Below are 57671 nucleotides of genomic sequence, written 5' to 3'. Positions count from 1 at the left end.
TTAAGATTGTACGTCAGAAAATTGAAGAGGTTGAAACTAGAGATCACGTGCGAAATTTCCAACCACCAATTTCAGGTGAGGACATCATGAAAACCTTCAATATCAAACCCTCTCGTGAAATTGGCCAAATTAAGGAAGCTATCAAAGAAGCCATTCTTGAAGGTGATATTCCTAATGAATACGATGCTGCGTATCAAAAAATGTTGGAAGTTGGTAAGACACTCGGATTAACAACTGAGCACTAGTTAGTCAACCGCTTTTAAACTCAAATCTTTGTTATATACGGAATGTGTCAAAGCTCCTGAAGAAATATAATCCACACCACATTCAGCATATTTTCTTACAGTTTTTTCATTGATGCCTCCAGACGATTCGGTAAGACATTGATCACCTATTAATTCAACCGCTTTTCTGGTATCTTCGTAATTAAAATTGTCGATCAAAATTCGGTAGATACCTCCTACTTCAAGGATTTCCTTGATTTCATCCAGATTTCTTGCTTCAACAATAATCTTTAAGTCCCGATTGGTATCTTGTAGATACTGTTTTGTTTTATTGATAGCCTTTGTGATACCGCCTGAAAAATCAATATGGTTATCCTTTAACATGATCATATCATAAAGCGCAAAGCGATGGTTCTCTCCGCCTCCAATCTTGACGGCCCATTTTTCCAAAGCCCTGATTCCTGGTGTGGTTTTTCTGGTATCTAAAATCTTCGTGCCAGTGCCTTCCAGTAAATCGACAAAAGTTCTCGTTTTAGTTGCAATAGCGCTCATACGTTGCATGGCATTTAATACCAAACGTTCGGCTTTTAAAATAGATTGCGAGGCACCTTCTACATAAAATACAATATCACCATATTTTACAGGACTACCATCTTCAATTAAGGTTTCAACAGTCATGTTGGAATCGACATAATTGAACACTTGCTTTGCAAATTCAACACCAGCGATAATCCCTTCATCCTTTACCAAAAGCTTAGCTTTTCCTTGAGCTGAAGCTGGAATGCACGCTAAAGAACTATGATCACCATCTCCAACATCTTCGCGAATAGCATTGGCAATAATCAGTTCTATTTCTTTGTTGAATTGTTCTTGTGAAATCATAATGTTGTATTTGATGTAAAAATACAAATTGCACTTCAAAAAAAGTATAAAAAGAATTTCAAAAAGTATAACTTTGGAGTATGACCATTAAACTTCTTGCCATTGGCAAAACTGATAACAAGGACCTTCAAACTTTAATTGAGGAATACCAAAAACGATTAGGATTTTATATCAAATTTGAATTCGATATAATACCTGACCTTAAAAAGGTAAAGCATTTAAGTGAAGACCAACAAAAGCAGAAAGAAGGCGAACTTATTTTAGACAAGATGAGCTCTTCAGATGTCATGATTTTATTGGATGAGAATGGCAAACAATACGATTCTGTTGCCTTTGCCAACTACTTACAAAAGCATATGAACTCAGGTATTAAGCAATTGGTTTTTGTGATTGGTGGACCTTACGGATTTTCACCAGACGTGTACCAAAAAGCCAATGGGAAACTGTCTCTGTCAAAAATGACCTTTTCCCATCAGATGGTTCGATTGTTTATGATCGAACAGTTGTATCGTGGTTTTACGATTCTTAGAAACGAACCATACCACCATCGATAACCTTTATTCCAAACCTAAGCTTTTTATATACGCTTTGTTGTTCATTGGACGTCCCAAGAATTCTTCAACCACTTCATCAACTGGTCTTTGGCTTCCATTAGCCAAAATTAACTTTCTATATTTCACACCTGTAGCCTGATCTCTTAGACCGTTTTTTTCAAAAACCGTGAACATGTCCTGAGCATATACTTCAGACCATAAATAACCATAATAATATACAGGATGTGTATTTATATGAATCCAACAGGCTTGAGGATGTGTGCCTTCAATATACCAATCCATAACACCCAATTGTTGATCGATATCTCTCCATAATTGGTCTGTATCCAAAGGTTTAGAAGGGTTATATTTATCATATAAATTCATGTCATAAATACAACTACGCAACGAACCTTGGGCAGACAAACCAGACGACACGTTTTTAGCATTTACCATATTATCAAATAACTCCTTAGGCAACACTTCACCTGTTTCGTAATGCTTTGCAAAGGAGCTCAAGATATCGTAATCCCAAATCCAGTTTTCAAAAATTTGGGACATGGCTTCCACAAAATCACGTTTGGTGTCAGACTGTAAACTGTATTCCCCTTCATAAGCCATCTTATCCATGATGTGTCCGAATTCATGAAATAACGTACTCAATTCACCATGGGTTATCATTGATGGTAACTCTTCTGTTCCCTTGGTGAAGTTTCCTAATAACATCGAAACCGGAACCTCGTAGCCATTTTCCATTTGTTTTCCAGGAGATAATGGGACTGCATAAAACCAAGATTCCTTGTTTGGTCTTGGAAACAAATCCAAATAAAAGCGTCCCTTTAATGTCCCATTATCAAATACTTCATAAGCTTGAACATCTTCATGCCAAACTGAAGCATTTTCTATTTCTCTAAACTCTAAATCCAATAACTCTTGATACAAGGCAAATAATCCTTCTAGGCAAGATTCCATTGGCAGATATTCACGGATTTTTTCATGGTCCACATTGTATTGCGTTTTTAATATTTGATTTTTGTAATATGATATATCCCAAGCATTCAATGGCTGGTCTTCAGCAATATTATCAAAGCTTTTCCTGGCTGATTTAAGAACTGCAATATCCTGAATAGCCTTGTCTTTAGATTCTGCAACTAAATCGTTGATGAACTTCCAAACGGTTTCTGGGTTCTTTGCCATTTTTGGTACCAAATTGTACTCTGCATAAGTATCATATCCCATTAATTTTCCGAGTTGGTAACGCTTTTCTACCAATTGTTTCAAAATATCAATATTTTTATCTGCACCTCTGTTGGAATATAACATTTGGTACTGTTTTCTAGTTTCTGAAGATGTCGCATTTTGCATGACTGGACCTCTGGTGGAAGGCATTGCTGGGATTTTGTAGGAGCCATCATCAGACTTGTAAGTTTCCTTAAAGGATTCTGGTAAACCTTTGGCACCTTTTTCATCTAAAGTCAATACTGCGTCTGCGGTATTCATATTCGTTGAATACTGAGATGTTAAATCGGAGATATCAGCCATTAAAGCCTTGTACTCCTTAAGTTTCTCATTATCTAAATTGACTCCTGAAAGCTTAAAGCCATCAATAATATCATCGACAAATCGTTTTCTGCGATCATTTAGTTTACTGTAATCTTCTGAAGCAGCAAAGGTTTCAAACTGTTTAAACAAATCTTTATCTGAAGAAATAACTGTGTTCAAGGAATCTAATTTCTTAGAGTACTCAATCCCTTTGGCTCTGGTTACAGAATCGGTTGACGTCCAATATAGCATAAAGGCATTGCTATTAGCTTGATTCAGTTTGTTTGAAACCGCATCAAAAGGCAAAAAAGTATTTTCTAAAGTTGGCGTTGACTCCTGTTTAATGGCATCAATGATTGCCGTAGAACGCTCTATTTCAAAATTGACATAGTCTGCAATGGATGCTCCTGTTACTTTGGCGTAATCAAAAGGTTCATTTAGTTTTACATTGAAAGGGTTGTCTGCTGAAAGTTCAGACACTGTCGCTTTGGTTTCTTTTTCTGAACAATTCATAAGTGACATTAATACAATTACGGGAATGATTTTTTTCATTTGGAATTTTTTTAAGACCCACAAATATAACATTCAGAATCCAAAAGAACTAACATAAAAAAAGCCTTACAGATAACTTCAATGCTAATCTATAAGGCTTTTTCAGTTTAAAATTTAAAAGCTAATGGGTCTTAAAAACCTGTTTACGTTTTTTAAGTTGTCGTTCTAAATCTTTTATAGTTTCCCTAACCGCCACTTCATATTGTGCTTCATCTGATGTGGCAAAAATTCTCGGACCAGGTAAACTCAATTCCATATCACAAATTTTACCTTTGTCATGGCTATTCTCATCTTTTTTAAATCGAACCGTTGCACCTACCAAAAATTCATATCGATTAAATAACTTACTAAGTTTGTCTTCTGTAAATGTGTTTAAGGTTTCACTAACATCAACATCAACGTATCTAATATTCACATTCATAATATACTTGTTTTAAGGTTAATTTCTTTACTTAAAGTTACAAAATAGAATCGGTTTTTTTGCTGATAAAAGTCATAAAGTCATCCTAAAATTCGCAATAAGCTTTGAACCAATTCATTGTCAATATCCAATAATAAACAATACTTTTGTGATTGTAAAATTTGTGAGATGGAAATCGTTTTTGCTACCAATAATCCTAACAAACTTAGAGAGGTTCAATCTTTGGTTCCTAAGTACATTACTTTATTATCGTTAAAAGATATTGGTTGCAACGATGACATTCCTGAAACGCAACCAACCATTGAAGGCAATGCCATTCAAAAAGCTGAATACATCAAAACGAATTATGGCTACGACTGCTTTGCCGATGATACCGGATTGGAAGTACAAGCCTTGAACAATGAGCCTGGTGTTTATAGTGCGCGATATGCTGGACCACAACGTGATGCCAATGACAATATGGATTTGCTTTTAAAAAATCTCGAAGCTCAATCGGATAGAACTGCTCAATTCAAAACGGTTATAGCCTTACATCTTAATGGCTCTTTAGAAACGTTTACTGGGATTTGTAAGGGAAAAATAACTGAAACAAAATCTGGCAATCAAGGCTTTGGTTACGATCCTATTTTTCAACCTGAAGGCTATGACCAAACCTTTGCTGAAATGTCGCTAGAGAACAAAAACAAAATTGGTCATCGTGGCAAAGCCGTTGGGTTATTGGTTGATTTTTTAAGTGAGCTGCGTTAACGATAGAACGGTCTGTTTGAAATCCTTTTTGGCTTTTTGCCAAAAAGATTGAGTAGTGATAGCGTGTTAAAACGCCCACGTATTGTATATCCAAATAATAGTCTATCTTTGCACCTTGAAAAAATCCGAAGAACGGATTTGTAGATTCCTCAGGGTGAGGATGTGTTACCTGGAAGATTAAGTGTTTAGTATGTCGATTCGCTTCCTTTGTAACACCAAAGGACATAATCGAATACGAAACTATTGCATGAGCACATTCAAAGATTTAGGTCTTAATGAAGACCTATTAACTGCTATTGACGACCTAGGATTTGAAACGCCTAGTGATGTACAAGCCAAAGCCATTCCAATTTTATTGAACGACGATTCTGATCTTGTTGCCTTGGCGCAAACAGGAACAGGAAAAACGGCAGCCTTCGGATTTCCGATGTTACAAAAAATTGATGTTAACAGTCGAACCACTCAAGGTTTGATCCTCTCGCCTACGCGTGAGCTTTGCCTTCAAATAACCAACGAACTTAAACTTTACGGAAAATACTGTAAAGGCTTAAATGTGACTGCCATTTATGGAGGTGCCAGTATTACCGAACAAGCACGTCAGGTAAAACGCGGGACACAAATCGTTGTGGCCACACCAGGACGTATGAAAGATATGATTAACCGAAACATGGTTGACATATCAAAGATTGAATATGCGGTTCTAGATGAAGCTGATGAGATGTTGAACATGGGCTTCTATGAAGATATTACTGATATTTTGTCACATACGCCTAAAGACAAAAGCACTTGGTTATTTTCGGCAACCATGCCTAATGAAGTGGCTAAAATCGCTAAGGATTTCATGCATGCACCTATTGAAATCACTGTTGGAAACAAAAACGAAAGTACCAATCAAGTCTCACATGAGTATTATTTGGTAAATGCAAGAGATCGTTACCAAGCGCTGAAACGTTTGGCAGATGCCAATCCAGATATCTTCTCGGTGATTTTTTGCCGTACCAAACGTGACACTCAAAAAGTAGCTGAAAACTTAATTGAAGACGGTTACAGTGCAGGTGCGCTTCATGGCGACTTAAGCCAGAACCAACGTGATTTGGTGATGAAATCCTTCAGAAATAAGCAAATCCAGATGTTGGTTGCTACAGACGTCGCGGCTCGTGGTATTGATGTCGATGACATTACGCATGTGATCAATTACCAATTACCTGATGAAATTGAAACCTATACACATCGTTCGGGACGAACTGGTCGTGCTGGAAAGACTGGAGTTTCCATGGTGATTGTTTCTAAAAGTGAGGTGCGAAAAATCAAGCAGATTGAGCGTATCATCAAAAAAGAATTTGAAAAGAAAGACATTCCAAATGGAATGGAAATTTGCGAAGTACAATTGATGTCATTGGCAAATAAAGTGCACAACACAAAAGTCAATCATGAAATCGATAAGTATTTAGAAAGTATCAATGAATTGTTTGAAGATACCGACAAAGACGAATTGATCAAGAAATTCTTTTCGGTGGAGTTCACGAGATTCTTCAACTATTATCAAAAAGCCCAAGACCTAAACGTATCAGATTCCAAAGGGAGTGATCGACAAGTCAGTGCTGATGAAACGCGTTACTTCATTAATGTCGGACGTAAAGATGGTTACGACTGGATGTCGCTTAAAGATTTCTTGAAAGCCGTCTTGGAATTAGGTCGTGACGATGTCTTTAAAGTTGATGTGAAGGATAGTTTTTCGTTTTTTAATACTGATAAATCGATTCAAGAAAAGGTTTTGACATTCTTTACTGATTTTAAGCATAATGGACGATTTGTCAATGTTGAAGTGAGTGATGATAAAGGTGGAGGCAGAAATCGTGGTGGACGTTCAGGTAAAAAGCGTAGAGGCGATCGCAGGTCATCAAGGCGAAGTGACAGAAGCAGTTCAGGAGGATTTGCAGGTTCCGGAAACAGAAAAGACCGAAGATCATCAAAAAAGAGTAAATCCGTTTCAGATCGACCAAGACGTTCTAGAAGAAGAAAATAAGGTGGTTTTAAACCATGTTGTTAATATTTAGTCAAATTATGGGTAATAAAAGGTGTTATTTCCTTTTGTTTACTACTTTTATGTCGTAAATTGATTACATGAAGCACCTACAATTTCTTATTTTTCTTTTGTTCGCAACAGGTATTGCTTTTGCTCAAGAATCTACTTCAGTAAAGGGAACTGTTATTGATGTGACTACAGATGAGCCAATGCATCGTGTGAACATTGTCAATTTGAATCAGGTGATTGGAACTTCAACAGATGGTAATGGTGAATTTGAGATTCGAGCCGAAGTTAACGATACCTTACACTTTTCCTATTTAGGCTATAAATCGATTAAGGTAAGGGTAACCAACGACTGGATTAAATTTGGGAATACTAAAATTGGTATGACCGAATCTGCTTTAGCTTTAGAGGAAGTTGTCGTAAATCAATTGAAACTTACAGGTTATCTGGCAGTAGACATCAAGCAAGTCCCAATTAAATCAAATTACAGATATAGTATTTCTGGTCTTCCTAATGCTGGTTATGAAGCTGGTGACCGAAGACCTAATGCTGTCAACAAGGTGTTAGGTGCTATTTTCAATCCAGCGGATTTTCTTCATAACATGTTTGGAAAACGTCCAAGAGAGCTTCGTAAGCTCAAAAAAATGAAGGAAGATGATGAAATTAGAAATAACTTGGCATCACGCTTCGATCGTGAAATGCTCTTGGTCTTACTTCAGGTAGATAAGTATGATTTAGATGAAATCATCAATCAGTGTAATTATTCCAAGGATTTTATAGAAAACGCTAACGATCTTCAGGTCTTGGATGCCATTAGCGAATGCTACGAAGAATACAAGGTTTTAAGTCGCGGAAAAACGGGACGCTTCTAGATTTATTCCCTTGAATGCAAGGCAACGCGATTACCTTCAGAATCAATAAAGGCAGCCATATAACCATGCTCAGGTGATATTTGGGTTTTAGGCTGGTAAATCTTACCTCCTGCACTTTCAATACGATCGAGTTCATTTTGAACATTCTTACAGTTAAAGTAGACTAAAGTTCCTTCTTCACTAGGAATATAAGTGTCTTGCTTTATCAAAGTTCCTGAAGCTCCTGGTTTGGATTCGTCAAATGGAAACCATCCCATAAGCAATCCGCCAAAATTGTGGATTTCTATTTTAACTTCAAAAACAGTTTCGTAAAAAGCTTTTGCACGATTCATATCGTGAACTGGAATTTCAAACCAGCCGACCATGTTTTGTTCCATAATTATTTAGATTCTAAGATTGATTTTAACTCTGTTAGCCCTTCCTCAAAATCCTTACCTACATGTTTATCTACGTTGTACAACAACATAAAGATATTAGCTGGAACTTTATTCTTGCCAACAAATCCCCAAGTAACTTTAGTTTGACCAGCTTCAGCATCCTCAACTTTAAGAAAGGCATCTGATTCTGATTTCCAAGGTTTAAAAAAGCGAAGTTTTGATTCTATTTGTTCGTTTTCAACAATATTGAGAATCTCCTGCTCTCCTGTTCCAACATCTTTATTACCTTCCCATTTGGAAATGAAGCCAACCGTTCCATCGGTACCAATAAATTCTTGGGTCATGTTCGGATCTTTCTTTTTCCAAGGTGACCAATGATCTTGATTTTTAATGTATTTAAGATAATCAAACACTTCTGGTAACGGTCTATTGATGACGATACTACGCTCTACGAGAAATTCTTTTGGAGCAACAAGTGCCAGAATGGTAAAAAGCAATACAATGGCAATAATGACATAAAGCGCTATATACATATTAAGTGATTTTGGTTGTTAGTGTAAGATACAAAAATTATTGAGCCGCATAGAAGCGCTCTACTATTTTATCATAACTTTTAATGGTCTTTTTGCACCAATCCAAACGCTTGTCAATTTTCTCTTTTTCAGTGAGTTGCCAATCGATATTACTTTGTCTAAGTTTGGTGGTGACGTGCTGAAGTATAATGGCTGCAGACACCGAAATATTCAAGCTCTCGGTAAAGCCAACCATTGGAATTTTCAAAAATGAATCAGCTGCTTCTATAACCTCATCAGACAAACCTTCACTTTCGGTTCCAAAGACAAAACATGACTTTTTTGTAATATCAAAATCATGGAGTAAGGTATCTTCTCGATGAGGCGTTGTTGCAACAATTTGATAGCCTTTTTCTCGTAAATCTGAAATGGCATCCTTTACCGAATGAAACCGATTGATATCTACCCATTTTTGTGAGCCCATGGCAATTTCACGGTCAATTTTACGAAGATTGCGCTCTTCAATGATGTTGATTTCCTGAATGCCAAACACATCACAACTACGAATCACAGCGCTGGTGTTATGTAATTGATACACGTCTTCAGTAGCTACGGTAAAATGCTTGGTCCGTTGGGACAACACGTTGTGAAAGCGCTCTTTCCTCCTGTCGGTAAGATAGGTTTCCAAATATTCCAGAAGCTTTAAATCGGTCATAATCAAAATTAGTAAATTTGTTAATCATTATGCAATCCATATGAATATGAAACCACATCTTGTTGTTCTAACTGGCGCAGGAATGAGTGCTGAAAGCGGACTCAAAACGTTTCGTGATGCCGATGGTTTATGGGAAGGACATGAAGTCACAGAAGTAGCTACTCCTCAAGCTTTTGAACGTAATCCAGAATTGGTTTTGGAGTTTTATAACCAACGTCGCAGGCAATTGATGGACGTCTCTCCAAATAAAGCCCATAAAGATTTAGCTGAACTTGAAAATGATTTCGATATTACGATTGTCACACAGAATGTCGATGATTTACATGAGCGTGCTGGAAGTTCAAATGTCATACACCTTCATGGCGAATTGTTGAAAGCGAGAAGTTCAGGAAATGATTATGATATCAAAGCATGGACTAATGATATTGCACTAGGAGATACCTGTGAAAAAGGGCACCAAATGCGACCTCATATTGTCTGGTTTGGAGAAGCTGTTCCAATGATTGAGAAAGCCATTCAAATCTGTACCAAAGCTGATATTCTGGTGATTATTGGAACCTCAATGCAGGTATATCCTGCTGCTAGTTTGATACATTATGTTCCGAAACATATTGAGGTTTTTTACATCGATCCCAATCCAACCATGCATAGTAGAGGTCAGTTGACCTTTATTCCGAAAACAGCGACTCAAGGGCTCGAAGACCTTAAAGCACTACTGAAACAATAGCTAATACAATTGATATCAGTGTGAGTGCCAAGCTAATCATTAGGACTCAGTTTAAAAAATTCGTTGACTGGTTTTCCAAAGACTTTGGAAAGCTTCAAAGCCAAAACCGTTGAAGGCACATATCTGTTAGCTTCAATAGAATTTATAGTTTGTCTGGAAACCCCAATCTTTTTGGCTAAATCATCTTGTGTTAGACTTAAAATAGCACGCTCTACTTTTATTGTATTTTCCATTATCTGTTACGCTTTAAAACTTCAAAGAACATAATCTGTACGAGTAGCATGAACCATAAAACCTGAAAATAACTAAACGTATTGTTCTCACTTGCTTCGTAAATATAATTGTGGACTACGTAATCTACAGCAGGCTGAACTAAACTATAAAGCACTCCAAAAATAAAAGCTAAAGCGTAGGATTTTGCTCTTAAGGAAGCGATCATTTCATCCTCATCTTTCTCCTTTGATAATGAAATGATCAAAAAGCCAACAATTAATGCTCTTTTTAAAACATCGTTAATCCATGAAGGTTCAACTCCAGAGATTTTCATAACCATCAGAGTAACAAAACACAGAACAGATATTAATACTCCTATAGTTTTCCATGAGTTAGATAATTGAAATCTTGACCAACGTTCAATTTTACTACGCTCACAATCCATAATTTTATTCGTATTCATTTGTCAAATATATTTTATATTAAGTAAAATTATTTTTACTATAAGACAAATATACTTTACATTTTAGAAAGAAACAAATATTCTTAACAGCTTTAGAATTTTAAGATTGATTACTTACTCTTCTGCCCTACGAATTGTTGTGATTTCAATTTGAATAGTACATTAAACGTAGTTAAGCTTCCATAGCTTCGTGTAATATATTGTTGAAGATCAATCTTTTCCTGTTCATCAAGGTTTTTACTTGAATTGATTTTTTGTTCCATGACACGTAGACGATCACGAACCATAGTGATTTTATGGAAAAAACTATCGATTGGAATTTCTTTACTCTGTAAACTCGTATCAGCTGGCTCTAGAATTAACTTACCACCTTTCCATTTATCGGCAATGGAAACAACTTCGGTAGCATCACTCCATTTCTTCAAGATTTGAACCAAGCTCGATTCAACTTCAAAGAAACTAACCGTATCGACCTCATCTTCTGCGGCTTCAATGACTTCAAAATCACTATCTAAGTCAATAGTTTCCAATCCTCTATCAATAAAGGTTACCCAATAATGTTTAGAAGTCACATTGGTCACGACACCTTTTCCATACTCTGGATGATCAATACGTGAGCCTATTCCTAATAATGTCATGATATTTTAAGATTTAAAATTATACGTCTAAAATAGAAATTTATATGAATTCTATTTTGAAATTTAGTTACTGCCTTTTATTGTTGTTCTTAGGATCCTAACGTTAACAAGAGGTCTGTCATTTTCATCGGTTGGCATTTTTGCTATGGAATCTACTACAGACATACCCTCTATCACTTCTCCAAAAACCGTATAGTTTTGATCTAGATGCGGTGTTCCTCCAATCGTTTTATAGACTTTCCTGTGTGCTTCGGGAATGTTATACTTTTCGAAACCAGAATAGGCATCAGCTAATTTTTGAATACTATCATTAAGGGTCATTACCAAGTCCATATTCTCCTTATCATAAGCTTTCTTGAAAGCTTCATACAAGGCTTTGTGCTCTTCGGAATTAATGATATGGTGTCTTGCGGTCATTTTGTTAATTCGACTTTCAGCAACCTCCAATAAGCTATCATTATAAACTTTTCCATGAACTATAAAAAACTGCATGGCACTAGATGATCGGTCTAAATTATCCTCTCTTGCAGTAGCCAATGCACCTCGTTTATGAAATAAATTGGGTCTGAATTCGGCTTCAACGGTATAATTTAAATCACCTTCACCTAAGACCTCACCGAGAGGTGCATGCTTACTTTCAGGATCACCACCTTGAATTACAAAGTTTTCAATCACGCGATGAAACAACAAACTATCATAGGCTTTTTCAGTAATCAATTTGATAAAATTATCACGGTGTTTAGGTGTTTCATTAGACAATTCCAATGTAAGCGCTCCAAGATTGGTTACCATCTCTACAGTTGTTATAGTTTCTGGAGATTCTGTTTTTTTATTTGTTTGTGAATTGCAGTTCACAAAGGCAGCCGCACAAAGCATTATAGCAATTTTTAATTGTAGATTTTTCACTTTTTTATAATTTATGATTGTCTAAATTTAGAGCTTTTCAGTTAAGAAACCCAAATACCTCCCTTCTTTATAATTTAACATAACTCTAAATGGAACCAACTTACATTTTAGCATTAAAATGAGTAACTTTGCAACTTTGCAATAAAAAGCCAATCCGCACTTATTAATGAGCAATTTTGACGACACCATAGAGGTTAAAGGCGCTAGAGTTCATAACCTTAAAAATATAGATGTAACCATTCCTAGAGAGAAGTTGGTAGTTATTACCGGTTTATCAGGAAGTGGCAAATCGTCATTGGCTTTTGATACGATTTATGCCGAAGGTCAGCGTCGTTATATTGAAACCTTCTCAGCTTATGCTCGCCAGTTCTTGGGAAGTTTAGAACGTCCAGATGTCGATAAGATTGATGGACTTTCTCCTGTGATTGCCATCGAACAGAAAACCACTAGCAAATCACCTCGATCTACGGTTGGCACCATAACAGAAATCTATGATTTTTTGCGTTTGCTTTATGCGCGAGCCAGTGATGCCTACAGTTACAACACAGGTGAAAAGATGGTGAGTTATAGTGATGAGCAAATCAAGGATTTGATTATTGAAAGCTATTCAGGCAAGCGTATTAATGTCTTGTCTCCAGTCATTCGATCTCGTAAAGGTCATTATCGTGAATTATTCGAGCAAATTGCTAAACAAGGTTTTGTTAAGGTTAGAACTGATGGTGAGATTCGTGATTTGGTAAAGGGCATGAAATTAGACCGATACAAGACCCATGATATTGAAATTGTTATTGACAGACTTAAGATTGATGCTTCAGCAGATAATGACAAGCGCTTAACTGAAACCATTAATACTGCTATGTACCATGGTGACGATGTGTTAATGGTATTAGATCAAGATTCAGGTGAAACGCGTTATTTCAGTCGCAGCTTAATGTGTCCATCAACAGGTATTTCATATCCCAACCCTGAACCAAATAATTTCTCTTTCAATTCCCCTAAAGGCGCATGCCCTAAGTGTAACGGTATTGGAACTTTATATCAGGTCAATGAGCGTAAAATTATTCCTGATGATACGCTTTCAATTAAAGCTGGAGCGTTAGCACCACATGGACCACAAAAAAACAGTTGGATTTTCAAGCAATTTGAAACCATTGCACAACGTTTTAATTTTAGTCTAAGTGATCCTTACAAGGATATTCCAGAGGAAGCCAAGCAAATGATTCTCTATGGAGGAAACGATAAGTTTTCCGTAGAGAACAAAACCTTAGGTGTAACGCGTGATTACAAAATAGATTTTGAAGGTGTTGCTAACTTTATAGAGAGTCAATACAATAATGCCGAAACTACCTCTTTAAAACGTTGGGCTAAGAATTATATGGACAAGATTGTTTGTCCGACTTGTGAAGGCTCACGTTTGAGAAAGGAATCCTTAAACTTCAAGGTCAATGAACTGAACATTGCCGAATTGGCCCATAAAGACATTGTTGATTTAGCCAAATGGTTTGATGAATTACATAAACATCTAACAGATAAACAATTTCATATTGCTGAAGAAATTATCAAGGAAATAAAATCGCGTTTGCAGTTTCTATTGGATGTTGGTTTAGATTACCTCTCATTGAACCGAAGTTCGAAATCGCTCTCAGGTGGTGAAGCTCAGCGTATTAGGCTGGCTACACAAATAGGATCGCAGTTGGTTGGTGTGCTTTACATCTTAGATGAGCCTAGCATTGGGTTACATCAACGTGATAATGAAAAACTGATCAATTCATTGGTTTCGTTGCGTGATATTGGCAACTCTGTAATTGTGGTTGAACATGATAAGGACATGATTGAAAAGGCCGATTACGTGATTGATATTGGTCCGAAAGCTGGAAAGTATGGTGGTGAAATCATCAGCATTGGAAGTCCGAAAGAATTATTGAACCATGAAACCTTAACAGCCGATTACCTAAATGGCAATAAAGAAATTCCCGTTCCAACAAATCGACGTAAAGGCAATGGAAAAACCATAGACCTTAAAGGTTGTACAGGAAACAACCTTAAAAACGTATCGGTAACTTTTCCGTTAGGAAAAATGATTGGTGTCACAGGTGTTTCTGGAAGTGGTAAATCGACGCTCATCAATGAAACTCTTTATCCTATCATGAATGCGCACTATTTCAATGGTGTCAAAAAACCGATGCCATACAAGAATATCAGAGGTTTGGAGCATATTGATAAAGTCATTGACATTAACCAATCACCAATCGGAAGAACACCTCGAAGCAATCCAGCAACTTATACTGGAACCTTTAGTGAAATCAGAAGTTTATTTGCTAAAATTCCAGAAGCTATGATTCGTGGTTACAAGCCTGGACGCTTTAGTTTCAATGTTAAGGGAGGACGTTGTGAAACGTGTCAAGGTGGCGGACTTCGAGTGATTGAAATGAACTTTTTACCAGATGTTTACGTCGAATGTGAAACCTGTCAAGGCAAGCGTTTCAACAGAGAAACCTTAGAGATTAGATATAAGGGAAAGACCATAAGCGATGTCTTGAACATGACCATTTCTGAAGCGGTTGATTTCTTCGAACACATCCCTAAGATTTACAAAAAACTTAAAACCATTAAAGACGTTGGTTTAGGCTATATAACTCTTGGTCAACATAGCACAACCCTATCAGGTGGTGAAGCCCAACGGATTAAATTGGCTACTGAGTTGAGCAAAAGAGATACAGGAAACACCTTTTATATTTTAGATGAACCCACAACTGGATTGCACTTCGAAGACATTAGGGTGTTGATGTTGGTTTTGAATAAGTTAGTAGATAAAGGTAATACGGTTTTGATTATTGAACATAACCTAGACGTAATTAAAATGTGTGACCACATCATCGATATTGGTTATGAAGGTGGAAAAGGTGGTGGAAAAATTGTAGCAGAAGGCACTCCTGAAGAGATCATCAAAGACAAAAAAAGCCATACCGCTAAGTTTCTTAAAAAAGAACTCGTGTAGTTTCCTTTTTGACGACATCAAATTTTCACGTGTTGATATCTTATTCGCTTGCAATAAATTTATCGAGAAATCTTTCGTAAATTTAATTCATACTAACTTTAAAGTTTGACATTATGAAAAGTATTTTATGGCTCGTCGCAGTAATCTGTATTATTGTATGGTTATTGGGTTTATTAGGAATCGTTGAAGGTTTAAGTAGCAGCAGCCTCATCCACATTCTATTGGTTATAGCAATTATTGTAATACTTTACAACATTATTTCTGGCAAAAAGCCATTATAAGCTTAACGATAATATGCCTTATAAAACGCATAGATTGATTTCTGTGCGTTTATTTTTTTGTTAATTCACTTCCTATTATCCCATTTTAGCTTAAATTTGAACGTCTTAATCTTCAAAAGCCATATCATGATATGGCTTTTATATTGACCAGACGTGATTAATAATTGAAATTTTATGAGAAGAGAACACAAACACAAAGGATGGAATGAAATAAAAACCAATGACTCATGGGCCATTTTTAAAATTATGGGTGAATTTGTCAACGGTTACGAGAAACTAAGTAAAATTGGACCTTGTGTTTCTATTTTTGGTTCCGCAAGAACCAAACCTGATCACAAATATTATCAACTTGCTGAAGATATTGCCCAAAAAATAGTAGAACATGGCTATGGTGTGATTACAGGTGGTGGACCTGGAATTATGGAAGCTGGAAATAAAGGTGCACACATCGCTGGAGGAACTTCGGTTGGACTTAATATTGAATTACCTTTTGAACAGCATGACAATCCTTATATCGATTCAGACAAAAGCTTAGATTTTGATTACTTCTTTGTAAGAAAAGTAATGTTTGTAAAATATTCACAAGGATTCGTCGTCATGCCTGGAGGTTTTGGTACATTAGATGAACTCTTTGAAGCCATGACCTTGATTCAAACCAATAAAATAGAAAAATTCCCTATCATTCTTGTAGGCAGAGATTTTTGGTCTGGTTTAATGGATTGGGTAAAAAGTACATTGCTAGAAGCCAATAACAATATTAGTGCAAAAGACCTAGACCTTGTTCATGTTGTTGATACCACAGATGAGGTCATTGAAATTTTGGATAGTTTCTACAAAGAATATGGATTGAGTCCAAACTTCTAATGACCATTCAATTTTAAGCTATGAAAAAGAAGATTAAAGTCGTATTGCTAATTATGGCTTTAGGATTGCAAGGTTTGCAAGCACAGGAAAATTTTAAGCTGATGTTTTACAATTTGCTTAACTTTCCTTTAGAAGATGCTGTACCAGACCGTTTGCAATATTTGGAGTTAATCTTAACCGATTATCAACCCGATCTTTTCATGGTTTGTGAATTGAATAATGAATCTGGAGCAGATGCTATTTTAAGTTCTCTTCAGTTTTTAAATCCAAATATGCAACGCGCTGTATTTGAGTTTAATACCTCAGATGACAATATCAGTGACCAAAACGATCTTCAGAACTTGATTTTTTACGATAGCACAAAGTTTGTTCTGGAAGATCAAATTATTGTGACTTCAATCTTTAGGGATTTCAATCATTACAGATTAAAAATCAATTCTTCTGAATCTGACACTAATCCAGTGCTCATCGATGTGATTGTTTGTCACTTGAAAGCATCAAGCGGAACAGAAAATCAAGCGCTTCGATTTCAGATGGTTGAAGATTTGATAGCTTATCTTGACACCCTTCCTGCCGATAGCAATGTGGTCCTTGCTGGAGACTTAAATGTTTACACAAACTCTGAACCTGCGTTTCAAGAACTCATTGATGCAGATAACAATAACCTTATTGATTTTGTTGATCCAGCTGATCGAATTGGAAGCTGGCACACCAATTCAAATTATTTGGATGTCATGACACAATCTACTAGAACCCAAAACGGTTTTGGTGGTGCGACAGGAGGTTTTGATGATCGTTTCGATTTTATAATGACTTCGGAAAACATGCTTGACAATCCAGAAATTGAATATGTTCAGGACAGCTATAAGGTATATGGAAACAACAATAATATAGATTGTTACAATCAAGCTATAAACTCATCAGATTGTGATGGACCTGAGTTTCCTTTCTTTATTAGAGAGGCTTTACACAATTTTAGCGATCATCTTCCCGTTACACTTGAATTACAGACTAACCAATCGCTATCTATTGAAGCGTTTAATTTAAAAACGCTTGTACGTTTTCATGGATCCAACATGGTTGATGACCTTTTAAAATTGCAACTTGACCCATCATTACAAATCAATAATTTATTCATAAGAAATTATTTAGGGCAAATCGTGAAAACCATTAGTGTTAAAAATGCGTTATATATTGAAGAAAATGTCTCTTCTTTGGCGAATGGTTTATATTTTATTACCGCAAATGAGTTTGAAAACAGTCCACTAAAATTTATCAAAGTAAATTGAAATCACGTTTTTTTATCGTTGTCTTTATGTGTCTTTGCCTTTGCATTACTGCTTTTGGTCAAAACACCATTGATTTAAAAGCTGATTTCGATATAGAAAACAAAACCATCCAGATTAAGCAACACATAACTTACCACAATACCAGCAATGACACTTTAGATACCATTTACCTGAATGATTGGAATAATGCTTATTCTTCTAAAAATACGCCATTAGCCAAACGCTTTGAAGAAGAATTCAGTTTGAAATTTCATTTGGCAAAAAGCGAGCAACGTGGTTATACCACCATTACCAATTTAACAAATAAGAAAAGTGTATCTCTAAATTTCGAGAATCCAAAAGATCATGTCGATATTGTTAAAATCACATTGGACGAACCTTTACTACCTTCAGAATATTACGAACTAGATATTAGTTACACTGTTGTAATTCCCGATGATATCTTTACAGGATATGGCATCAAGGAAAACAAAGACCTCAATTTGAAATATTGGTATTTAACTCCTGCAGTATATAATGGCGAGTGGCAGATTTATAGCAATAAAAACTTAGATGATATATATACGCCTAAAGCCAACCTTAATCTTGAAATCAGTTTTCCGTTAGGTTATACGTTTGTTTCTGAGCTAAACACAAAAGATATCAAACAAACCCAAAGCAAACAAACAATTATCTTATCTGGGAAAGATCGGGTTAACTCAACTTTGGTTTTAGTTAAATTTTCTGGATTTAAGTTTGTTCAAACTGATGATTTTAATGTTATATCAGATATAGATAGTAAAAATGTAAGTCCGGAAGAAAAAGCATTAATCACTGATAAAATCACACGATTTATTACTGAACATCTTGGAGAATATCCACACGAACGTTTATTGATAACAAAAAGCGATTACAAAAAAGATCCTCTGTATGGTTTAAATCAATTGCCAGATTTCATAAGACCCTTTCCCGATAATTTTCAATATGAGCTTAAATTATTGAAAACAGCCTTAAAAAACTATTTGGACAACACCCTCTTGACAAATCCGAGAAAAGATTATTGGCTAAAGGAAGGAATCCAGATCTTTTATTTAATGAAGTATGTCGAAACCTATTACCCAGACACAAAAATGATAGGCACTCTAGCCAATATTTGGGGCATTCGGTCTTTTCATGCTGCAGATTTATTCTACAATGATCAATTCAGCATGTTTTACATGCAAATGGCAAGAACCAATAGAGATCAGTCCTTAACCACTTCTAAGGATTCCCTTTTAAAATTCAATGCAAATATTGCTAGTAAATATAAAGCTGGAGTCGGTTTAAGGTATTTAGATGATTTTGTGAATAGCAATACGGTCGAATCTAGTATTTTCGAGTTTTTAAATAGTCAAAAGCTTCAGCTAACCTCTTCTGATACCTTTGAAGCATTACTGAAAGACAATACAGATAAAAATATTGATTGGTTTTTTGAAGACTATGTAGATTCTAGAAAAAAAATAGATTTTAAAATCAGAGAAGTTGAGGTTGAAGGTGATTCAGTAACAATCACCATCAAGAACAAAAGACATAATAATGTGCCTGTTTCTCTCTTTACCCTTAACAAGGATTCTATCTTAACAAAAACTTGGATCGAAAATATAAATGGCAGTAAAACCTTTACCATTCCAAAGGAAAACAACCAAAGGTTTGCCCTAAATTACGACAATACCATTCCAGAGTTTAACCTAAGGGATAACTACAAAACCCTAAATAGTAATTTTCTAAACAACAAACCTTTACAGTTTAGGCTTATTCAAGATATTGAAGACCCATATTACAATCAAATATTCATGATGCCTTTGGTTGAGTTTAACAATATTTATGACGGACTTACTTTAGGAGGTAAATTTTATAACAAAACCTTATTGCGTAAGCGTTTGAATTATAGAATATCACCTCAATATGCTACAAATTCTAAAACCTTAACGGGAAGTGCTTCTATAAACTATACTCATAATATTGACAATAGTGATCTATACGCAGTTACTTATGGTGTTAGATCAAGCTATTCTTCATTTGCTGAAGAAGCCTTTGTAACCAGGATTTCCCCTAGTTTATTGCTAAACTTTAGAGATGGAAATGATTTTAGATCTGATAAGTTTAAAAGTCTGAATTTTAGGTTTTTAAGTATTAGAAGGGACGTTGGCGATGAAACGATTTTTGAAGTTGACAATGACATTGTGCAAGAACCAGATTACAGTGTCTTCAATATTAGATATGTTACAGGGAATCCAGGCATTATCAACTATAACAGATGGTATTATGATGTTCAGTTTGCTGAGCGCTTCGGAAAGTTTTCGATCAACTACGAATACAGAAATCTATCTGAAAGCAATAGACAATTCAACATCCGATTATTTGCTGGAACATTTCTGTACAACAACACCCAAAGTGGATCAGATTACTTTAGTTTTGCATTAGACAGGCCTACAGACTATATGTTTGACTACAATTATCTAGGTCGTTCAGAATCATCAGGTTTATTCAGTCAACAAATCATTATTGCTGAAGGCGGATTTAAATCTATGCTGGAAACACCTTATGCTAACCGTTGGATGACTACAGTCAATACCAGTACCACAATTTGGAGATATATCGAGGCTTATGGCGATTTAGGATTGGTTAAGAATAAAGGCTTTAATCCGAAATTTGTTTACGACTCTGGTATACGCCTCAATTTAATCACAGATTATTTTGAGGTCTACTTCCCTATCTATTCCAATCTAGGATGGGAAATTGCGCAAGATGACTACGATCAACGTATCCGATTTGTTATTACATTAGATCCAGGACGTTTATTAGGATTGTTCAGACGAAAATGGTTTTAAAATATCTGTAATCAAATCTGATTATTTCTTCGTATATTGAAAATATCTCAACAAAACATTTGTTTTTTTAATAATACATTAAATTTATAACATAATATTACGTTGTAAAAGATTGAAACTTTAGCTAAATTTGCAACTTATAATGGAAGGCTATGCAAACCGATACCAACACAAAATCAGAACTGACTTTTGACGATTTCAAAGCGCAGGTTTTAGACGATTATAAAATTGCTGTTACCAGTAGAGAATGTAGTCTACTCGGTCGACGCGAGGTTTTAACTGGAAAAGCTAAATTTGGTATTTTCGGCGATGGTAAAGAAATTCCTCAAATAGCATGGGCAAAGGTCTTTAAAAATGGGGATTTCCGCTCTGGTTATTACCGAGACCAAACCTTTATGATGGCTATTGGAGAACTCAACATTGAGCAATTCTTCGCAGGATTGTATGCCAACATTGATATCAGCCATGAACCAATGTCTGGCGGACGCCAAATGGGAGGCCATTTTGGAACCCATAGCTTAGACGAAAATGGATACTGGAAAAACTTGACCAAACAAAAAAATTCGAGTGCTGACATCTCTCCTACTGCTGGGCAAATGCCAAGATTGTTAGGTTTGGCACAAGCTTCAAAAATATATAGAAATGTCAAAGGTATTGACACTACTAACTTTTCCAACCAAGGTAATGAAATTGCTTGGGGAACCATAGGCAATGCTAGTACTAGTGAAGGGTTGTTTTTTGAAACTATTAATGCAGCTGGAGTTCTTCAGGTTCCTATGGTCATCAACATTTGGGATGACGAATATGGGATTTCCGTTCATGCAAAACACCAAACCACTAAAGAGAACATTTCAGAAATCCTTAAAGGCTTCCAAAGAGATAAAGACCAAAAGGGTTATGAAATCCTAAAGGTTAAAGGTTGGGATTATCCAGCTTTAATTGAAACCTATCAAAAAGCAGAACAAATTGCTCGTGAAGAACATGTTCCAGTAATGATTCATGTTGTTGAATTAACCCAACCTCAAGGACATTCTACTTCTGGTTCACACGAACGCTATAAAAGCAAAGAGCGATTGGAATGGGAAGCAGAATATGATTGTGTCGCACAAATGCGCCAGTGGATGATTAACAACAATATTGCATCTCAAGACGAACTCGATAACTTAGATAAAAGTATCAAGAAAAATGTTCGAGATGGTAAAAAAGCGGCCTGGAAAAATTATTTAGACCCTATCAAATCGGAACAAAAAGAAGCCGTCAATCTTTTAAGTTCTTTAGCCGATTCTAGTTCGAATAAAGTTTTTATCAATAAAATTGTAAACGAACTTAAAGCTATTGAGGAACCTATTCGCAAAGACATTGCCTCTGCTGTACGTAAATCACTTAGATATGTGATTTCAGAAACTTCAGAAGCAAAAAATACGACCTTGGATTGGATTGCCAGTTATTTGGCTAAAATCCAACCTGAATACAGCTCTTATTTACATAGCCAATCTGATAAAGCTGCTCATCTTATTGAAGAGGTTATCCCAACTTATGATTCCGATACGGAAGATGTAGATGGCAGAGTTGTTTTACGTGATAACTTCGATGCCATTTTCAGCAATTATCCTGAAACTCTTGTGTTTGGTGAAGATTCCGGAAATATTGGAGATGTAAATCAAGGCTTGGAAGGCTTACAGGAAAAATATGGTGACCTTCGTGTTGCTGATGTTGGAATTAGAGAAGCGACTATTATCGGACAAGGTATTGGAATGGCAATGCGCGGATTGCGTCCAATTGCTGAAATTCAATACTTAGATTACATGCTTTATGCATTGCAAATCATTAGTGATGATTTAGCAACGCTTCAATACAGAACCAAGGGCAAACAAAAAGCACCATTAATTGTTAGAACACGTGGCCATCGTTTGGAAGGTATTTGGCATTCTGGATCACAATTGGGAGGCATCATTCATTTGGTACGTGGTATTCATGTTTTAGTACCAAGAAACATGACCAAAGCTGCTGGTTTTTACAATACACTTCTCGAAAGTGATGAGCCAGCATTGATTGTTGAATGCTTGAACGGTTATCGTTTAAAGGAAAAAATGCCTAATAATCTTGGTAAGTTTAAAACACCTATTGGAGTTGTTGAAACTGTTAAGGAAGGAACAGATATTACACTAGTATCTTATGGTTCAACCTTGCGTATTGTTGAACAAACTGCTAAAGAGTTGTTGGAAGTTGGTATCGATGCTGAAGTTATTGATGTTCAATCATTGCTACCTTTTGATCTGAATCATGATATCGTAAAAAGTGTCGCAAAGACCAACCGATTGATGATAATTGATGAAGATGTGCCTGGAGGTGCTTCAGCTTATATTCTTGATCAAATCTTAAATACCCAAAATGCTTATCAATACTTAGATAGCCAACCAAAAACTTTGGCTGCGAAACCACACAGACCAGCCTATGGAACAGATGGTGATTATTTTTCAAAACCCTCTTCCGAAGATATTTTTGAAGCTGTTTACAATGTGATGCATGAAGTGAATCCGAACGATTTTCCTAAGTTGCGATAACATTCAAGAAAATAATAATAAAACCTAAAGCCTTTTGTACATCACAAAAGGCTTTTTTTTATGGTTAGCTGATAATAGTCATTTTATTATTCATTGCAATGCACTAACTTTAGTGTTTATGCAAATTTGATTTTTTATGCTCACGGAAACCATTTTAAACACATTTAAATCCAAAAAGGACTTTGTCAAATACCTGAATAACAATATCACTGAATTTCCACATTATGGTAATGCTTTAGAAAAGTACAACTATGAACAAGAATTACTTCCTCTACAAGCTGAATTGGTAGATTTTCAACGCTGGGTGCAAAAGGAAAACAAAAAAATCGCTATCATTTTTGAAGGTCGTGATGCTTCGGGAAAAGGTGGAACCATAAAACGTTTTAAAGAACACCTTAATCCAAGAGCTATGCGAATTGTGGCATTGAATAAACCTACAGAAGTTGAAAAAAACCAATGGTATTTCAATCGCTACATTAAAGAATTGCCCAATGCAGGTGAAATTGTATTCTTTGATCGTAGCTGGTATAATAGAGCCGTCGTAGAACCTGTTATGGGATTTTGTTCAAAAGAACAATACAATCGCTTTATGATACAGGTTCCTGAATTTGAAAATATGCTCTATGAATCAGGAACACGAATCATAAAATTTTGGTTTTCGGTTTCGAAAGAAGAGCAACAACGTCGTTTCGATAAACGTTTAAACAATCCGTTAAAGAAGTGGAAATTCAGTCCTGTAGATGAAAAAGGACAAGAATTGTGGGATGATTTTACCAATTACAAAAATCAAATGTTTTCACGCACACACAATTCCTTTTCACCATGGGTAATCATTAAATCCAACGACAAAAAATTGGCGCGATTGGAAAGCATTAAATATGTTTTAAGTTTATTCGACTATGAGAACAAAGGCAGTAATTGTAAAACTATTTTACCTGATCCCAATATTGTACAACGTTACTTCAGAAATACGATTCAAATTGACCAATAAAACATCATGACAGAAAAAAACCTAAATATCATCAATTCAAAAAAAGGTATCGAAGCCTTATTGCGCTTGAATAAACTCGATACTAAAAAAGCGATTCAAAATGTTAAATATGAAAAGCGACTGGAAAAACTTCAGGAAGAAATGCTAATCCTTCAGCAATGGGTGGTCCTGAACAATAAAAAAGTGGTTATTCTCTTTGAAGGTCGCGATGCCGCTGGAAAAGGCGGAGCCATTAGACGTATCATACAACATCTTCCACCGCGTGCCATAAGAGTTGTTGCGCTTCCTAAACCTAACGAAACAGAATTGGGTCAGTGGTATTTTCAACGCTATATCAATAAATTACCAAATAATGGTGAAATTGTGTTCTTTGATCGAAGTTGGTACAACAGGGCTATTGTTGAACCTGTAAATGGATTTTGTACCCAAAAACAATATGATATCTTTATGGGACAAGTGAATGAATTTGAAAAAATGATTCAGGACTCAGGGATTTATTTGCTTAAGCTATACTTTTCTATCACAAAAAAAGAACAAGAACGTCGTTTCAAGGATATCACCACTTCACCCATAAAAAAATGGAAATACAGTGATGTTGACCGAAGAGCATTGTCGCTTTGGGATGATTACACCTCTTATAAGGAAGCTATGTTTGAAAGAACACAAGAATATGCTCCTTGGAAAGTTATAAAAGCAAACCGAAAAACAAATGCAAGAATTAGGGCCTTTGAATACATTCTTAAGGAAATTCCATATGAAACCAAGGATGTGGAAACCATTAGACATCAAACCATCAAATCCATTCTTAAGGATTGATATGTCAAATTATGATTACTTTTAATTGAATTAAACCTTTGATGATTGATATCGTCTAAGTTTAAAATCCAACTTATGAAATCAACTATTTTAATTTTGATTGGACTTTTGATTTTCTCTTGTGGAAGTGACAACAATAATGATTACACTCCCATACCTGAAGAGCAAACCATCGATTTTTCAAATATTCTCACCATCGATTTTGATAATCTTCACAATTATAGTAATCAATCCATTCCAAACTACATCATAAAAGACAACACCACGCCTGGAAATGAAATCACTAATGAAGTAGCAACGTTGGGACGTATTCTTTTCTATGATAAAAATCTATCCGCAGATAATACCATAGCTTGCGCCAGTTGCCATAAGCAAAGTTTAGCCTTTACCGACAATGTACAAGCAAGTTCTGGAATCAATGGACTCACAAGTCGACATTCGATGCGGTTGGTTAATGCGCGTTTTGGTGTTGAAGCTAAATTCTTTTGGGATGAGCGCGCCATCAATTTGGAAACCCAAACCACCATGCCTATTCAAGATCATGTAGAAATGGGCTTTAGTGGAGAGAATGGCGATGAAAATTTTAATGACCTTATCGCGAAGCTTGAACTTACCGAATACTATCCTGCCCTATTTAATTTTGCTTTTGGTTCTGAAGATATTACAGAACTGAGAATTCAAAATGCTTTAGCGCAATTTGTTCGCAGCATTCAATCATTCGACAGTAAATATGATGTTGGTAGAGCCTTAGCAAACAACGATGGACAACCGTTCACAAATTTTTCCCCTCAAGAAAATCAAGGAAAACAATTGTTTTTACAACCTCCAGTATATAACAATCAAGGCGTAAGAATTAATGGTGGACTGGGTTGTGCTGGATGCCATCAAGCACCCGAATTTGATATTGATCCTAATTCCTTAAATAACGGCATGATTGGAAGTATTGCTTCCAACATTCCCGATTTAAATGTGACCCGATCACCAAGTCTGAGAGATGTCGTCAAAGCGGATGGTTCAGCAAATGGTTTGTTTATGCACAATGGAAGTCTAACGACATTAGATCAAGTTCTTGAGCATTATAACTCTATAAGCCTTACTAACAATAGTAACATTGACCCAAGACTCAGTCCTGGAGGCGAAGGACAAAACCTAAATCTTACTGAAGATGAAAAGCAAGCGGTTATCGCGTTTCTTCAAACCTTAGGAGGTACTGATGTCTATACCAATGAAAAGTGGAGCAATCCGTTTATTCAGTAAAATCATATTTTTGAGCGAGTAAAGTTTAAAAACAAATTTGAAAAGCCATCACACTTGTGATGGTTTTTTTATATTTATACAAACTATCAACCTATGCTATCCAAACTAGATAAAGAAAAATTTAGAGGGTCTATCTTTAGGCACCTTGATGGAATTGCAACTGCAACCTCTGCATATTCCCTCTCTAAAAATGGTGTCTTAGACTATTTGTTGGAACACAAAAAAGTTGATTTAGAACAATTAACCAAAACTTTCAAAGCCAATGAAGGCTATCTCAACGTGGCGCTTCGGATTTTATCTTCCCAAGGTTGGCTGATTCAACACTTAGACAACAAGACCAACTCCATTTCTTATGAAACCAATGCCTTAAGTAAAAAAGCCTTTGGACTTGTTCCGCATTACAAAGAAGCCGTCAATCTTTTAAAGTACACAGACAAACTACATAGCGAACCTATAGGGATTGATGCCTTTAGTGCTCTAGAGAAAGTATTCAAGTCGTTTGAAAAAGGTTATGGTTTGGACGTTTCCGATGAAACTTCAATAGATTACCAAATCAAAAAACATATTGAAGGCGTTATTATTGCGCCAATTATTGTTCGATTGGGAATGAATGGTTTATTCCATAAATATTTTATGGAAGCCTCTTTTTCCGCAGAAGAATACCATTCAAATCCTGAAAGTTTCAAAAAGATATTAGATTTCTTTGCGCATTTGGGTTGGTTCAAAAAAGGGAAAAACACCTATAGGTTTACAGATGAAGGTCTATTCTTTGCCAAACGCGCCAGTGCTTATGGTGTGACAGTTTCGTACTTACCTACATTTATACATTTAGACGATTTGATTTTTGGCGATCCGACCATTTTGAGAACCTCGTCACCACATGAAACTGAAAAACACGTTCATCGCGAAATGAATGTTTGGGGAAGTGGTGGTGCACATTCAACATATTTTAAGGTGATTGATGAAGTCATAATTGAGCTTTTCAACAAACCTATTGAAGAACAGCCTAAAGGTATTTTGGATATGGGTTGTGGCAATGGTGCTTTTATCCAACATATTTTTGATGTCATAGATTACCAAACCAAACGTGGAGAGATGCTTGATGAATATCCGTTATTATTGGTTGGAGCTGATTTTAACCAAGCGGCTTTAAAAGTGACTCGTGCCAATTTAATCAAGGCAGATATTTGGGCAAAAGTGATTTGGGGAGACATTGGTAGACCTGATTTATTAGCAAAGGATTTGAAAGAAGACTACAATATTGAACTTAAAGACTTGCTGAATGTTAGAACATTTTTAGATCACAACCGAATTTGGGAAGAACCGAAACAGCAAACAGACCGCATTAGCAACTCTTCTGGTGCTTATGCATCTTTAGGAAAGCGCCTTAGCAATAATTTAGTAGAGGATTCTTTGTTCGAGCATTTAGGAAAATGGAAGCCTTATGTTGAACGCTTCGGATTACTAATGATTGAATTACATACAGTAAATCCAGAATTAGTAGCTCAAAATCTTGGAAAAACGGCTGCAACAGCTTATGATGCAACTCATGGTTATAGTGACCAGTACATTTTGGAAGTTGATGTCTTTAACAAGATTGCCAAGGAAGTTGGCCTGTATCCTGATGCTAGATATGCTACAAAATTCCCAAAAAACGATTTGGCAACGGTAAGTGTAAATTTACTGAAAGGAAGATAAATTATGGATCACCAAAACCAACTCATAACACGTGATTGGCTAGCTATTGAGCGAACTAAACTTGCCAACGAACGCACATTTTTAGCTTACTTTAGAACGTTTGTTGTGTTTTTAGGAACTGGATTAACCGTTTTAAAAATCGAATTTTTTTCAGATTTAAAATCCTTTGGCATAGCACTTTTAATCATTTCCCCAATTATATTAGTGGTTGGTATAGCCCGTTTATTTCGAGTAAAGAAAACCATTAGAAAACATTACAAGATTTGAAAGCCGTTTCTGTTGTTACTATAAAAAAAGAATTACAACATCGTTCGCAGGACGAATTGATTCAGCTGTGTTTACGGTTATCTAAATTCAAAAAGGAAAACAAAGAGCTTCTCACCTATTTGCTATTTGAAGCTCACGATGAAACAGCTTATGTGGAATCGGTAAAGGACTTTGTCGATTTAGAATTTGAAGCCATCAACACCAATAGTTATTATTATATAAGAAAAAGTGTTCGCAAGATTCTTCGACACGTAAAGAAATATGCAAGGTATTCAGGACGCAAGGACACTGAAATAGAACTTCTGCTCCATTTTTGCAAAAACATGAAACTGCTCTCACCTTCAATTAAATTCAACAAGACACTAATCAATAGTTACAACCGACAATTAGCATTGGCTGAAAAACACATATCTAACCTTCACGAGGATTTACAATATGACTATGGTTTAATGGTTGAGGAATTAGGGTTTATTTCATAATTGCTTGACAAGAATAAAAAAAAGCAGAATTTTCATTCTGCTTTTTAATTCTCTAGCGAGCTATTATGCTGTTTGCAACTCATGTTTGCCTTCATAAACTTCTTCTACCAGTTTGGTGTTAAACATTGGTAAATCTTTTGGAGACCTACTAGTAATTAACCCTTCATCTACAACTACTTCACTATCCTCCCATTTGGCACCTGCATTTACTAAATCTCGTTTTATGGATCCATAAGAAGTCACGCGACGACCACTCAATACATCTGCTTCAGCCAATAACCAAGGTGCATGGCATATTGCTGCAACTGGTTTTTTATTTTTGAAAAAAGATTTTACAAATCGGATAGCTTCTCCATTTTGCCTAAGTGTATCGGGATTCATAACTCCACCTGGCAATACCAATGCATTATATGCTTCTTCATTAGCTTCACTCAGTGTCTTGTTAACATCATATTCGTTACTCCAATCACCATTACTCCAGCCTTTGATTTTTCCTATGTTTTCAGAAATGATATCTACATTAGCACCAGCTTTTTTTAAGGCAAGCATTGGCTCACGTAATTCACTTTCTTCAAATCCATTGGTTGCTAAGATCGCAACGTTCTTTCCTTTTAAATTTTCCATTGGTAATATGTTTTTAATTTGTTATTAATTTACTTACTTATAATATAATTGATAACAAACAAAAAACCCAATGTTATTAAGGGTTTAACGCAGATTTATCAGAAAATGTTAAGACTTCTTAAACTAAGAAAATATTTTGACTAAAAGCTCCTTGAGCAAGTCACTTTGAGGAATCGCATTAGCATTAACCCCTTTACCCTTGACATCAATATCTCTGAGAATCGCAACGATTTGGCTAACTTTTTTCATAGGGTAATTACGAGCAGCCATGACATATTCGTTCACGAAATACGGATTGATTTTTAGAGCTGAGGCTACACTTCTCGGATTCTTGTCATGTAAGCCATGCAAATGCAACAATTGCGAAAAATAATTGAACAGCAAGGATACGGTCACTACCATGGGATTGTCTTTTGGGTTGTCTGCAAAATAATTTACAATCTTAAAAGCCTTAACGCTATTACGCTCTCCTATGGCCTTGCGCAACTCAAAATTGTTATAGTCCTTACTAATTCCTATATTCTCTTCAATATGTTCTGGAGTTATTTGAGTGCCTTCAGGCAAAATGATCTTGAGTTTATTCAATTCATTGTTGATTTTTCCTAAATCAGTTCCCAAAAACTCAACGAGCATTTGAGAAGCTTTTGGAGAAATACTATAATTTTGTCCGGAAAGTACGCGACGAATCCAATCTGGCACCTGATTATCATACAGTTTCTTGCTCTCAAACACAACACCAGACTTTTTTATCGTCTTATATAACGTCTTACGCTTATCTATTTTTTTGTATTTATAGTTAAGAACCAAAACTGTTGTTGGTTGCGGATTTTCAGCATAAGCTGCTAAATTTTCAATGGTTCTAGAAAGGTCTTGTGCTTCTTTTACTATCACGACCTGACGTTCTGCCATCATTGGAAAACGTTTGGCATTACTTACGATATCTTCGATGGCAATGTCACGACCATATAAAACCATTTGGTTGAACCCCTTTTCTTCTTCGGAAAGCACATTATCTTCAATAAAATCTGAAATAGCATCAATATAGTATGGCTCTTCACCCATAAGGAAGTAAATGGGTTTGATGCTTCCATTTTTGATATCTGCTACAATTTGTTTGACGTCGTCCAAGCTTGAAATCTCTTAATCAAATTCCAAAAAGAAGGTTTGGGATTTGGTATTTATGTATTGTGAGTTAACTTTGAAAAAAACTGAACTCATTTCCATGCAGGAACTCAATTTTCCAAAGTTCGAATTCCGTTTCAAAAGTAACGAAAATAAAGTTTCCATCTTTGATGAGATTCGTAAAAAATTTATCATTTTACAACCAGAAGAATGGGTGCGACAGCATTGTGTTCAGTATTTAATTCACCACAAAAATTATCCTAAATCGCTTATCAATGTTGAGAAAGCCCTTCAAATCAACAATTTGACCAAACGCTATGATGTTGTAGTCTATAATCCGGATGGAAGCATACATCTCATTGTTGAATGTAAAGCCCCAAGTATCACCATTAACCAAAGTACCTTTGATCAAATTGCCAGATACAACCTTGCTTTGGATGCCACTTATTTGATGGTTACCAATGGAATAAATCACTATTATTGTAAGATGGATTTTGAGAATGAATGTTATGAATTCCTAAAAGATATTCCAAAGCATCAATGAAAATAGCAGTGGTCATATTAAATTGGAATGGTAAAGCCTTACTTGAGCAATTCCTTCCTTCAGTATTGGAGTATTCAAAAGACGCTCAAATTATTGTAGCCGACAATGCTTCAACTGATGATTCTGTGTCTTTTCTTGAAAAAAATTTCCCGAATGTTTCCATCATCAAAAACACATCTAATGATGGCTATGCTAAAGGTTATAATGATGCCTTAAAACACATTGACGCTGATATTTTTTGTCTTCTTAATAGTGATGTTGAAGTGACCAAAAATTGGTTAGATCCTATTCTAAAAGAATTTGAAACACATAGTGATACTGTGATTATTCAACCTAAAATTTTAGACTATAAGCGAAAAGGGTGTTTTGAATACGCTGGAGCTGCTGGAGGTTTTATTGATAAATACGGTTATCCTTTTTGTCGCGGACGTGTATTCAACTCCATTGAAAAAGACAATGGTCAGTACAATGATACAACTTCCATTTTTTGGGCTTCGGGAGCTTGTTTTTTTATCAGAAAATCAACTTTTGAATCTCTGAACGGCTTTGATGAAAATTACTTTGCACATTTTGAGGAAATTGACCTATGTTGGCGCGCTTTCAATCTTGGTAAAACAGTGAAATATGTAGGAAGCTCAACGGTATATCATGTTGGTGGAGCCACTTTAAATGCTGTTCACCCAAAAAAAACATATCTCAATTTTAGAAACAGTTTATATACAATTACCAAGAATGTTTCTGGTTCTCTCTTCGGAATTATCTTTACGAGATTACTTCTAGATGGTATCGCTGGATTGAAATTTATTGTAACATTAAAACCCTCTCATTTTTTTGCAATTCTCAAAGCCCACTTTTCATTTTACAAGCATTTACCAACACTTTTAAAACAACGCAAGAACATACAACAAAAAAAAGGGTACTATCAAACCCAATCCATTGTCTGGTCTTACTTTGTGAGAAAACGTTTTCGTAATTGATTGTTCATAAAACTGTTAAAAATTTAGTTAAATACAATCTAAGCAATTATTCTTTTCTATAATTTTGGTATGTTATTTTGTTGTAACAACTAAAAAACAAAACTAATTTTTAAACATCAATTATGAGAAAAGTATTGCTATTAAGTATAGCTGGAATGTTTGTGTTGACCTCTTGTGTTTCTAAAAAGGAACACATGGCACTCAAAGAAAAATACAATGAAAGCCAAGATTTATTAAACAGTGCAACCGTGAAGTTAAACAGCTGTTTATCTGATAAAGCTGCTGCACAAGCACGTGTTGAAACCATGAAAGATCAATTGGCCGACTTACGTAAAGCCAATCAAGATTTGATTGATACCAAAGGAAATTTAACAACCTTAACTCAAAAAGGCGCTGAAAACCTTGAAAAATCTTTAGAAAGCTTAAAAGAAAAAGACCTTAAGATATCTCGCTTACAAGACGCATTAAATAAGAAAGATAGTGTCACATTGGCGATTGTATCAAGTTTGAAAAAAGCTGTTGGTATTGATGATCCAGACATTGAAGTCAATGTTGAAAAAGGAGTGGTTTTTATTTCTATTGCCGACAAACTTTTATTCAAAAGCGGAAGCTACACTGTGACAGAAGAAGCTAAAACTGTTTTAGGAAAAGTTGCTAAGGTAATCAATAGCAAACCTAACTTTGAAGCTATGGTTGAAGCTCATACAGACAATGTTCCTTACCAAAAAGGCGTGTTATTAGACAACTGGGATTTAAGTGTGAAGCGTGCTACATCAGTGGTTCGAGTTTTAGAAGAATTGGAAGTCAATCCTCAGCAATTGGTAGCGGCTGGTAGAAGTTATCATGTGCCATTAGTTGAAAATGACACTGCTGAAAACAGAGCCAAAAACAGACGTACAAGAATTGTTGTCATGCCAAAAATTGATCAATTCTATGAAATGATTGAAGAGGAAATGAAAAACCTGTCTGCTAGCAACTAATTCAAAAAAAGATAAGAAAAAGCCCAATCGTTTGATTGGGCTTTTTTTTATTTTAAAATATCTCTAGACTTCCCTTGCCTTCCCTTACCACTATAGGTTGTGATTCTGATAAGTCGATAATGGTCGAGGCCAAATTATCTCCATAACCACCATCAATAACCAAATCGACCAGATTATCCCATTTTTCAAGAATCAATTCAGGATCTGTGGTATATTCAATTATTTCATCTTCATCACGTATTGAGGTAGACACAATAGGATGGCCTAACTGCTCTACGATGATTCTTGCTATATTATTGTCCGGAATACGAATCCCAACCGTTTTTCGTTTCTTAAAAGGATGTGGTAATGTATTCGAACCAGGTAAAATAAAGGTATATGGACCAGGCAGTGCACGCTTTAAAATTTTAAATGTCGTTGTATCAATTTGCTTTACATAATCGCTAAGATTACTCAAATCATAACAAATAAATGAGAAATTAGATTTTTGAAGTTTCACACCCTTAATTCGCGCTATTCTTTCTAATGCTTTCAAATTAGTAATATCGCACCCTAATCCGTAAACCGTATCGGTTGGATAAATAACCAATCCGCCACTCCTAAGTACATCCACCACTTTTTTAATGGCTTTAGGGTTTGGATTCTCCTCGTAAATTCTAATTAATTCTGCCATATCTATTCAATTGCCACATTTATACCCACAAAGTAGTTAAATATTTCTGTACTTAAAAAAATGGATTATTTCATTTTCACAATTTTTAACAGTTATCAATTTGACTAAAGTGTAACAATTCAAAAGAATTTCAGTCTATTTAATATGCACAGGCTTTGTTTCATTTTATTATTTATAACCTTACAGTTGTTTTCCTCCAATAAGAAAACAGCTCAGTTATTATCCTTTCCTGAAGCCGAGTTAATTAACGTAAACACTACGAGAATCCCATTCAAATTAGTTGATCATCTTATTGTGATTGAGGCAAACCTCTTAGATCAAACCGGAAATTTCATCATTGATACTGGATCTGAAACCTTAATTCTAAACAAATCCCATTTTAAAGGTCGCCAATCATTCCATGATCAACACGAACAGACTTCAGGTGTCTTAAATATTATTGATAATCCATTGGAGAGAAGGCTTCAAGAATTCATTATAAAGGATTTGGTTATAGAAGACACCTTTTCTGATGTCATCGATTTGTCACACATTGAAAAAAGCAAAAAAATACATCTACTGGGAATTATAGGACATGACATCCTTAAAGACTATGAGATTTTTGTTGACATGCACTTAAATCAAATCACATTGTCTAAAGTAGATTCTAAAGGACATAGGCTCGATAAGACTAAGTATTTGGAGCGCATCATTGATAGTGTCGATTTTAAACTGAAAAAACACACCATCATTCTCGAAGCAATGGTGAACGGAAAAAAACTGAAATTTGGTTTAGATACTGCCGCAGAATTCAATCAGCTAAACAAAAGGGCCAACAAAACAGTTTTTGAACAATTTTTTCCTAAGCGACGTCTGCAACTTTTGGATGCGAGCGGAAATCAATTAGAGGTTTTGGCAGGAAAATTGTACAGAGTAAAACTAACTGATTCCATCTATTTTGGACCAATGCATACCATTTTGACCGATTTATCTCAGATGAATACTGTATTCGGAACAAATCTAGATGGCATATTTGGATATGAATTCTTAAAACAACAACGAACCATTATCAATTATAAAAAAGAAAAGCTTTATTTTGTAGAGAAACCCATTAATAGGCACTGACTTTGAAACGAATACATTACATAACCATCATTTTACTACTTTCAGTTGTAAGCTTGTTTGCCCAAAAACCAAAAGGCTATTCCATTGAAGGTGATGATGTTGTATTCACATTTCATCGATCAGATTACGAAACCTTATCCCACGACTATTCAGGAAACCGAATCGATTTTGATGATCTAACCGTAGACAATGTAGTCGTTGCTGGCGAATTCAATAATTGGTCTAAATACGACTGGAAGATGACCAAGATAGATGATGACACTTATGAACTCCGCAAGCCTTTGAGTAAGTTCGACGGTAATTACAGTTGGCAATTCAAATTTATTATCAACAATGAATATTGGGCAGAACCAACAAATCGCGATCCTAACATCGTAGATGCCAAAAATCAAAACGGAAAATACCTTCACGTTTATAATTTAAAAATGTTTGCCAAAGCCTATCCAAGTGAAGATGGCAATGTTCGCTTTAGATTAAGAGGTTTTGAAGACGCTGAGAAAGTCGTTGTTGCTGGTTCTTTCAATAAATGGGACGATCAATCATTTCAAATGTATCGAATTGAAAACGGTTGGGAACTGAAATTACAGATCAAACCTGGCGAATATGAATATCGCTTTGTGGTAGATGGTGACTGGATGGAAGACCCTTCAAATCCTGACAAAGTTTTAAATGAGTTTGATGAATTCAATTCTCGCTTAAATGTTGGAAAGTATGTTACATTTCTACTGAAAGGATATCAAGATGCACAAACTGTTGTCCTTGCAGGATCATTTAACGATTGGAATGAAGAGGACTTAAAAATGGAAAAAACCGAAAATGGTTATTGGTATTACAGATTACCGCTTCCTGCCGGAAAGCATCATTACAAATTTATTGTGGATGGCGAATGGATTCTTGATCCTGACAATTCCGTAAGGGAATACGATGGAAATGGTCACGTCAATTCTGTTTTTATGGTCAAATAGTTATCCGAGAATATCCAACTTTGCAAATCGGAGCAACAATTTTTTGACACCTCCAACCTCAAAGTTAATCTCTGCTTTAACATCTGCTCCTTTTCCCTCTATTTTCAAAACTTCGCCTTTTCCAAATCTAGAATGTTCTACAATATTCCCAACAGCTAGTTTACCATCAAATAAGTTGGTATTATCATTACTGGTTGAAGATGATTTAGATATGGGCTTAAGATTTTTGGGCGCTGTAAATTTTGGCGGCTTATTTTCCTTGATACGTTTTTTTGGCTTTTTGAATCGAATTCTGTTGGGCTCGACATCACCAAAAATATCAGCCGACAACATCGGATTTTGTCTTGGTTCATGCAATGGTGTAATGACATCTAGATATTGGTCATCAATCTCCTCAATAAATCGACTTGGTTCAGCATCGATTAATTTTCCCCATCGATAACGCGACAAAGTATAAGTTAAGTACGCTTGTCTTTCAGCTCTGGTCAGTGCCACATAAAACAAACGTCGCTCCTCCTCTAGCTCACTACGTGTATTCATGCTCATAGCACTTGGGAACAAATCCTCTTCCATTCCAACAATATAAACATACGGAAACTCCAATCCTTTTGCTAAATGGATGGTCATTAAGGAAACACGATCCAAATCACCATCATCCTTATCTAAATCGGTTGCCAAAGCCACATCTTCAAGAAACTCTGAAATACTTCCAGTAGCATCTGCTATTTCCACCTGACCTTCAACAAAATCTTTCATACCATTCAGCAACTCTTCAATATTCTCCAAACGTTGAATATCTTCAGGCGTGCCTTCCTTATTATATTCTCTAATAATTCCAGTAGCTTTAACCACATGATCCGCTAATTCAAACGCATTAGCAGATTGACTCATCACTTGAAAACTTTCAATCATGGTCACAAAATTGTGAAGTTTCATTCGTGTACCACTATAGATTTTTACCTCTAATTGGTCAATGTATTTCATGACCTCAAAAATGGTTCGATTGTAATTACTCGCTGCAACAATCAGTTTATCAATGGTAGTCTGTCCAATTCCTCTCGCTGGAAAATTGATAACACGTTTTAGAGCTTCTTCATCAGCAGGATTGATAATCAAACGTAAATAGGACAACACGTCTTTAATTTCCTTACGTTGGTAAAACGATAAACCACCATAAATACGATAAGGAATATCGCGTTTGCGCAAAGCATCTTCAATAGCACGCGACTGTGCGTTGGTACGATACAACACTGCAAAATCCTTGTTGTTAAGCTGGTGCTGCATTTTGTTCTCAAAAATGGAACTCGCAACAAATCGCCCTTCATCACCATCGGTCATTAAACGGTTGACCTTTACTTTATTGCCTTCCTCATTGGCCGTCCAAACCACTTTATCCAATTTGGTTTGGTTTTTATCAATGATGGAATTAGCAGCATTTACAATATTTTTGGTAGAACGGTAATTTTGTTCCAAACGAAACACCTCAACATCATCGTAATCGCGTTGGAAGTTCAATATATTATTGATATTGGCACCTCTAAAGGCATAAATACTTTGAGCATCATCACCAACGACACAAATGTTTTGAAAACGATCTGACAAAGCTCTTACAATCAAATATTGGGAATGGTTGGTATCTTGATACTCATCGACCAAGATATATCGAAAACGATCCTGATATCTTGCTAACACGTCTGGAAAACGTGTCAACAACTCATTGGTCTTCAACAACAAATCATCAAAATCCATCGCACCTGCCTTAAAGCAACGCTCTACATAAGCTCTATAGATGTCACCAAGTCTCGGACGTCTTGCTGCTGTATCAGCTTCAATCAATTCAGGGTTTTGAAAATAGGCTTTAACCGTAATCAGACTGTTTTTATAAGATGAAATACGAGAACGGATTTGCTTGTACTTATAGACATCCTTATCTAAATTCATCTCTTTGATAATAGAGGCAATCAGACGATCGGAATCCTGTGTGTCGTAAATGGTAAAATTACTTGGAAACCCTAAACGGTCAGCTTCACGTCGTAATATTTTGGCAAAAACCGAATGAAAGGTTCCCATCCAAAGGTTTTTTGCCTCACTATCACCAACAATATCAGCAATTCGACTTTTCATTTCTCGAGCCGCCTTATTGGTAAAGGTCAACGCCAATATATTGAAAGGATCCACACCTTGACTCATCAAATAGGCAATCCTATAAGTGAGCACACGTGTCTTACCTGAACCTGCTCCAGCAATGACAATCATTGGTCCATCCTTCTGCAAGGTTGCAGCTAATTGCGCTTCGTTTAACTGACTTAAATATTTCTCCAACACCATTATTTTTTGGGAGCATAAAAATAACCATTTGTAATAGGTTTTTTATAGTGGTTTTATCAATAATTATAAACAATTGTTTTTGCTGGTTTTTTTAGTCTATCTTTAAGATTGAAAAAATGAATTCGTTATATGAAGTTATTATATGTTCTTGTTTTTTTTGGTTGTTTCGGAATTTACGCCCAAAATGGCATTGAAAAAGATTTTGTTGAAATTGAATCAAAATTAATTGAATGGCGGCGTTATTTTCATGAAAATCCGGAACTGTCGAATAGAGAGTTCAAAACAGCTGAAAAAATTGCTCAACATCTCAAATCCCTAGGATTGGAAGTTCAGACAGGTATTGCCCATACTGGTGTTGTTGGTATATTGAAAGGAAACCAACCCGGAAAAGTTGTCGCCTTGAGAGCTGATATTGATGCACTGCCTGTAACAGAAAACAACGATTTACCATTCAAATCCACAAAACGTTCCTCATTTTTAGACCAAGAAACAGGTGTTTCACATGCTTGTGGTCATGATGGACATACAGCAATATTAATGGCCGTTGCCGAAGTGATGGCCAAGCATAAGGATAAAATTAAAGGCACTGTAAAGTTTATTTTTCAACCTGCTGAGGAAGGAGCTCCTCCAGGAGAAGAAGGTGGCGCTAAATTAATGATTGAAGAAGGTGTTTTAGAAAACCCAAAGGTAGATGTCATTTTCGGATTGCATTTGCGATCCATGGTTGAAGTTGGCCAGTTGCATTACAAACCAGGTGGTGCTATGGCTGCTGTAGAGCGTTTTGTAATCAACGTAAAAGGCAAGCAAACCCATGGAGCCTCTCCTTGGTTTGGTGTAGATCCAATAGTCATTTCAGCAAAAATCATTGATGGCCTACAAACCATCATCAGTCGTGAATCTAAATTAATAAACGAAGCAGCTGTCATTACCGTTGGAAAAATGACAAGTGGTGTTCGATTTAATATCATTCCTGAATCTGCAGAATTAATTGGAACGGTCAGAACCCTCGATCCAGATATGAAAGCCATGATCATTAAGCGCATGACCGAAATGACGGAAACCATTGCCAAGGCTTATGGAGGCGAAGCAACGATTTCGTTTACAAACCAAACAGGAATTACCTATAATGATCATGATTTGGTCAAACAAATGCTACCAAGTATGGTGAAAGTTGCTGGAAAATCTAATGTGGTTCAAATCAAAGCTGAAACTATTGGTGAGGATTTTTCTTATTTTCAGGAAAAGATACCTGGATTTTATTTTTATTTAGGAGGCATGACCAAGGGTGAGACCGAACTTCATCCTCATCACACACCTAGCTTTTTTATTGACGAAAGCGGATTATTATTGGGTGTCAGGACTTTAACACAAATGACGTTAGATTATCTAAATCAATGATTTTATTTTTCCTATTTAAAGATCATATCGTTTCTTTGAGAACTGTTAATTTTAAATACCTTTACTATTAAAACCAAAATATGGATTCGATTCTAGAATTTTTAGGCAATATTCCATGGTGGTTATGGATTATCATTGTCTTAGCCATTATTGCTTTCAGAGATATATTTTTACAAAAGAAACACACCATAAGTCATAATTTTCCAATCATTGGGCATTTTAGGTACATTTTAGAAAGTATTGGTCCAGAACTACGCCAGTACTTAGTTGCTAACAATCGTGAAGAGTTACCATTTAATCGTATCGAACGAGGTTGGGTCTATGCTTCTTCCAAAAAGGAAAACAATTATGAAGGTTTTGGTACCGATAGAGATATTTATGCACATCAGCATATTTTCATTAACAATGCGATGATGCCTTTTAAAATTGATGAACATCATCCAAACAGTATTCAAAAAGATTTTATTCCTTGTGCCAAAGTTATAGGTGCCTACAACAAAAGAAGAAAACCGTATCGTCCAGCCTCGGTTATCAATGTATCTGCTATGAGTTTTGGTTCTTTATCGGCTAAAGCCGTTGACTCATTGAATAAAGGCGTCAAAATCGCCCATGCTTATCATAACACAGGCGAAGGTGGCTTATCACCTTATCATAAAAACGGTGGTGATGTTGTGTTTCATTTTGGCACCGGATATTTTGGTGTTCGTTCCAAGGATGGGAAGTTTTCTATGGAAAAAATGAAGCAGCTTGTAGAAGATAATCCGTTTATAAGAGCCATAGAAGTCAAACTTTCCCAAGGTGCCAAGCCTGGTAAAGGAGGCGTGTTACCAGGTGCAAAAATCACTAAGGAAATAGCAGAAATCAGAGGTGTTGAAGTAGGTAAAGATGTTTTGTCACCTCCAAATCACAGTGCATTCTCAAATGTTCAAGAGATGGTAGATTTTATTGAAGCCATAGCCGAAGAAACTGGTTTACCTGTAGGCATCAAAGCTGCTATCGGGAAATTGGACCAATGGGAAGAACTTGCTGACATCATGAAGTCCACGGGTAAAGGTCCAGATTTTATTAGCGTTGATGGTGGTGAAGGTGGAACAGGTGCCGCACCTCCAAGTTTCGCAGATCATGTTAGCTTGCCTTGGGTATACGGCTTTGGTGATCTATATAGATTGTTTCAAAAAAAGGATCTAACAGACCGTATTGTTTTTATTGGCAGTGGAAAACTAGGTTTTCCCGCTAAGGCTGCCATGGCTTTTGCAATGGGTGTTGACTGTATCAATGTTGCAAGAGAAGCCATGATGAGCATCGGCTGTATTCAAGCACAGATTTGCCATACTAATCGTTGTCCTTCTGGTGTAGCAACCCAAAGCAAATGGCTCCAAAACGGCATCAATGTACCTTTGAAATCTGAGCGGTTGGCACTTTACTTTAAAACCTTCAGAAAAGAATTAATAGAAATCACACACGCTTCTGGACATGAACATCCATGTCAATTTGATATGACTGATATTGAAGTAAATGTTGACGACCATAATCTATCAAAGGATTTGAGTAGCACTTATATGTATCAAAAAACAAAAGTGCCTTTTAATTCAATGCAAGAACTGAAAAACTGCCAGTATCTTGGAGGAAATTTAGCACAGAAAGCAATGGAAACCAAAAACTAAAATCCTATATTTACCAACTTAAAAATACAACCATGGAATTGGATATTATCGGCTTACTACTCTATTGTGTTCCTGCTTTAGTGACGGGTGCAATTGCCTTTCTGTTTTTTAGAGAACATGTAGAAAACGAAAACAAAAGAAGAACGTTTTTAATGCATAAAGAACTACAAAAAAACAGTTTTCCTCTACGACTACAGGCCTACGAACGTCTATCTCTTTTCTTAGAACGAATCAAACCTTCAAAATTATTATTAAGAGTTAAGCCAATGTCTTCAAATAAAGAAGATTACGAGTCATTACTTATAGCTAACATTGAACAAGAATTTGAGCACAATTTAGCACAACAAATCTATGTTAGCGATGAGTGCTGGAGCATCACTTCCACAGCCAAAAACGCCACAGTTCAAATAATTAGGAAAGCTACTATTTCAGATAAAGTAGATTCTGCTGACAAGCTTCGAGAAGTCATTATTACAGATATGGTGGATAAACGTGCTCCTAGCGATGCTGCACTTTCCTACATTAAGGAAGAAGTATCGTCATTGTGGAATTGAGAATCGTCTAAAACTCCAGCCTCGTGCTTTTGCTTTGCGTACTCATAACCTTGCGACCACCAGCTTACCATTAATCGCCTACTAAAAATAAGTGAGTTTTCCGTTAGATTTGTTGGCGTGTAATACAGATTGAGTTTCACGCCTTTGTTTTTAGCCGCTAACTTTCCAATTGTGATATCGTTTTTCTCAACCTGATCCAATAAGTGACCAAACAGATTCAACATTAGAGAGAACGGGTTCTTTCCTAACACCTTTTGTTTGTCCATATTCTCAGACTCCAATACGATTGCATCAACTTCAGTAGCACCTCTTTCTATAGCTTCTCGAATAGGAACCACACAACCCAAACCACCATCGGCATATTCATAACCATCAACTTTCGCCAAAGACATAAACGGGATATAATTGCACGAGATCCAAATCCAATCACAAAATTCCTCATAGCTAAAATCGTTAATGGACTTATATTCCACGCGATTCATTGACAGGTTCGAAACCGTCACTACAACATCATCTTTCGTGCTTCTAATTTTATCATATTCGGCTTTGGTAAAATTTCTTCTAATATTGCGTTTAAGCGATTTACTCTCACCAAACGTTCGCTTCATTCTTATAAATTGCCACAGCGAGTTTACAAAATCAATAGACACATATTCACGGTCCCCTTTTTGACGTTGCACAAAAGGACTTACGCTAAACACATCGTGCTGCTGTACATTTGTAAAAATATTATATAGCTTACCAATGTCGTTAGCCGCTAAATGAGGCACCAACAAACTCCCTGTGGATGTCCCTAGATACATATCGTAATTCCTTCCCAAATCAGTTGTCAGATATTGAGCAACACCTCCAGCAAATGCTCCTTTACTTCCACCACCTGAAATCACTAAAGCTTTCATAATATTCTAATAAGATTTTATAGGTTTATAGTCAAACATCAGCAAAGTACGATTTATTCGATGCCATACCAAGCAGAAATATAATTTGCATCGTTTTATCGTTGAAATGAATTGCTTAATTTCGCTATCATGAGTGTGAACCTCCAAACTCCGATAGAATACCTTAAAGGTGTTGGTCCTAATCGTGCCAATTTGCTAAGAACCGAATTGGGCATTCACACCTATCAAGATTTAATCAACTTATTTCCAAATCGCTATCTAGACAGGACAAAATACTACACCATAAGCGAATTGCAACGCAATAGTGCAGAAGTACAGATCATTGGAAAAATAACTGGTTTTAAAGAAGTAGCCCAAAAAAGGGGTAAGCGACTGGTAGCTACTTTTGAAGACCATACTGGTCGCATGGAGCTAGTGTGGTTTCGCGGACAGAAATGGATTCGAGACAGTATCAAAATCAACACGCCTTATGTGATTTTTGGTAAAGCAAATTGGTTTAATGGCACATTTAGCATCCCACATCCAGAAATGGAACTTCAAAGTGAGCATGAGAAAAGCCTTAGATCATCAATGCAAGCCATTTATCCTTCAACCGAAAAGCTATCCAATAAAGGCGTTTCTAATCGTGTACTAACCAATATCATGCAAAACCTGTTTTTAGAAACCAAAGGGCGATTCATTGAAACACTTTCTGAAAGCTTGATTTCAGAACTCAAACTCCTTTCAAAAAGCGAGGCGCTATTTAATATTCATTTTCCGAAAGACCAAGAACTTCTGGCAAAAGCAGAATTTAGACTCAAATTTGAAGAGTTATTTTATATACAACTGCAATTAATTCTGAAAAATCTCATCCATAAATCCAAAATAAAAGGATTTCCATTTGAATCTGTTGGCTCTTATTTCAACACATTCTACAACGATCATTTACCATTCGATTTGACCAACGCACAGAAACGAGTGTTAAAAGAAATAAGACAAGATTTAGGAAGCAATGCGCAAATGAATCGCCTTTTGCAAGGTGATGTTGGTTCCGGAAAGACCATAGTAGCCTTCATGTCAATGCTCATGGCACTTGACAACGGTTTCCAAGCTTGCTTAATGGCTCCAACTGAAATTTTGTCAGTCCAACACTATAACGGTTTAATTGAATTATCTAACAAATTGAATATCAGTATTTCAATACTTACTGGTTCAAGTACTACTTTAGAAAGAAGAAAAATTCACGAATCTCTTGAAAATGGCGATTTACAGATCTTGATTGGGACTCATGCACTACTTGAAGACAAGGTAAAATTCAAAAATTTAGGACTTGCAATTATCGATGAGCAGCATCGTTTTGGAGTAGCTCAACGATCAAAATTATGGAAAAAAAACACCTCTCCTCCACATATTTTGGTGATGACCGCAACACCAATTCCTAGAACCTTGGCGATGTCTGTTTATGGCGATTTGGATATTTCAATTATTGATGAATTACCACCTGGAAGAAAATCTGTTAAAACCGTCCACAGATACGACAATAATCGACTTAAGGTTTTTCGATTCATTCGTGATGAAATTGAAAAAGGACGTCAAATCTATATTGTGTATCCACTCATTCAGGAAAGCGAGAAACTAGATTACAAAGACTTGATGGATGGTTATGAGAGTGTTGTTAGGGATTTTCCTCAACCAAAATATCAAATATCAATCGTTCACGGCAAAATGAAGCCAGCTGATAAAGATTATGAAATGCAACGTTTCATAAGCGGACAAACACAGATTATGGTGGCCACAACTGTCATTGAAGTAGGCGTTAATGTTCCTAATGCCTCTGTGATGATAATCGAAAGCGCCGAACGGTTTGGTTTATCGCAATTACATCAATTAAGAGGTCGTGTTGGTCGTGGTGCAGAACAGAGCTATTGCATCCTAATGACAGGGCACAAACTTAGCCATGAAAGCAAAGTACGCCTGGAAACTATGACACGTACCAATGATGGTTTTGAAATTGCCGAGGTTGATTTAAGGCTTCGTGGACCAGGTGATGTTATGGGAACCCAACAAAGTGGTGTTCTGAATTTAAAAATTGCTAATATCGTTAAGGATAAATCCATTTTACAAAGCGCTCGATTCTATGCCAAACGTATTCTTCAGTCTGACCCATCATTAAGTTTTCCTGAAAACAAAGCAATTTTAAGAACCTATAGGCAATTGAGCAAATACAAAAACATCTGGAATTACATTTCATAAAAAAAGCCCAATATAAAATTGGGCCCAAAACACAACTGTTGGTTTTATGATTGATTGAGAAAGGTTGTTATTTACATAGCTCCTAATTCCTTTAAATGTTTCTCCGAATTCGCTTTTACGTTTGGAGGCGGATTCATTGACAATGACTTTTTAAAGTACTTTATAGCCTCTTTGTTTTTTCCTATAGTCTTGTAAGCTTCACCAAGACTATCATAAACGTTCGGATTATCGGGATCCATTTCGGCCGCTTTATTGAAATAAGTCAAGGCACGATCGTAATCCTTAACACCTAGCATTTGATAACCAAGGAAATTCAACTGATTGGCATTAGCGATTTTGGAAGCCTCATCCATGGTTTTAGCAAAAGCATCTGCGTTTCCTTGTTTCTGTAATATTTGAGCTTTGATCGCTAAGTTGTTCACTGTTTTTTGACTGTAGAAATTTCCGGAAATCGCTCCATTTACCCAACCCAGTGCCTCATCCAACTCACCACCATTATTCAAGGCGTAATTAGCAGCTTGCTCCCAATTTTGTCGGTTAAAGCCTGCTTGTCCTTTAGAACTTTCTCGAAACTCATTCAACACAATCCCTGACACATCAAATGATACCGTAAACGGAAAACCTTTCTTCTCCCACGTCAACATAGCTGTAGCAGAATTCGGCTTAACATCGTTGAATTCAAATGTCAATTGTTCCTGATGTGGTACTTCAATAGTAGAAATATCAGCTCTGAGCGCATCCTTGTTTGGTTCGTAAAAAAAACTTCCCCAAGCATTAGCATCCTTAGACAATATCAAAGTCGCTGTGTTATCAGGCTTCACTTCAAAATGCAAACCGTACGTTCCAGCTTTTATTGGCTTCCCTTCTACCTTTGCATCATGCGTAAAGGTGATCGTCGTGTTTTCATTTGCACCAGCACGCCAAGGTGCAGCTGTGGAAGTTCCAAATCCGAGATTATTCATGCCATAAGGCACTACATTACCCCAAATTTCCCTTCCGTTGACACTTGGTCTAGCGTAAGTAATTGAAACATCAGAAATACCGACACGTTGAGAAACTGTGGCTTGTTGACTAGCTCGAGGTGTATTGATTTGAGCATTGGTTTGAAATCCTATAAAGAAAAATAGGCATGCAAAAAATTGGTAAGAGTAATAGTTTTTCATTTTGATTGATTGTTTAGATTATTGACAACAAGTTAGATAGGATTGCAAACGGAAGTTGTTAGCATTTCGTTAAAAAGCTTCGGACGACTGTTAATTAACAGAATTTAGTATCTAATAAACAAAAAGTAAAGAAGTTTACTCTTCTAATAGTTCTGAAACAAAATTTGAGAATTCGGTTTTAAATTCTTCATATTTTTTACCAGTAGCAGGACCATTGAACCCTGTGTGGATTTTTCTAACCTTTCCTGTTTTATCAATAAAGATGGAAGTTGGATATGATAAAACATGGTTAAGCATTGGTAATTTCTCTTGGGCTTTTTGTTTGCTAGACGTTCCATACTGTGCTAACAAAATTGGATAGTTTACGCCAACATCATTTTTTAACCTTTGAATTCGCTTAAAGGCTTCTTCTTCCGTTTTAGAATATTCAAAAGCCAAAGCAATGAATTCTAAATTAGAATCTGAATTTGCATTATAATAATCTGAATAGTATTTGGTTTCATCCAAACAATTAGGACACCAAGTGCCCATAATTTGAACAACGACAACCTTATTTTTAAAGCGTTCATCTGAAAGCGATACCAATTCACCTTCAGCATTTGGAAAACGGAATTCCAAAGCATCATAACCATCCTTAAGATAAGTTAAGGTATTCGCATCAGCCAATTCAAAATCTTCATTTCTCTTCCCTACAAAAGGTTCCTTCCAATGGCTTCCAGAATAAAACATTCCAGACATTGTACTATCGGACACTTCTGCAGTAAACAAAAACGCATGTGCACCATCAAAAGTTGATAGTTTCATTGTATTGCCATCCAAAACACCTTCAAGGTACCTATAATCACCAGTTGTGGTTCTAAATGTTCCCGTAACCTCATCTCCTACCTGATTAAAAACACCTTTAGCTATATAGTTATCATCTTCAGAATCTGGACTAAACACAACTTCCCAGTTTCCGGAGACATCAGTATTGGCTTTTTTAGTCTTTGAAACAAAACGCTCCTCATTTCCAAAAAAAGCAGAAAATGGCACCGAACGATTTAAACTCTCATTAATAAAATGACCTTTTAAGTTATCTTTTGCGAGCAATGCTTTTATATAGCCTTCAAAAACAGGCATTTTTATAACAATGGAATCTGCATCATAGCTAATATCATCAACCCATATAACCTCATCTGAATTGAATATCTTTAACGACTCAGCAGAAACCACTTCAAAATTAAATGGCAAACCTAACGAATCACTTATTTGTAATTCTGCACGCCAAGTACCGCGATTAAGTTCTATTGCAGGTTCTGTTTTGCAGGAAAAAACAAACAATACGATACATACTTTTAAAACAAGCTTCTTCATTAGAGATAAATTTTTAGGATATCTGTCTGAACAAATTTAAAATTCTTACAAAGAAAAGGGAACTTTCGACCCTTAAAACTATCTTAAGATTATTATATTTGTAGCTTGATTAAAGACTAAAAATGAAGATTTCTTACAATTGGTTAAAGCAGTTTTTGAAAACAAATTGGCCAGCGGAACAAACTGGCGAACTTTTAACAGACCTTGGGCTCGAAATTGAAGGCATTGAATCGTTTGAATCGGTTAAAGGCGGATTAAAAGGTGTTGTTGTTGGAGAGGTTTTAACCTGTGAAAAACATCCAAATGCAGATCGTTTAAAAGTAACAACCGTCACTATTGGTAAAGGTGATCCGTTACAAATTGTTTGTGGCGCACCAAATGTAGATAAGGGTCAAAAAGTTCCTGTCGCTACAATTGGCACTACACTATACACTTCTGAAGGTGAAGCATGGACCATCAAGAAAGGAAAAATTAGAGGTGAATCCAGTCAAGGTATGATCTGCGCCGAGGATGAATTAGGCTTAGGGGCTTCACATGATGGCATTATGGTTTTGGATGCCAAAACGAAAGTCGGCACTCCAGTATCAGAATTATTTGAAGTTGAAAATGATGAGGTTTTTGAAATAGGCTTAACACCTAATCGCGCTGATGCCATGAGCCATTTTGGTGTCGCTCGAGATTTAAAAGCAGGATTGCTTCAGAAAGAAATCAATACAGAATTGATAACACCTTCTGTAAGTGCTTTCCATGTTGAAAACAGAACCTTAAAAATCGACATCGATGTTAAGGACAAAGCTTTAGCGCCTCGATATTGTGGTGTTACCATTTCTGGTGTTAAAGTTGAAGATTCTCCTGCTTGGTTGCAAAACCGTTTAAAAGCAATTGGTTTAACACCTAAAAACAACATTGTTGATATCACAAACTATGTGCTGCATGAGTTAGGCCAACCTTTACACGCTTTTGATGCCTCAAAAATAGCTGGTAATAAAGTAGTGGTCAAAACCCTTCCTAAAGGCACAAAATTCACTACTTTGGATGAAGTTGAAAGAGAATTGCATGAAGAGGATTTAATGATTTGTGATGCCGAAAAACCTATGTGTATCGCAGGTGTGTTTGGAGGTATTAACTCGGGTGTTACCGAAGCGACGACTAGTATATTTCTAGAAAGTGCTTATTTCAATCCTGTGAGCATCCGTAAGACGGCAAAGCGTCACGCACTGAACACTGATGCTTCATTTAGGTTTGAACGTGGCATCGATCCTAACATTACAGAATATGCTTTAAAGCGTGCTGTTTTGTTAATCCAAGAGATTGCAGGTGGTGATGTTACGAGTGATCTCATGGACTTTTACCCTAAAAAGATTGAGGATTATCAAGTACGAATGAGTTTTGACAATGCCAAGAAACTTATTGGCCAGGAAATTCCGAAGGAAACCATTAAAAGTATCTTGACTTCCCTTGAAATCAAAGTCAATAATGTTACGGAAGCAGGTTTGGGATTAACCGTTCCTGCTTATAGAAATGATGTGCAACGTGAAGCCGATGTGATTGAAGAAATCTTGAGGGTTTATGGCTATAACAATATTCAAACTACCGAAAAACTCAACGCTTCGATTTCGAACACATCAAAGTTTGAAGATTACAAACTTCAAAACATTATTGGTAACCAACTAGCTTCACAAGGGTTTTATGAAATTTTATCCAATTCTCTCACGACTCCTAAATATGTAACGCTTAGCGAACAACTTAAAGAAGCGCACAATGTCGAAATGCTGAATCCGCTAAGTAATGACTTAAGCGTTATGCGTCAAAGTTTATTATTTTCAGGGTTGGAAGCAGTAAGCTACAATATCAATAGAAAGCGCAACAATCTTAAGTTATATGAATTTGGGAAAACTTATCATGATTTTAAAAGTAATCGTGAGGAATACAAAAAACTGTCTCTTTTTTTAACAGGTGATAAAACGGCTTTGCGTTGGAATAGTCCTGTACAAAAAAGCGATTTCTTTTACCTTAAAGGGATTGTTAACAGCACTCTTGATCGTTTAGGACTCAGCAATCATATGGTGTCTCCTATCAAAAATGATGTGTTTAGTGAAGGTATTGGGTTATCTATCGGAAAAACCAAACTGGTAGATTTTGGAATTGTTAGCAAGAAGGTATTAAAACATTTTGGGATATCACAGGAAGTATTGTTTGCCGATTTCAACTGGGATAATGTGCTAGAAATGGCAAAGCATAACGATATCAAGTTTAAGGACATTCCGAAATATCCTGAAGTGCGACGTGATTTTGCCTTATTAATTGATGACAAGGTAACCTTTGGAGACATTGATAAAATTGCAATGCAAACCGAAAAGCAATTACTCAAAGATGTTGATTTATTTGATGTCTATCAAGGCAAAAACCTTCCAAAAGGAAAGAAAAGCTACGCGGTGAGTTTTACCATTCAGGATGAGAAGAAAACCTTGACCGATAAGCAAATCGACAAGATCATGAAAAAACTGCAGACCAATTTTGAAACACAACTTGGTGCTGAGTTAAGATAAAAAAGAAGCCTTTTCAAATTGAAAAGGCTTTTTTAGTTTTATTGTCTTGTGTAGGTTTCTACATAGGTAAAGTCACCATCGGTAAAGGTCAGCCTTAATGTTGTGCTACTTAGTTCAAGTATTTGAGAACTTGAAGATTCCCCTTCATTGGTTTCGATCAGTGTATTACCATTAATCGTGTAGTTACTCGTTGAAGAATCTGCATTTTCACAATTATCTCCCCAATACTCTGTCGAAGTTAGCTGAGTAGCTCCAAAAGTTACAACTACATCACAATCGCTTGGATCAAATATATTAACTCCATTTTCGGTTTCACCAGTTAATAGCCAAGTGCCAATAATTGAGCTTGGATTGGTTTCAACATCAGAATGATAGGTCACATCTTGATTTCCACCGTGAAGTACAGTGGCATCATAGGGAACTCTATTGTCCATAGGTATTGTGATTAAATTAAAAGCATCAATGGACGTGTTCTCAGGTGTCAATAAATTTTGAACATATTCAACTCCTGTCTGTTTTGCAAAATCTTCCCACACTTTTTTATCAAATCCAATATAAGTTCCTGCATTTTTATTATTAAATGCTTCTGCCAATGACGAGGTTTTTGCACTTTCACAGGAACTATTAAAAACTACGCTATTATTTGGGAAATTGCCATTTAAATTTTGAATGAAATTGCTGTTCACTCCCCAAAAAGTTCCTTTCAATTCGGTTACTTCAGGAGTAACAAAAACCTTATATTCCACAAGTGTCTCCATTACTATTTGATTATTATCAACCAGTTGAAGAATATCACTAAGCTCATCCATATTATCCCCATTTGGTAAAATCACACTCTCCCGTGTCCAGAAAATATCACCATTCTCCCCATGCGAACTTATGTATATAAATCCGTAATCGGTTAAATTGTTTAAAGAACTAATTGTACACTCCTGGTTCCTCAACAGGGTTACATCAAAACCTAAATCAGAGCTAGCAAATATACTCTGTATTGCGCTACCCTCTTCTGTTAGAAAAGCTGAGTCAAATGGGTCATAAATAAAAACCTTTCTGTTTTCAATTAAATGCTCTCCACTTCTAAAACTTATCTGGTTTGGATTATTAAATGCCCTAATATTTTGATTATTGGTATACTGAGTTTTTTTAGACTGATACTTTTTTAAGGTTTGCAAACCTCCTCCTTTGGTTCTGTTACCATTCTCATCGACCACAGCAATAACTACAAAACTAGACTTCCCAAAACTATATTTTATTTCTACATTACCACTACTAATGTCTGCCTCAACAATATCAGGTGAGTTTTCAAGCCAAGATTTTAGCTCTATCAAAGAAGTTTCTAAATCATTTTCTGAGAGAAACTCGTTAAGTTGGGTAACGGCTTCATTATTGGTATTAAACATTTGCTCAATGAGCTCAAAATTAAAATTATCAGGATTAGATTCATCATCTGAATCAGAGCAAGTAAAAAGCAAAATAAAAAAGAGAAAACAAATTGCATTTCGAATAAAATTCTTCATAATAAAAAGGTTGATTAATTAATAATCAAAGATGCTTTTTTCACTCTTGCTATACCATACCTTATAATGGGTATTTTATTCTTTAAAACATAACCGTTTTAAATGATAAGGCTACAATCCAGATACAACAACTAAAAAACGCCTTTTCAAAATTGAAAAGGCGTCTCCTAATTTAAAACCAAATTATTAATAATTATTCCACATTCTCACCATGTTGAGACAGATCCAAACCACGAAGTTCTTGATCTTCCCGTACACGTAAAGGCAGTACAATATCCACAATTTTTAAAAGTATATAGCTTCCTATAAATGTAAACAAAGCGACACCGACTAAAGCCACCATATGGTGTACAAAGGTTGTGGTTTCTCCATATATGAGTCCGACATCCTTAGCCAAAACACCTGTTAAGATCATACCAACGATTCCACCAACACCATGGCTTGGAAAAACTTCCAAAGTATCATCTATTTGCGATTTCTTATTCAATTGAATGGCAATATTACTCACCAAAGCTGCCACAAAACCAATGACAATACTATGACCAATAGTTACAAATCCAGCGGCTGGAGTAATAGCAACGAGACCTACAATAGCTCCAATACAAGCACCAAGGGAAGACATCTTCCTATCGTAAAAACGATCAAAGAACAACCAAGTCATCATACTGGTTGCCGACGCTATGTTGGTATTTGCAAATGCAATTACCGCATCTGTATTGGCTCCTAAAGCAGATCCAGAATTAAATCCGAACCATCCAAACCACAACAATCCAGTCCCCAAAATCACAAAGGGAATATTGGCAGGTTTTTCAAGCGTATGCTTACGTTTTCCTAAATAAATAGCTGCCGCTAAAGCTGCTAAACCAGCCGACATGTGCACAACGGTTCCACCAGCAAAATCAAGCACATCCCAGTTTCGCAACAAACCATCAGGATGCCATGTCATGTGTGCTAAAGGCGAATAAATGAAAATGGAAAACAGAACCATAAAAAAGATATAGCTTCTAAAACGGATACGCTCAGCAAAGCTTCCAGTAATTAAAGCTGGCGTAATGATGGCAAACTTGAGTTGAAATAACGCAAATAGCAAAAAAGGAATAGTTCCTGCGAAATCAGGATTTGGAGACACTGTTACATCCTTAAAGCAGAAAAAGGTCATTGGGTTTCCAAACACACCTCCTATACTTTCACCAAAAGCCAAACTAAATCCGACGACAACCCACAAAATACTAATAACACCTAATGCTACAAAACTTTGCAACATGGTTGAAATAATACTTTTCTTGTTGACCATTCCACCATAGAAAAAAGCCAATCCAGGAGTCATCAAAAACACCAAAGCAGAAGCCACAACCATCCATGCCGTATCGCCAGAATCAATAGCATCAACATTACTTAATATCTGATATTCCGTTCCACAAAAGAGAACAACCACAACAATAGCTGCTAAGACAATGAAATTTAGTTTTTTCCCCATAATGTTAGTGTTTATTCAAATGTATAAAATGACACTATAAATTGTTTCTGAAAATTAGCTTTCGGCATAACTTTTATGAACTTGATAAAAAAACATCCCTTTTTTTAAAATAAACACAACTACTAGATCTATTTTACTGTGTTAAACAATTGCAAAATAATAGTGCTCTCCAATTGAAAGCAATCAAATAATCCTTAATTTTAACAAACCAAAAAAATCAAAACTTATGGCCAAAATAACTTTAGGCGGAAATCCGATAGAAACAGTAGGTGAACTTCCAAAAAAAGGACACAAAATTCCTGATTTCAAACTTACTGCTACAGATTTAGCAGATAAAACCCAAAACGATTTTAAGGGCAGTCGCTTGGTCTTGAACATTTTTCCAAGTATTGACACGGGAACTTGTGCGCAATCTGTTAGAACATTCAATGAAAAAGCAAGTCAGTTGGAAAACACCAAAGTGCTATGTATTTCTAAAGATCTTCCATTTGCCATGGGTCGCTTCTGCGGTGCTGAAGGCTTAGACAATGTGATCAGTCTTTCAGATTACAAAACTGGAAACTTCGGAAAACAATTCGGACTCACCATCAATAACGGTCCGTTAGAGACCTTACATTCTAGATGTGTTGTGGTTGTTGATGTTGATGGCACTATACTACACACTGAACAAGTTCCTGAAATTGCTGATGAACCTAACTATAAAGCTGCATTAGAAGCTTTACAATAATGCAAGAAAAAGAACCATTCCTTCAAAATAGACTAAAAAGTGTTGGTTATGCCTTCAAAGGTGCCATGTATTTGTTGAAGACAGAATCGAGTATTAAAATCCAAGCTTTTGTTGCTATTGCAGTAACGATAGCTGGATTTTATTTTGAGATATCTAGAACCGAATGGTTAATACAAATTGTATTCATTGCGTTGGTCATGAGCTTAGAAGGCGTTAATACAGCTATAGAATACATGTCTGATTTCATCCATCCAGACCGCCATACGAGTATAGGACGCATCAAGGATATTGCAGCTGGAGCTGTTTTTATTGGCGCTGTTTGCGCTGTTATAGCAGCCATGATCATTTACCTTCCAAAGTTGTTCAGATTATAGACTGTTAAAACTGTATTTCGGAATCATACTTTTACGTTAGGATAAACGTTAGTAATTTGTATTTTTGTTTTATACTAAGAACCGATTAATGGCGAAGAAAAAAACCAAGACTAAAAGCAAAGCTAAAACCACGCCTAAATTTAAGACTCCGAGTTTAAAACTATCCAATCAGCAAAAACTTATTTTTGGAAGTTTGTTAATTATTCTCGGCATTTTATTATTTATAGCTTTCCTGTCTTTTTTCTTTACTGGTCAAGCTGACCAAAGTACTATTTCAGAATTATCTTCACGGGATGTAAAAGCTGAGAATTGGCTTAATAAATTAGGAGCATGGGTGAGTAATTTGTTTATCAATAAAGGTTTTGGTGTTTCCTCCTTTATTTTTTCTGGTTTGATATTTCTTTCTGGAGTATACGTGGCATTAGATATCAACAAGTCCCGATTAAGACGTCATTGGATTTGGGGAACATTGGTAGCGATTTGGTTGTCGGTGTTTTTCGGATTCTTTTCCCATAAATTTGATACCCTTGGTGGAACTATTGGTTTTGAAATGAATACCTTCTTTCAAGACTATATAGGAAAAATTGGAACTGCTCTCCTACTCGTTTTTGTTTTAATAGTTTATTTGGCGATTCGGTTTAAAGTAACTGGACAAACATTTGTTTCATTATTTAAAAATGCTAACAAACAGATAAAACAAGATTTTGATGCTGAAAATACAGAAGAATATAGTTCCGTAGCTTTAGATAATGACTTAACTGCTGAAGCTGAAGAAATCAAGTCAGCTTTCGAACTTGAATTGGATGAACCAAAACCTGAACCTGAAAAGATTCCTGAGCCTAAACCAGAACCAATTGTCATCAAAAAACCAGAGCCAGAGCCTGAGTCAGATCTTGATATTGAAATAGAAACCACGGAAGAGGAAGTATCAGAAACCGATAATCTATCTAATAAACTGGTAGAAGATTTTGGACAATTCGATCCTACGTTAGAACTGAGTAAATTTGAATTTCCTCCTTTAGATTTACTTAAAAAGTATGAAACCGAAGGGATTAAAATCAATCAAGAAGAACTAGAGGAAAATAAAAATCGAATTGTTGAAACCTTAAACAATTACAAGATTGGCATCTCCAGCATCAAGGCCACTATTGGTCCAACGGTGACACTTTATGAAATTGTGCCAGAAGCTGGTATTCGTATTTCAAAGATCAAAAACCTTGAAGATGATATTGCCTTATCGCTTTCAGCGTTAGGGATTCGTATCATTGCACCAATTCCTGGAAAGGGAACTATTGGTATTGAAGTGCCAAATAAGAATGCTACTATTGTATCTATGCGTTCTGTGATTGCTTCCCAGAAATTTCAAAAGTCTGAAATGGAGCTTCCTATAGCCTTTGGAAAAACCATTAGCAATGAAACTTTGGTGGTCGATTTAGCAAAAATGCCACACTTGTTAATGGCTGGTGCTACTGGACAAGGGAAATCTGTTGGTTTAAATGCTGTATTGACGTCTTTGCTTTACAAAAAACATCCTGCGGAAGTGAAGTTTGTATTGGTCGATCCTAAAAAAGTCGAGCTCACGCTTTTCAATAAGATAGAACGGCATTACCTAGCAAAACTTCCTGATAGTGAAGACGCCATAATTACCGATAACACCAAAGTCATCAACACCTTAAATTCATTGTGCATTGAAATGGACAATCGCTATGAGATGTTGAAAAATGCCATGTGTCGTAACATCAAGGAATACAATGCAAAGTTTAAGGCTCGAAAATTAAATCCTAATGATGGGCATCAGTTTTTACCATATATCGTTCTGGTAGTTGATGAATTTGCCGATTTAATCATGACCGCTGGAAAGGAAGTGGAAACACCAATTGCACGTTTGGCACAATTGGCCAGAGCAATCGGTATTCATTTGATTATAGCCACGCAACGACCATCTGTAAATGTCATTACAGGTATTATTAAAGCGAATTTCCCAGCACGTATTGCCTTTAGAGTGACTTCTAAAATTGATTCAAGAACCATTTTGGATGGCTCAGGAGCAGATCAACTCATTGGTCGTGGAGACATGCTTTACACTCAAGGAAATGATATTATTAGAATTCAGTGTGCCTTTGTTGATACACCAGAGGTTGAAAAAATCACAGAGTTTATTGGCGCTCAAAAAGCCTATCCTGAAGCTTATTTGTTACCTGAATATATAGGTGAAGAAAGTGGCACAAGTATTGATAATAATATAGAAGACAGAGATGCCCTGTTTAGGGAAGCCGCAGAAATAATTGTTACAGCACAACAAGGATCAGCCTCACTATTACAGCGTAAGCTTAAACTTGGTTATAATAGGGCTGGACGCATTATTGATCAGCTGGAAGCTGCTGGAATTGTTGGTGGATTTGAAGGCAGCAAGGCTAGACAGGTTTTGGTTCCTGATTTAACAGCTCTAGATCAATTATTGGCAAATGAATCGTAAAATTAACAAACAAATACATTTTTTTTTAAAATGAAACAGATACTAACTCTTGCAATGATTTTAATGAGCACTTTAAGTTTTGCTCAAAACTCTTCTCAGGCTGAAACACTTCTAAATGAAGTTTATGATAAGACAAACTCATACGAGAACATTTCAATTGATTTCAAGTATTCTCTTGAAAATACCGCTGAAAACATCAATCAGGAAACACGAGGTGATGTGGTTTTAGAAGGCGATAAATACGTACTAAACATTCTAGGTGTCACGCGCATTTTTGACGGAAAAACACTTTACACAATCAGTCCTGAAGATGAAGAAGTGACTATTTCTAGTGAAAATACAGACGATGTGAATACAATAACGCCTAGCCAAATGCTTTCGTTCTATAAAGAAGGCTATACCTATGCCATGGATATCGTTCAAAATGTGAGAGGGAGAAAAATCCAATATGTAAAACTGAGTCCGATTGACACCAATTCTGAAATCAAGCAAGTACTATTAGGAATTGATGCCAATACAAAGCACATATACAATTTAATTGAGATTGGTAAAAATGGGACGAAAACCATCCTAACTGTTAATTCTTTTAAAACTAACGAGCCCATCTCAAAAACCTTATTTACTTTTGACAAGAGTAAATATGCCAACTACTACATCAACAAATTGGATTAGGCGATAATCATTAATGAAAATACTGGATAGGTACATATTAACGACCTACTTAAAAACTTTTTTGAGCGTGTTTGTAATTCTCATGCTCATTTTTGTTTTACAATCCATTTGGCTCTACATTACAGAATTAGCTGGTAAAGATCTAGCTGTTTCAGTCATTTTGAAGTTTTTACTGTATGTAACTCCTACTTTAATTCCGCTTATATTACCGCTAACAGTCTTATTGGCTTCGATAATGGTTTTCGGACAGTTTGCTGAAAACTATGAGTTCGCTGCTATGAAATCTACAGGTATTTCACTACAAAGAGCCATGAGAAGCCTTAGTGTTTTTATCATTTTACTTGGGCTTACCACATTTATCTTTTCAAACAATGTGATTCCTTGGGCCAATTATAACTTTTATAACCTTAGAAAAAATATCGCCAAAGTTCAACCAGCAATGGCTATAGCTGAAGGCCAATTTAATGACATTGGAGATTACAATATTAAAGTTGAAAAGAAAACAGGCGAAAAGGGACAGTTCTTGGAGAAAGTCGTCATTCACAAAAAGAACAGTAAAATAGCAGGCAATACAACTGTCATTATCTCTG

General features: G+C 36.0%; 52 protein-coding genes (2 of these 52 cut by a window edge). 33 read left to right on the top strand and 19 right to left on the bottom strand.

Going from position 1 to position 57671, the window contains the following annotated elements:
* A protein-coding gene (locus AB9K26_RS02770) for a CCA tRNA nucleotidyltransferase (RefSeq protein ID WP_369971008.1) crosses the window boundary here: on the top strand, positions 1–245 show its 3' end. Its footprint begins 1174 nt before the window's first position; only the last 245 of its 1419 coding nucleotides appear in the window; its start codon lies beyond the left edge, outside the window; it ends in the stop codon at positions 243–245.
* Here AB9K26_RS02770 and nadC read toward each other — a convergent pair whose 3' ends face one another.
* Positions 246–1106, bottom strand: a complete 861-nt coding sequence (nadC, locus tag AB9K26_RS02765) for a carboxylating nicotinate-nucleotide diphosphorylase (protein WP_369971007.1) — start codon at positions 1104–1106, stop codon at positions 246–248. It abuts the gene before it with no gap.
* Positions 1107–1186: 80 nt separating this feature from the next.
* On the opposite strand from nadC, the gene rlmH reads away from it, so the two are divergent.
* On the top strand, positions 1187–1660 hold the full coding sequence (rlmH, locus tag AB9K26_RS02760; protein WP_369971006.1) for a 23S rRNA (pseudouridine(1915)-N(3))-methyltransferase RlmH: 474 nt from the start codon (positions 1187–1189) through the stop codon (positions 1658–1660).
* A 3-nt stretch (positions 1661–1663) separates the two neighbouring features.
* Here the strand turns inward: rlmH and AB9K26_RS02755 are convergent, their stop codons facing one another.
* Both AB9K26_RS02755 and hpf read right to left on the bottom strand, forming a co-directional pair.
* Complete coding sequence (locus tag AB9K26_RS02755) at positions 1664–3733, bottom strand: M3 family metallopeptidase (protein ID WP_369971005.1); 2070 nt, start codon at positions 3731–3733, stop codon at positions 1664–1666.
* 121 nt (positions 3734–3854) lie between these two features.
* Positions 3855–4154, bottom strand: coding sequence for a ribosome hibernation-promoting factor, HPF/YfiA family (hpf, locus tag AB9K26_RS02750; RefSeq protein WP_369971004.1), 300 nt, complete (start codon positions 4152–4154; stop codon positions 3855–3857).
* 168 nt (positions 4155–4322) lie between these two features.
* Here hpf and AB9K26_RS02745 point away from each other — a divergent pair, with 168 nt between their 5' ends.
* From AB9K26_RS02745 to AB9K26_RS02735, 3 genes are all read left to right on the top strand, one after another.
* Entirely contained in the window at positions 4323–4901 is a 579-nt protein-coding gene (locus tag AB9K26_RS02745; RefSeq protein WP_369971003.1) for a non-canonical purine NTP diphosphatase, read from the top strand.
* A gap of 247 nt (positions 4902–5148) precedes the next feature.
* A complete protein-coding gene (locus AB9K26_RS02740; protein WP_369971002.1) occupies positions 5149–6927 on the top strand; it encodes a DEAD/DEAH box helicase in 1779 nt (592 codons plus the stop codon).
* Between the two features lie 98 nt (positions 6928–7025).
* Complete coding sequence (locus tag AB9K26_RS02735) at positions 7026–7805, top strand: carboxypeptidase-like regulatory domain-containing protein (RefSeq protein ID WP_369971001.1); 780 nt, start codon at positions 7026–7028, stop codon at positions 7803–7805.
* A gap of 2 nt (positions 7806–7807) precedes the next feature.
* Here AB9K26_RS02735 and AB9K26_RS02730 read toward each other — a convergent pair whose 3' ends face one another.
* From AB9K26_RS02730 to AB9K26_RS02720, 3 genes are read right to left on the bottom strand one after another with little or no spacing between them, the layout of a single operon-like run.
* Positions 7808–8182: a VOC family protein gene (locus AB9K26_RS02730; protein WP_369971000.1), complete on the bottom strand. Its 375-nt coding sequence runs from the start codon at positions 8180–8182 to the stop codon at positions 7808–7810.
* A 2-nt stretch (positions 8183–8184) separates the two neighbouring features.
* A complete protein-coding gene (locus AB9K26_RS02725; RefSeq protein ID WP_369970999.1) occupies positions 8185–8715 on the bottom strand; it encodes an SRPBCC family protein in 531 nt (176 codons plus the stop codon).
* Between the two features lie 37 nt (positions 8716–8752).
* Positions 8753–9409, bottom strand: a complete 657-nt coding sequence (locus tag AB9K26_RS02720) for a TrmH family RNA methyltransferase (protein ID WP_369970998.1) — start codon at positions 9407–9409, stop codon at positions 8753–8755.
* Between the two features lie 46 nt (positions 9410–9455).
* Here AB9K26_RS02720 and AB9K26_RS02715 point away from each other — a divergent pair, with 46 nt between their 5' ends.
* A complete protein-coding gene (locus tag AB9K26_RS02715; protein ID WP_369970997.1) occupies positions 9456–10136 on the top strand; it encodes an NAD-dependent deacetylase in 681 nt (226 codons plus the stop codon).
* A gap of 32 nt (positions 10137–10168) precedes the next feature.
* Here AB9K26_RS02715 and AB9K26_RS02710 read toward each other — a convergent pair whose 3' ends face one another.
* From AB9K26_RS02710 to AB9K26_RS02695, 4 genes are all read right to left on the bottom strand, one after another.
* Positions 10169–10369, bottom strand: a complete 201-nt coding sequence (locus AB9K26_RS02710) for a helix-turn-helix transcriptional regulator (protein WP_369970996.1) — start codon at positions 10367–10369, stop codon at positions 10169–10171.
* Positions 10369–10812 (bottom strand): hypothetical protein, encoded by a 444-nt coding sequence (locus tag AB9K26_RS02705; protein ID WP_369970995.1) that lies wholly within the window; start codon positions 10810–10812, stop codon positions 10369–10371. Before AB9K26_RS02705 ends, AB9K26_RS02710 begins: the two co-directional genes overlap by 1 nt.
* A 110-nt stretch (positions 10813–10922) precedes the next feature.
* A complete protein-coding gene (locus tag AB9K26_RS02700; RefSeq protein ID WP_369970994.1) occupies positions 10923–11450 on the bottom strand; it encodes a hypothetical protein in 528 nt (175 codons plus the stop codon).
* A gap of 63 nt (positions 11451–11513) precedes the next feature.
* Positions 11514–12326, bottom strand: a complete 813-nt coding sequence (locus AB9K26_RS02695; RefSeq protein ID WP_369970993.1) for a peptidylprolyl isomerase — start codon at positions 12324–12326, stop codon at positions 11514–11516.
* Positions 12327–12522: 196 nt separating this feature from the next.
* Between AB9K26_RS02695 and uvrA the strand changes: the two genes are divergently transcribed.
* The 12 genes from uvrA to AB9K26_RS02635 all read left to right on the top strand — a co-directional run bounded on the left by uvrA (position 12523) and on the right by AB9K26_RS02635 (position 28709).
* The gene (gene uvrA / locus AB9K26_RS02690; RefSeq protein ID WP_369970992.1) at positions 12523–15354 is read left to right on the top strand and encodes an excinuclease ABC subunit UvrA; all 2832 of its coding nucleotides are present in this window, start codon (positions 12523–12525) and stop codon (positions 15352–15354) included.
* 113 nt (positions 15355–15467) lie between these two features.
* Positions 15468–15635 carry a lmo0937 family membrane protein gene (locus AB9K26_RS02685; RefSeq protein WP_369970991.1) on the top strand — a complete coding sequence of 56 codons (168 nt, stop codon included), beginning with the start codon at positions 15468–15470 and terminating at the stop codon, positions 15633–15635.
* A gap of 174 nt (positions 15636–15809) precedes the next feature.
* Complete coding sequence (locus tag AB9K26_RS02680) at positions 15810–16499, top strand: TIGR00730 family Rossman fold protein (protein WP_369970990.1); 690 nt, start codon at positions 15810–15812, stop codon at positions 16497–16499.
* 20 nt (positions 16500–16519) lie between these two features.
* Positions 16520–17788, top strand: coding sequence for an endonuclease/exonuclease/phosphatase family protein (locus AB9K26_RS02675; RefSeq protein ID WP_369970989.1), 1269 nt, complete (start codon positions 16520–16522; stop codon positions 17786–17788).
* Positions 17789–17814: 26 nt separating this feature from the next.
* Positions 17815–20637: a metalloprotease gene (locus AB9K26_RS02670; protein ID WP_369970988.1), complete on the top strand. Its 2823-nt coding sequence runs from the start codon at positions 17815–17817 to the stop codon at positions 20635–20637.
* Positions 20638–20789: 152 nt separating this feature from the next.
* The gene (locus tag AB9K26_RS02665; protein ID WP_369970987.1) at positions 20790–23201 is read left to right on the top strand and encodes a thiamine pyrophosphate-dependent enzyme; all 2412 of its coding nucleotides are present in this window, start codon (positions 20790–20792) and stop codon (positions 23199–23201) included.
* Between the two features lie 136 nt (positions 23202–23337).
* Entirely contained in the window at positions 23338–24192 is an 855-nt protein-coding gene (gene ppk2 / locus AB9K26_RS02660) for a polyphosphate kinase 2 (RefSeq protein ID WP_369970986.1), read from the top strand.
* Between the two features lie 6 nt (positions 24193–24198).
* On the top strand, positions 24199–25008 hold the full coding sequence (ppk2, locus tag AB9K26_RS02655) for a polyphosphate kinase 2 (RefSeq protein WP_369970985.1): 810 nt from the start codon (positions 24199–24201) through the stop codon (positions 25006–25008).
* Positions 25009–25083: 75 nt separating this feature from the next.
* Positions 25084–26265 carry a cytochrome-c peroxidase gene (locus AB9K26_RS02650; RefSeq protein WP_369970984.1) on the top strand — a complete coding sequence of 394 codons (1182 nt, stop codon included), beginning with the start codon at positions 25084–25086 and terminating at the stop codon, positions 26263–26265.
* Positions 26266–26358: 93 nt separating this feature from the next.
* Positions 26359–27963 carry a class I SAM-dependent methyltransferase gene (locus AB9K26_RS02645; protein ID WP_369970983.1) on the top strand — a complete coding sequence of 535 codons (1605 nt, stop codon included), beginning with the start codon at positions 26359–26361 and terminating at the stop codon, positions 27961–27963.
* Between the two features lie 3 nt (positions 27964–27966).
* On the top strand, positions 27967–28230 hold the full coding sequence (locus AB9K26_RS02640) for a DUF202 domain-containing protein (protein ID WP_369970982.1): 264 nt from the start codon (positions 27967–27969) through the stop codon (positions 28228–28230).
* Complete coding sequence (locus AB9K26_RS02635) at positions 28227–28709, top strand: hypothetical protein (protein WP_369970981.1); 483 nt, start codon at positions 28227–28229, stop codon at positions 28707–28709. The genes AB9K26_RS02640 and AB9K26_RS02635 overlap by 4 nt, the downstream gene beginning before the upstream one ends.
* Before the next feature lie 63 nt (positions 28710–28772).
* On the opposite strand, the gene AB9K26_RS02630 is transcribed toward AB9K26_RS02635, so the two are convergent.
* Entirely contained in the window at positions 28773–29333 is a 561-nt protein-coding gene (locus AB9K26_RS02630) for a type 1 glutamine amidotransferase domain-containing protein (RefSeq protein WP_369970980.1), read from the bottom strand.
* A 123-nt stretch (positions 29334–29456) separates the two neighbouring features.
* Entirely contained in the window at positions 29457–30461 is a 1005-nt protein-coding gene (gene holA / locus AB9K26_RS02625) for a DNA polymerase III subunit delta (protein WP_369970979.1), read from the bottom strand.
* Between the two features lie 94 nt (positions 30462–30555).
* Between holA and AB9K26_RS02620 the strand changes: the two genes are divergently transcribed.
* The 3 genes from AB9K26_RS02620 (at position 30556) to AB9K26_RS02610 (ending at position 32956) form a co-directional block, all read left to right on the top strand.
* Positions 30556–30999 carry a type I restriction enzyme HsdR N-terminal domain-containing protein gene (locus tag AB9K26_RS02620; protein WP_369971087.1) on the top strand — a complete coding sequence of 148 codons (444 nt, stop codon included), beginning with the start codon at positions 30556–30558 and terminating at the stop codon, positions 30997–30999.
* Positions 30996–31976, top strand: coding sequence for a glycosyltransferase family 2 protein (locus tag AB9K26_RS02615; RefSeq protein WP_369970978.1), 981 nt, complete (start codon positions 30996–30998; stop codon positions 31974–31976). The genes AB9K26_RS02620 and AB9K26_RS02615 overlap by 4 nt, the downstream gene beginning before the upstream one ends.
* 122 nt (positions 31977–32098) lie before the next feature.
* Positions 32099–32956, top strand: coding sequence for a flagellar motor protein MotB (locus AB9K26_RS02610; RefSeq protein ID WP_369970977.1), 858 nt, complete (start codon positions 32099–32101; stop codon positions 32954–32956).
* A gap of 52 nt (positions 32957–33008) precedes the next feature.
* On the opposite strand, the gene AB9K26_RS02605 is transcribed toward AB9K26_RS02610, so the two are convergent.
* Positions 33009–33629 (bottom strand): L-threonylcarbamoyladenylate synthase, encoded by a 621-nt coding sequence (locus AB9K26_RS02605; RefSeq protein WP_369970976.1) that lies wholly within the window; start codon positions 33627–33629, stop codon positions 33009–33011.
* 144 nt (positions 33630–33773) lie between these two features.
* Here AB9K26_RS02605 and AB9K26_RS02600 point away from each other — a divergent pair, with 144 nt between their 5' ends.
* Both AB9K26_RS02600 and AB9K26_RS02595 read left to right on the top strand, forming a co-directional pair.
* Positions 33774–34733, top strand: coding sequence for a hypothetical protein (locus AB9K26_RS02600; RefSeq protein ID WP_369970975.1), 960 nt, complete (start codon positions 33774–33776; stop codon positions 34731–34733).
* A 2-nt stretch (positions 34734–34735) separates the two neighbouring features.
* Positions 34736–35698 carry a glycogen-binding domain-containing protein gene (locus AB9K26_RS02595; protein ID WP_369970974.1) on the top strand — a complete coding sequence of 321 codons (963 nt, stop codon included), beginning with the start codon at positions 34736–34738 and terminating at the stop codon, positions 35696–35698.
* Here AB9K26_RS02595 and AB9K26_RS02590 read toward each other — a convergent pair whose 3' ends face one another.
* Positions 35699–38020 (bottom strand): ATP-dependent helicase, encoded by a 2322-nt coding sequence (locus tag AB9K26_RS02590; RefSeq protein ID WP_369970973.1) that lies wholly within the window; start codon positions 38018–38020, stop codon positions 35699–35701.
* 135 nt (positions 38021–38155) lie between these two features.
* Between AB9K26_RS02590 and AB9K26_RS02585 the strand changes: the two genes are divergently transcribed.
* The 3 genes from AB9K26_RS02585 (at position 38156) to AB9K26_RS02575 (ending at position 41642) form a co-directional block, all read left to right on the top strand.
* Positions 38156–39424: an amidohydrolase gene (locus AB9K26_RS02585; protein ID WP_369970972.1), complete on the top strand. Its 1269-nt coding sequence runs from the start codon at positions 38156–38158 to the stop codon at positions 39422–39424.
* An 80-nt stretch (positions 39425–39504) separates the two neighbouring features.
* A complete protein-coding gene (locus AB9K26_RS02580) occupies positions 39505–41088 on the top strand; it encodes an FMN-binding glutamate synthase family protein (protein WP_369970971.1) in 1584 nt (527 codons plus the stop codon).
* Positions 41089–41120: 32 nt separating this feature from the next.
* Positions 41121–41642: a hypothetical protein gene (locus AB9K26_RS02575; RefSeq protein WP_369970970.1), complete on the top strand. Its 522-nt coding sequence runs from the start codon at positions 41121–41123 to the stop codon at positions 41640–41642.
* On the opposite strand, the gene AB9K26_RS02570 is transcribed toward AB9K26_RS02575, so the two are convergent.
* On the bottom strand, positions 41606–42541 hold the full coding sequence (locus AB9K26_RS02570) for a patatin family protein (protein WP_369970969.1): 936 nt from the start codon (positions 42539–42541) through the stop codon (positions 41606–41608). The genes AB9K26_RS02575 and AB9K26_RS02570 overlap by 37 nt on opposite strands.
* 129 nt (positions 42542–42670) lie before the next feature.
* On the opposite strand from AB9K26_RS02570, the gene recG reads away from it, so the two are divergent.
* Positions 42671–44773: an ATP-dependent DNA helicase RecG gene (recG, locus tag AB9K26_RS02565; protein WP_369970968.1), complete on the top strand. Its 2103-nt coding sequence runs from the start codon at positions 42671–42673 to the stop codon at positions 44771–44773.
* Positions 44774–44844: 71 nt separating this feature from the next.
* Here the strand turns inward: recG and AB9K26_RS02560 are convergent, their stop codons facing one another.
* Positions 44845–45936, bottom strand: coding sequence for a DUF2911 domain-containing protein (locus AB9K26_RS02560; RefSeq protein ID WP_369970967.1), 1092 nt, complete (start codon positions 45934–45936; stop codon positions 44845–44847).
* 135 nt (positions 45937–46071) lie between these two features.
* A complete protein-coding gene (locus AB9K26_RS02555) occupies positions 46072–47289 on the bottom strand; it encodes a peroxiredoxin family protein (protein WP_369970966.1) in 1218 nt (405 codons plus the stop codon).
* A gap of 122 nt (positions 47290–47411) precedes the next feature.
* Between AB9K26_RS02555 and pheT the strand changes: the two genes are divergently transcribed.
* A complete protein-coding gene (gene pheT / locus AB9K26_RS02550) occupies positions 47412–49838 on the top strand; it encodes a phenylalanine--tRNA ligase subunit beta (protein ID WP_369970965.1) in 2427 nt (808 codons plus the stop codon).
* A gap of 38 nt (positions 49839–49876) precedes the next feature.
* On the opposite strand, the gene AB9K26_RS02545 is transcribed toward pheT, so the two are convergent.
* Complete coding sequence (locus tag AB9K26_RS02545) at positions 49877–51355, bottom strand: lipocalin family protein (RefSeq protein ID WP_369970964.1); 1479 nt, start codon at positions 51353–51355, stop codon at positions 49877–49879.
* Between the two features lie 193 nt (positions 51356–51548).
* A complete protein-coding gene (locus tag AB9K26_RS02540; protein WP_369970963.1) occupies positions 51549–52832 on the bottom strand; it encodes an ammonium transporter in 1284 nt (427 codons plus the stop codon).
* Between the two features lie 226 nt (positions 52833–53058).
* Between AB9K26_RS02540 and tpx the strand changes: the two genes are divergently transcribed.
* The 5 genes from tpx to AB9K26_RS02515 form a co-directional block, all read left to right on the top strand.
* On the top strand, positions 53059–53559 hold the full coding sequence (gene tpx, locus AB9K26_RS02535; RefSeq protein WP_369970962.1) for a thiol peroxidase: 501 nt from the start codon (positions 53059–53061) through the stop codon (positions 53557–53559).
* The gene (locus AB9K26_RS02530; protein ID WP_369970961.1) at positions 53559–53933 is read left to right on the top strand and encodes a diacylglycerol kinase; all 375 of its coding nucleotides are present in this window, start codon (positions 53559–53561) and stop codon (positions 53931–53933) included. Before tpx ends, AB9K26_RS02530 begins: the two co-directional genes overlap by 1 nt.
* An 88-nt stretch (positions 53934–54021) precedes the next feature.
* Positions 54022–56409 (top strand): DNA translocase FtsK 4TM domain-containing protein, encoded by a 2388-nt coding sequence (locus AB9K26_RS02525; RefSeq protein ID WP_369970960.1) that lies wholly within the window; start codon positions 54022–54024, stop codon positions 56407–56409.
* Between the two features lie 30 nt (positions 56410–56439).
* A complete protein-coding gene (locus AB9K26_RS02520; protein ID WP_369970959.1) occupies positions 56440–57081 on the top strand; it encodes an outer membrane lipoprotein carrier protein LolA in 642 nt (213 codons plus the stop codon).
* Between the two features lie 13 nt (positions 57082–57094).
* A protein-coding gene (locus AB9K26_RS02515) for an LptF/LptG family permease (RefSeq protein ID WP_369970958.1) crosses the window boundary here: on the top strand, positions 57095–57671 show its beginning. 1784 nt of this gene lie beyond the right edge of the window; the window shows 577 of its 2361 coding nt (coding positions 1–577); the start codon lies at positions 57095–57097; its stop codon lies off the right edge, out of view.

The organism is Psychroserpens sp. XS_ASV72 (genome assembly GCF_041224425.1).
Classification (GTDB): Bacteria; Bacteroidota; Bacteroidia; order Flavobacteriales; family Flavobacteriaceae; genus Psychroserpens.
This window is presented reverse-complemented; position numbering and strand designations above follow the sequence as displayed.

Excerpts from the sequence above, each read along its gene's own strand:
- nadC (WP_369971007.1), bottom strand. The coding sequence starts at position 1,106 with ATGATTTCACAAGAACAATTCAACAAAGAAATAGAACTGATTATTGCC.
- rlmH (WP_369971006.1), top strand. The coding sequence starts at position 1,187 with ATGACCATTAAACTTCTTGCCATTGGCAAAACTGATAACAAGGACCTT.
- AB9K26_RS02755 (WP_369971005.1), bottom strand. The coding sequence starts at position 3,733 with ATGAAAAAAATCATTCCCGTAATTGTATTAATGTCACTTATGAATTGT.
- hpf (WP_369971004.1), bottom strand. The coding sequence starts at position 4,154 with ATGAATGTGAATATTAGATACGTTGATGTTGATGTTAGTGAAACCTTA.
- AB9K26_RS02745 (WP_369971003.1), top strand. The coding sequence starts at position 4,323 with ATGGAAATCGTTTTTGCTACCAATAATCCTAACAAACTTAGAGAGGTT.
- AB9K26_RS02740 (WP_369971002.1), top strand. The coding sequence starts at position 5,149 with ATGAGCACATTCAAAGATTTAGGTCTTAATGAAGACCTATTAACTGCT.
- AB9K26_RS02735 (WP_369971001.1), top strand. The coding sequence starts at position 7,026 with ATGAAGCACCTACAATTTCTTATTTTTCTTTTGTTCGCAACAGGTATT.
- AB9K26_RS02730 (WP_369971000.1), bottom strand. The coding sequence starts at position 8,182 with ATGGAACAAAACATGGTCGGCTGGTTTGAAATTCCAGTTCACGATATG.
- AB9K26_RS02725 (WP_369970999.1), bottom strand. The coding sequence starts at position 8,715 with ATGTATATAGCGCTTTATGTCATTATTGCCATTGTATTGCTTTTTACC.
- AB9K26_RS02720 (WP_369970998.1), bottom strand. The coding sequence starts at position 9,409 with ATGACCGATTTAAAGCTTCTGGAATATTTGGAAACCTATCTTACCGAC.
- AB9K26_RS02715 (WP_369970997.1), top strand. The coding sequence starts at position 9,456 with ATGAAACCACATCTTGTTGTTCTAACTGGCGCAGGAATGAGTGCTGAA.
- AB9K26_RS02710 (WP_369970996.1), bottom strand. The coding sequence starts at position 10,369 with ATGGAAAATACAATAAAAGTAGAGCGTGCTATTTTAAGTCTAACACAA.
- AB9K26_RS02705 (WP_369970995.1), bottom strand. The coding sequence starts at position 10,812 with ATGAATACGAATAAAATTATGGATTGTGAGCGTAGTAAAATTGAACGT.
- AB9K26_RS02700 (WP_369970994.1), bottom strand. The coding sequence starts at position 11,450 with ATGACATTATTAGGAATAGGCTCACGTATTGATCATCCAGAGTATGGA.
- AB9K26_RS02695 (WP_369970993.1), bottom strand. The coding sequence starts at position 12,326 with ATGCTTTGTGCGGCTGCCTTTGTGAACTGCAATTCACAAACAAATAAA.
- uvrA (WP_369970992.1), top strand. The coding sequence starts at position 12,523 with ATGAGCAATTTTGACGACACCATAGAGGTTAAAGGCGCTAGAGTTCAT.
- AB9K26_RS02685 (WP_369970991.1), top strand. The coding sequence starts at position 15,468 with ATGAAAAGTATTTTATGGCTCGTCGCAGTAATCTGTATTATTGTATGG.
- AB9K26_RS02680 (WP_369970990.1), top strand. The coding sequence starts at position 15,810 with ATGAGAAGAGAACACAAACACAAAGGATGGAATGAAATAAAAACCAAT.
- AB9K26_RS02675 (WP_369970989.1), top strand. The coding sequence starts at position 16,520 with ATGAAAAAGAAGATTAAAGTCGTATTGCTAATTATGGCTTTAGGATTG.
- AB9K26_RS02670 (WP_369970988.1), top strand. The coding sequence starts at position 17,815 with ATGTGTCTTTGCCTTTGCATTACTGCTTTTGGTCAAAACACCATTGAT.
- AB9K26_RS02665 (WP_369970987.1), top strand. The coding sequence starts at position 20,790 with ATGCAAACCGATACCAACACAAAATCAGAACTGACTTTTGACGATTTC.
- ppk2 (WP_369970986.1), top strand. The coding sequence starts at position 23,338 with ATGCTCACGGAAACCATTTTAAACACATTTAAATCCAAAAAGGACTTT.
- ppk2 (WP_369970985.1), top strand. The coding sequence starts at position 24,199 with ATGACAGAAAAAAACCTAAATATCATCAATTCAAAAAAAGGTATCGAA.
- AB9K26_RS02650 (WP_369970984.1), top strand. The coding sequence starts at position 25,084 with ATGAAATCAACTATTTTAATTTTGATTGGACTTTTGATTTTCTCTTGT.
- AB9K26_RS02645 (WP_369970983.1), top strand. The coding sequence starts at position 26,359 with ATGCTATCCAAACTAGATAAAGAAAAATTTAGAGGGTCTATCTTTAGG.
- AB9K26_RS02640 (WP_369970982.1), top strand. The coding sequence starts at position 27,967 with ATGGATCACCAAAACCAACTCATAACACGTGATTGGCTAGCTATTGAG.
- AB9K26_RS02630 (WP_369970980.1), bottom strand. The coding sequence starts at position 29,333 with ATGGAAAATTTAAAAGGAAAGAACGTTGCGATCTTAGCAACCAATGGA.
- AB9K26_RS02620 (WP_369971087.1), top strand. The coding sequence starts at position 30,556 with ATGCAGGAACTCAATTTTCCAAAGTTCGAATTCCGTTTCAAAAGTAAC.
- AB9K26_RS02615 (WP_369970978.1), top strand. The coding sequence starts at position 30,996 with ATGAAAATAGCAGTGGTCATATTAAATTGGAATGGTAAAGCCTTACTT.
- AB9K26_RS02610 (WP_369970977.1), top strand. The coding sequence starts at position 32,099 with ATGAGAAAAGTATTGCTATTAAGTATAGCTGGAATGTTTGTGTTGACC.
- AB9K26_RS02605 (WP_369970976.1), bottom strand. The coding sequence starts at position 33,629 with ATGGCAGAATTAATTAGAATTTACGAGGAGAATCCAAACCCTAAAGCC.
- AB9K26_RS02600 (WP_369970975.1), top strand. The coding sequence starts at position 33,774 with ATGCACAGGCTTTGTTTCATTTTATTATTTATAACCTTACAGTTGTTT.
- AB9K26_RS02585 (WP_369970972.1), top strand. The coding sequence starts at position 38,156 with ATGAAGTTATTATATGTTCTTGTTTTTTTTGGTTGTTTCGGAATTTAC.
- AB9K26_RS02580 (WP_369970971.1), top strand. The coding sequence starts at position 39,505 with ATGGATTCGATTCTAGAATTTTTAGGCAATATTCCATGGTGGTTATGG.
- AB9K26_RS02575 (WP_369970970.1), top strand. The coding sequence starts at position 41,121 with ATGGAATTGGATATTATCGGCTTACTACTCTATTGTGTTCCTGCTTTA.
- AB9K26_RS02570 (WP_369970969.1), bottom strand. The coding sequence starts at position 42,541 with ATGAAAGCTTTAGTGATTTCAGGTGGTGGAAGTAAAGGAGCATTTGCT.
- recG (WP_369970968.1), top strand. The coding sequence starts at position 42,671 with ATGAGTGTGAACCTCCAAACTCCGATAGAATACCTTAAAGGTGTTGGT.
- AB9K26_RS02560 (WP_369970967.1), bottom strand. The coding sequence starts at position 45,936 with ATGAAAAACTATTACTCTTACCAATTTTTTGCATGCCTATTTTTCTTT.
- AB9K26_RS02555 (WP_369970966.1), bottom strand. The coding sequence starts at position 47,289 with ATGAAGAAGCTTGTTTTAAAAGTATGTATCGTATTGTTTGTTTTTTCC.
- pheT (WP_369970965.1), top strand. The coding sequence starts at position 47,412 with ATGAAGATTTCTTACAATTGGTTAAAGCAGTTTTTGAAAACAAATTGG.
- AB9K26_RS02545 (WP_369970964.1), bottom strand. The coding sequence starts at position 51,355 with ATGAAGAATTTTATTCGAAATGCAATTTGTTTTCTCTTTTTTATTTTG.
- AB9K26_RS02540 (WP_369970963.1), bottom strand. The coding sequence starts at position 52,832 with ATGGGGAAAAAACTAAATTTCATTGTCTTAGCAGCTATTGTTGTGGTT.
- tpx (WP_369970962.1), top strand. The coding sequence starts at position 53,059 with ATGGCCAAAATAACTTTAGGCGGAAATCCGATAGAAACAGTAGGTGAA.
- AB9K26_RS02530 (WP_369970961.1), top strand. The coding sequence starts at position 53,559 with ATGCAAGAAAAAGAACCATTCCTTCAAAATAGACTAAAAAGTGTTGGT.
- AB9K26_RS02525 (WP_369970960.1), top strand. The coding sequence starts at position 54,022 with ATGGCGAAGAAAAAAACCAAGACTAAAAGCAAAGCTAAAACCACGCCT.
- AB9K26_RS02520 (WP_369970959.1), top strand. The coding sequence starts at position 56,440 with ATGAAACAGATACTAACTCTTGCAATGATTTTAATGAGCACTTTAAGT.